The sequence below is a fragment of the Streptomyces sp. NRRL S-37 genome (assembly GCF_000721605.1).
GTDB lineage: Bacteria > Actinomycetota > Actinomycetes > Streptomycetales > Streptomycetaceae > Streptomyces.
Window position 1 is genome coordinate 1 of the sequence record NZ_JOIZ01000025.1, and the last position, 56,201, is coordinate 56,201.

Annotated in this window: 51 protein-coding genes and 1 riboswitch (1 of these 52 running past the window's edge); of the genes, 18 read left to right on the top strand and 33 right to left on the bottom strand. The window is 72.5% G+C overall.

Annotated elements, in window-relative coordinates:
• From IH50_RS40225 to IH50_RS0130845, 5 genes are all read right to left on the bottom strand, one after another.
• A partial coding sequence (locus IH50_RS40225; RefSeq protein ID WP_158801335.1) for a helix-turn-helix domain-containing protein occupies positions 1-106 on the bottom strand: 106 nt, incomplete at its 3' end.
• Positions 107-218: 112 nt separating this feature from the next.
• On the bottom strand, positions 219-623 hold the full coding sequence (locus IH50_RS0130830) for a hypothetical protein (protein ID WP_030869624.1): 405 nt from the start codon (positions 621-623) through the stop codon (positions 219-221).
• Between the two features lie 62 nt (positions 624-685).
• Positions 686-812, bottom strand: a riboswitch (cobalamin riboswitch).
• A gap of 54 nt (positions 813-866) precedes the next feature.
• The gene (locus IH50_RS0130835; protein WP_030869627.1) at positions 867-1,847 is read right to left on the bottom strand and encodes a ferric reductase-like transmembrane domain-containing protein; all 981 of its coding nucleotides are present in this window, start codon (positions 1,845-1,847) and stop codon (positions 867-869) included.
• Positions 1,848-2,115: 268 nt separating this feature from the next.
• On the bottom strand, positions 2,116-3,762 hold the full coding sequence (locus IH50_RS0130840) for a glycoside hydrolase family 27 protein (protein ID WP_030869630.1): 1,647 nt from the start codon (positions 3,760-3,762) through the stop codon (positions 2,116-2,118).
• A 266-nt stretch (positions 3,763-4,028) separates the two neighbouring features.
• Complete coding sequence (locus IH50_RS0130845; protein WP_030869633.1) at positions 4,029-5,042, bottom strand: LacI family DNA-binding transcriptional regulator; 1,014 nt, start codon at positions 5,040-5,042, stop codon at positions 4,029-4,031.
• A 207-nt stretch (positions 5,043-5,249) separates the two neighbouring features.
• On the opposite strand from IH50_RS0130845, the gene IH50_RS0130850 reads away from it, so the two are divergent.
• Complete coding sequence (locus IH50_RS0130850) at positions 5,250-6,215, top strand: glycoside hydrolase family 6 protein (protein ID WP_030869637.1); 966 nt, start codon at positions 5,250-5,252, stop codon at positions 6,213-6,215.
• Between the two features lie 293 nt (positions 6,216-6,508).
• Here IH50_RS0130850 and IH50_RS0130855 read toward each other — a convergent pair whose 3' ends face one another.
• Positions 6,509-6,997 (bottom strand): GNAT family N-acetyltransferase, encoded by a 489-nt coding sequence (locus IH50_RS0130855; RefSeq protein ID WP_030869640.1) that lies wholly within the window; start codon positions 6,995-6,997, stop codon positions 6,509-6,511.
• A 153-nt stretch (positions 6,998-7,150) separates the two neighbouring features.
• Positions 7,151-8,251: a carboxylate-amine ligase gene (locus IH50_RS0130860; RefSeq protein ID WP_030869643.1), complete on the bottom strand. Its 1,101-nt coding sequence runs from the start codon at positions 8,249-8,251 to the stop codon at positions 7,151-7,153.
• Positions 8,252-8,920: 669 nt separating this feature from the next.
• Between IH50_RS0130860 and IH50_RS0130865 the strand changes: the two genes are divergently transcribed.
• The gene (locus IH50_RS0130865) at positions 8,921-10,747 is read left to right on the top strand and encodes a glycoside hydrolase family 3 protein (RefSeq protein WP_030869647.1); all 1,827 of its coding nucleotides are present in this window, start codon (positions 8,921-8,923) and stop codon (positions 10,745-10,747) included.
• A 65-nt stretch (positions 10,748-10,812) separates the two neighbouring features.
• Here the strand turns inward: IH50_RS0130865 and IH50_RS41235 are convergent, their stop codons facing one another.
• Positions 10,813-13,458, bottom strand: coding sequence for a hypothetical protein (locus IH50_RS41235; RefSeq protein ID WP_063759517.1), 2,646 nt, complete (start codon positions 13,456-13,458; stop codon positions 10,813-10,815).
• A 342-nt stretch (positions 13,459-13,800) separates the two neighbouring features.
• On the opposite strand from IH50_RS41235, the gene IH50_RS0130875 reads away from it, so the two are divergent.
• Entirely contained in the window at positions 13,801-14,175 is a 375-nt protein-coding gene (locus tag IH50_RS0130875; RefSeq protein WP_030869652.1) for a hypothetical protein, read from the top strand.
• A 204-nt stretch (positions 14,176-14,379) separates the two neighbouring features.
• Complete coding sequence (locus IH50_RS0130880; RefSeq protein WP_030869655.1) at positions 14,380-14,745, top strand: ArsR/SmtB family transcription factor; 366 nt, start codon at positions 14,380-14,382, stop codon at positions 14,743-14,745.
• A 14-nt stretch (positions 14,746-14,759) separates the two neighbouring features.
• Here IH50_RS0130880 and IH50_RS0130885 read toward each other — a convergent pair whose 3' ends face one another.
• The 8 genes from IH50_RS0130885 to IH50_RS0130920 all read right to left on the bottom strand — a co-directional run bounded on the left by IH50_RS0130885 (position 14,760) and on the right by IH50_RS0130920 (position 25,441).
• Complete coding sequence (locus tag IH50_RS0130885; protein WP_030869658.1) at positions 14,760-16,835, bottom strand: SWIM zinc finger family protein; 2,076 nt, start codon at positions 16,833-16,835, stop codon at positions 14,760-14,762.
• Entirely contained in the window at positions 16,832-19,714 is a 2,883-nt protein-coding gene (locus IH50_RS0130890; RefSeq protein WP_030869662.1) for a DEAD/DEAH box helicase, read from the bottom strand. Before IH50_RS0130890 ends, IH50_RS0130885 begins: the two co-directional genes overlap by 4 nt.
• Before the next feature lie 98 nt (positions 19,715-19,812).
• Positions 19,813-20,391, bottom strand: coding sequence for a hypothetical protein (locus tag IH50_RS0130895; protein WP_030869665.1), 579 nt, complete (start codon positions 20,389-20,391; stop codon positions 19,813-19,815).
• A complete protein-coding gene (locus tag IH50_RS0130900; RefSeq protein ID WP_030869668.1) occupies positions 20,388-21,536 on the bottom strand; it encodes an ROK family glucokinase in 1,149 nt (382 codons plus the stop codon). The genes IH50_RS0130895 and IH50_RS0130900 overlap by 4 nt, the downstream gene beginning before the upstream one ends.
• Before the next feature lie 127 nt (positions 21,537-21,663).
• Positions 21,664-22,455: an ATP-binding cassette domain-containing protein gene (locus IH50_RS0130905; RefSeq protein WP_030869671.1), complete on the bottom strand. Its 792-nt coding sequence runs from the start codon at positions 22,453-22,455 to the stop codon at positions 21,664-21,666.
• The gene (locus IH50_RS0130910; protein WP_030869675.1) at positions 22,452-23,519 is read right to left on the bottom strand and encodes an ABC transporter permease; all 1,068 of its coding nucleotides are present in this window, start codon (positions 23,517-23,519) and stop codon (positions 22,452-22,454) included. Before IH50_RS0130910 ends, IH50_RS0130905 begins: the two co-directional genes overlap by 4 nt.
• Positions 23,516-24,520: a sugar ABC transporter substrate-binding protein gene (locus tag IH50_RS0130915; RefSeq protein WP_030869678.1), complete on the bottom strand. Its 1,005-nt coding sequence runs from the start codon at positions 24,518-24,520 to the stop codon at positions 23,516-23,518. The genes IH50_RS0130910 and IH50_RS0130915 overlap by 4 nt, the downstream gene beginning before the upstream one ends.
• Before the next feature lie 171 nt (positions 24,521-24,691).
• A complete protein-coding gene (locus tag IH50_RS0130920) occupies positions 24,692-25,441 on the bottom strand; it encodes a GntR family transcriptional regulator (RefSeq protein ID WP_030869682.1) in 750 nt (249 codons plus the stop codon).
• Positions 25,442-25,557: 116 nt separating this feature from the next.
• Here IH50_RS0130920 and IH50_RS0130925 point away from each other — a divergent pair, with 116 nt between their 5' ends.
• A complete protein-coding gene (locus IH50_RS0130925) occupies positions 25,558-26,580 on the top strand; it encodes a Gfo/Idh/MocA family oxidoreductase (protein ID WP_030869683.1) in 1,023 nt (340 codons plus the stop codon).
• Between the two features lie 2 nt (positions 26,581-26,582).
• Here IH50_RS0130925 and IH50_RS0130930 read toward each other — a convergent pair whose 3' ends face one another.
• Positions 26,583-27,257: a response regulator gene (locus IH50_RS0130930; protein ID WP_030869687.1), complete on the bottom strand. Its 675-nt coding sequence runs from the start codon at positions 27,255-27,257 to the stop codon at positions 26,583-26,585.
• 58 nt (positions 27,258-27,315) lie between these two features.
• On the bottom strand, positions 27,316-28,566 hold the full coding sequence (locus tag IH50_RS0130935; RefSeq protein ID WP_037873189.1) for a sensor histidine kinase: 1,251 nt from the start codon (positions 28,564-28,566) through the stop codon (positions 27,316-27,318).
• Between the two features lie 179 nt (positions 28,567-28,745).
• Between IH50_RS0130935 and IH50_RS0130940 the strand changes: the two genes are divergently transcribed.
• Positions 28,746-28,946, top strand: a complete 201-nt coding sequence (locus IH50_RS0130940; RefSeq protein WP_030869691.1) for a hypothetical protein — start codon at positions 28,746-28,748, stop codon at positions 28,944-28,946.
• 70 nt (positions 28,947-29,016) lie between these two features.
• On the opposite strand, the gene IH50_RS0130945 is transcribed toward IH50_RS0130940, so the two are convergent.
• The 3 genes from IH50_RS0130945 to allB form a co-directional block, all read right to left on the bottom strand.
• Positions 29,017-29,643, bottom strand: coding sequence for a dihydrofolate reductase family protein (locus IH50_RS0130945; RefSeq protein WP_030869693.1), 627 nt, complete (start codon positions 29,641-29,643; stop codon positions 29,017-29,019).
• Positions 29,644-29,810: 167 nt separating this feature from the next.
• Complete coding sequence (gene alc, locus IH50_RS0130950; protein WP_051767513.1) at positions 29,811-30,890, bottom strand: allantoicase; 1,080 nt, start codon at positions 30,888-30,890, stop codon at positions 29,811-29,813.
• Positions 30,887-32,257 carry an allantoinase AllB gene (gene allB, locus IH50_RS0130955; protein WP_030869705.1) on the bottom strand — a complete coding sequence of 457 codons (1,371 nt, stop codon included), beginning with the start codon at positions 32,255-32,257 and terminating at the stop codon, positions 30,887-30,889. The genes alc and allB overlap by 4 nt, the downstream gene beginning before the upstream one ends.
• Before the next feature lie 241 nt (positions 32,258-32,498).
• Here allB and IH50_RS0130960 point away from each other — a divergent pair, with 241 nt between their 5' ends.
• Positions 32,499-33,305: an IclR family transcriptional regulator gene (locus tag IH50_RS0130960; protein ID WP_030869707.1), complete on the top strand. Its 807-nt coding sequence runs from the start codon at positions 32,499-32,501 to the stop codon at positions 33,303-33,305.
• 65 nt (positions 33,306-33,370) lie between these two features.
• On the opposite strand, the gene IH50_RS0130965 is transcribed toward IH50_RS0130960, so the two are convergent.
• A complete protein-coding gene (locus IH50_RS0130965) occupies positions 33,371-33,685 on the bottom strand; it encodes a DUF5955 family protein (protein WP_078914150.1) in 315 nt (104 codons plus the stop codon).
• A gap of 219 nt (positions 33,686-33,904) precedes the next feature.
• On the opposite strand from IH50_RS0130965, the gene IH50_RS0130970 reads away from it, so the two are divergent.
• Positions 33,905-34,522: a nucleotidyltransferase family protein gene (locus IH50_RS0130970; protein ID WP_030869712.1), complete on the top strand. Its 618-nt coding sequence runs from the start codon at positions 33,905-33,907 to the stop codon at positions 34,520-34,522.
• Between the two features lie 212 nt (positions 34,523-34,734).
• Positions 34,735-36,360: a malate synthase A gene (gene aceB / locus IH50_RS0130975; RefSeq protein ID WP_030869714.1), complete on the top strand. Its 1,626-nt coding sequence runs from the start codon at positions 34,735-34,737 to the stop codon at positions 36,358-36,360.
• 85 nt (positions 36,361-36,445) lie between these two features.
• Here aceB and IH50_RS42165 read toward each other — a convergent pair whose 3' ends face one another.
• Both IH50_RS42165 and IH50_RS0130985 read right to left on the bottom strand, forming a co-directional pair.
• Positions 36,446-37,372: a HipA family kinase gene (locus IH50_RS42165; protein ID WP_030869716.1), complete on the bottom strand. Its 927-nt coding sequence runs from the start codon at positions 37,370-37,372 to the stop codon at positions 36,446-36,448.
• A gap of 42 nt (positions 37,373-37,414) precedes the next feature.
• The gene (locus IH50_RS0130985) at positions 37,415-38,911 is read right to left on the bottom strand and encodes an IucA/IucC family protein (protein ID WP_030869719.1); all 1,497 of its coding nucleotides are present in this window, start codon (positions 38,909-38,911) and stop codon (positions 37,415-37,417) included.
• Between the two features lie 111 nt (positions 38,912-39,022).
• On the opposite strand from IH50_RS0130985, the gene IH50_RS0130990 reads away from it, so the two are divergent.
• The 3 genes from IH50_RS0130990 to IH50_RS0131000 are packed head-to-tail and all read left to right on the top strand — an operon-like array spanning position 39,023 to position 42,663.
• Positions 39,023-40,546 (top strand): IucA/IucC family protein, encoded by a 1,524-nt coding sequence (locus IH50_RS0130990; RefSeq protein ID WP_030869720.1) that lies wholly within the window; start codon positions 39,023-39,025, stop codon positions 40,544-40,546.
• A gap of 45 nt (positions 40,547-40,591) precedes the next feature.
• Positions 40,592-41,866 (top strand): VWA domain-containing protein, encoded by a 1,275-nt coding sequence (locus tag IH50_RS0130995; protein ID WP_030869722.1) that lies wholly within the window; start codon positions 40,592-40,594, stop codon positions 41,864-41,866.
• A complete protein-coding gene (locus IH50_RS0131000; RefSeq protein WP_030869724.1) occupies positions 41,866-42,663 on the top strand; it encodes a hypothetical protein in 798 nt (265 codons plus the stop codon). Before IH50_RS0130995 ends, IH50_RS0131000 begins: the two co-directional genes overlap by 1 nt.
• 57 nt (positions 42,664-42,720) lie before the next feature.
• Here the strand turns inward: IH50_RS0131000 and IH50_RS0131005 are convergent, their stop codons facing one another.
• A complete protein-coding gene (locus IH50_RS0131005) occupies positions 42,721-43,347 on the bottom strand; it encodes a winged helix-turn-helix transcriptional regulator (RefSeq protein ID WP_030869725.1) in 627 nt (208 codons plus the stop codon).
• Between the two features lie 83 nt (positions 43,348-43,430).
• On the opposite strand from IH50_RS0131005, the gene IH50_RS0131010 reads away from it, so the two are divergent.
• Together IH50_RS0131010 and IH50_RS0131015 are read left to right on the top strand one after the other, a co-directional pair.
• Complete coding sequence (locus IH50_RS0131010; protein WP_030869727.1) at positions 43,431-44,639, top strand: pyridoxal phosphate-dependent aminotransferase; 1,209 nt, start codon at positions 43,431-43,433, stop codon at positions 44,637-44,639.
• A 203-nt stretch (positions 44,640-44,842) separates the two neighbouring features.
• Positions 44,843-45,208: a hypothetical protein gene (locus IH50_RS0131015; protein ID WP_030869730.1), complete on the top strand. Its 366-nt coding sequence runs from the start codon at positions 44,843-44,845 to the stop codon at positions 45,206-45,208.
• On the opposite strand, the gene IH50_RS42820 is transcribed toward IH50_RS0131015, so the two are convergent.
• The 3 genes from IH50_RS42820 to IH50_RS0131030 all read right to left on the bottom strand — a co-directional run bounded on the left by IH50_RS42820 (position 45,175) and on the right by IH50_RS0131030 (position 47,373).
• A complete protein-coding gene (locus IH50_RS42820; protein WP_234328267.1) occupies positions 45,175-45,957 on the bottom strand; it encodes a hypothetical protein in 783 nt (260 codons plus the stop codon). The genes IH50_RS0131015 and IH50_RS42820 overlap by 34 nt on opposite strands.
• A gap of 229 nt (positions 45,958-46,186) precedes the next feature.
• Complete coding sequence (locus IH50_RS0131025; RefSeq protein ID WP_324617158.1) at positions 46,187-46,633, bottom strand: DUF6228 family protein; 447 nt, start codon at positions 46,631-46,633, stop codon at positions 46,187-46,189.
• Between the two features lie 188 nt (positions 46,634-46,821).
• Positions 46,822-47,373: a hypothetical protein gene (locus IH50_RS0131030; RefSeq protein ID WP_030869738.1), complete on the bottom strand. Its 552-nt coding sequence runs from the start codon at positions 47,371-47,373 to the stop codon at positions 46,822-46,824.
• A gap of 290 nt (positions 47,374-47,663) precedes the next feature.
• Between IH50_RS0131030 and IH50_RS0131035 the strand changes: the two genes are divergently transcribed.
• The gene (locus IH50_RS0131035; protein WP_030869740.1) at positions 47,664-47,990 is read left to right on the top strand and encodes a hypothetical protein; all 327 of its coding nucleotides are present in this window, start codon (positions 47,664-47,666) and stop codon (positions 47,988-47,990) included.
• 116 nt (positions 47,991-48,106) lie between these two features.
• Here the strand turns inward: IH50_RS0131035 and IH50_RS0131040 are convergent, their stop codons facing one another.
• On the bottom strand, positions 48,107-48,976 hold the full coding sequence (locus tag IH50_RS0131040; RefSeq protein ID WP_030869743.1) for a helix-turn-helix domain-containing protein: 870 nt from the start codon (positions 48,974-48,976) through the stop codon (positions 48,107-48,109).
• A 210-nt stretch (positions 48,977-49,186) separates the two neighbouring features.
• Here IH50_RS0131040 and IH50_RS0131045 point away from each other — a divergent pair, with 210 nt between their 5' ends.
• Entirely contained in the window at positions 49,187-50,152 is a 966-nt protein-coding gene (locus IH50_RS0131045) for an MBL fold metallo-hydrolase (protein WP_051767516.1), read from the top strand.
• 811 nt (positions 50,153-50,963) lie between these two features.
• A complete protein-coding gene (locus IH50_RS42830) occupies positions 50,964-51,281 on the top strand; it encodes a hypothetical protein (protein WP_234328268.1) in 318 nt (105 codons plus the stop codon).
• Positions 51,282-51,576: 295 nt separating this feature from the next.
• Here the strand turns inward: IH50_RS42830 and IH50_RS42170 are convergent, their stop codons facing one another.
• Both IH50_RS42170 and IH50_RS0131065 read right to left on the bottom strand, forming a co-directional pair.
• Entirely contained in the window at positions 51,577-52,938 is a 1,362-nt protein-coding gene (locus tag IH50_RS42170) for a hypothetical protein (RefSeq protein ID WP_199822171.1), read from the bottom strand.
• 917 nt (positions 52,939-53,855) lie between these two features.
• Entirely contained in the window at positions 53,856-54,761 is a 906-nt protein-coding gene (locus IH50_RS0131065; RefSeq protein ID WP_030869749.1) for an oxidoreductase, read from the bottom strand.
• Between the two features lie 129 nt (positions 54,762-54,890).
• Between IH50_RS0131065 and IH50_RS0131070 the strand changes: the two genes are divergently transcribed.
• On the top strand, positions 54,891-55,775 hold the full coding sequence (locus IH50_RS0131070; RefSeq protein ID WP_030869751.1) for a helix-turn-helix transcriptional regulator: 885 nt from the start codon (positions 54,891-54,893) through the stop codon (positions 55,773-55,775).
• Between the two features lie 11 nt (positions 55,776-55,786).
• On the opposite strand, the gene IH50_RS0131075 is transcribed toward IH50_RS0131070, so the two are convergent.
• Positions 55,787-56,188 carry a DUF5958 family protein gene (locus IH50_RS0131075; RefSeq protein WP_030869754.1) on the bottom strand — a complete coding sequence of 134 codons (402 nt, stop codon included), beginning with the start codon at positions 56,186-56,188 and terminating at the stop codon, positions 55,787-55,789.
• A gap of 2 nt (positions 56,189-56,190) precedes the next feature.
• Positions 56,191-56,201, bottom strand: partial view of a DUF6000 family protein gene (locus IH50_RS0131080; protein WP_030869757.1) — the end only. 616 nt of this gene lie beyond the right edge of the window; the window shows 11 of its 627 coding nt (coding positions 617-627); its start codon lies beyond the right edge, outside the window — the gene reads right to left on this strand; the stop codon is at positions 56,191-56,193.

Genomic DNA, 56,201 nt, shown 5'->3' on the forward strand with positions numbered 1-56,201 from the left:
TGTAGACCTTCCGCACGCAGCCGAACGTGCGCGACAGCTCGGCTGCCTGCGCGTCGGTCGGATAGAAGCGGTACTTGAACGCCCGCTTCACGTGGGTGGCCTTCACGGCTCACGTACTACCCCATCAGTTTGTGACGGAGTGCGGGCGGTTGAGGGTGGACGCCGGTCCGCCCTGGCGGCGAACCGGCTTTTCCTTCCCTGCTCCGCAGTCCGTGCGGTCAGGGGGCCGGGCGCCGTCGTGGCGGTGTGATGGTGTACAGGTCGAGGATGTCCGGCCGGGGGGCGACGCCCGGCCCGCCGGCGCGTGCCCAGGCGGCGATGTCCTCGGTCGCGTCCGGGTCGTTGACCAGTCCGAGCCAGACGGGCCGGGCACCCGCGGCCCTGCCCTGCGCGGAGGGCTGGACGACGATGACGTTGGCGTGTTCACAGACGTCGAGGCAGGCGGACACCCGCACCGGTACCTGAGCGCGCAGACGTGCCGTCTGGGCCGCGTGGTCGACTCCGGTCACCTTGGGGCTGCCGCAGCAGCAGTCGCGGCACACGACGACGCGGCACGGTACGGGGCCGGCCGCCGCCTCGGTCCTCGCGTCGTCCGTCGTTCGTCCGGTCGGCGTCGCGGGCATGCGGTGCCGTTCCTCTCTCCGGGGAGATCCGCCCCGGTGGTCCGTCGAGGAGGCGACCGCGTGAGTCTCCTGGCTCTCGGGTCGATGCTCGTCCCGGCCTTCCCGCCCCTTGCCGGGCAGTGGCCTGTCGGGACTCGCTCGCCGATCACAGTGGCGGGACCGCGCCGGATTCACACCGGCTTCCTCGTTCCGCCGTCGCCCTGTCGCCGGCCATCATCCCACCCCGGGACGCCGTGCCGGCCGTCAGTCCGTCTCCTGGGCGTGGGGGGCCGTCGCGGGCGGATGGGTCGGACGGTCCCGTCCGCCGTCACGGCCCGACACCACCACGACGACCAGCCCGACGACGACGGCCGCGACGACGACCCGTCCCGCCGCCCGCACCCACCACCCCGGCCGTGCCGCGCCCCCGCCGGGGGAGCCCAGCCGTTCGGCCCGCCGGGCAGGTCTCAGCAGGCGCAGCAACAGCAGTGCGGCGACCGGGAGTTGCAGTAGCCACAGCACGGTGCGCGGCCATTCCCCGTACCAGACGTTGGTTCCGTACAGGAGCGTGTGCCACACGCTCAGCACGTACACGACGATCACGAAACGGTGCAGCCGTCGCCAGGTGTTCGCTCCGATGCGGTGCCGGACGTAGAACAGCAGTCCCAGCGGAATCGCCAGGTACAGGGCGCCCTGGCCGATCGGGATGGCGACCCGGCCGGTTCCGGAGTCGTACCAGCCGGGCACGAAGGTGTCCGCGAAGGCCGCCCACAGCCGTTCCGCCCAGTCCACCTTCGTCTCGTAGCGCACGAGTTCGGCCGCGAACATCAGCGCGTGGGCGAACATCAGCGCCGTCGTGGTCAGGCTCGTGGTGCGGTGCCAGCGCTCCAGTGTCTGCCGGGAGGCCGGCAGCCGGGCGGGGCGCGGCCCCGACAGCAGCAGGCCGAGCATGACCGTGCCCCACGCCCACAGCAGCCCCGACCAGCCGAACGCCTGGCTGAGCAGGTACATCCAGTAGGTGCCGGCGTCGTCCATGAACGGCATGACCGCGACGGTGTCCGAAGCGCCCGACTCCATGCGCGCCCACAGGAGGGCGAACACGAGCGCCGTGACCACCACCGCCGCGCCGGCGTCGGGCAGGGCGGACCGCAGGTCGCCGCGGAGCGCGACGCGGTCGCCGGGAGGCCGTCGCCGTCCGGGCGGGGCCACCGCACCGTTCTCGTCCGGCCTCACGTCCGATGTCATCAGGGGCCTCCCGGGCGCGGGCACCGCGGCAGCGGTGCGCATGTGGCGTGAGACAACAAGTCTGGCCGAGGGGGTGGTGATGCCCGAGGCGGTATCCGGCCAGACCGGCCGTGCACGCCGTCGAGCGTGCCTCCGACGCGTCGTGTGCGGCCGGGTCCGTACGATCTTCTGCCGCCGGCTCGGGGAACAGGAAGCCGGTGCGCATCCGGCACGGTCCCGCCCCTGTGACCGGGCAGCGCCCCTCCGGCATGCCCCGGTGCCGTGTCGCTCACGCGCGGGTCCACTTCTGGTTGGCCTGGCCGTTGCAGGTCCACAGCACCAGCCGGGTCCCGTTGGCGGTGCCGGCCCCGCCGGCGTCGAGGCACAGTCCGGAGTGGACGTTGCGGATCGAGCCGTCGGAGCCGACGGTCCACTTCTGGTTGTTCTGGCCGTTGCAGGGCCAGGTGATGACACGGGTGCCGTTGGTGGTGCCCTGGTCGTAGGCGTCCAGGCACTTGTCGCCGTAGACGCGGATCTCACCGCCCGCCCATGTGGTCCACAGTTGGTTGGCGGCCGTGTGGCAGTCCCACAGCAGCGTCGCGGCGCCGGCGGCCGTGGAGGCGTTGTCCACGTCCACGCAGCGGCCGGAGGCGTCGCCCCGCAGGCGTGAGGTGGTGGCGGCCAGCGGGCTGCCGCCGCTCACCCGGTACGCGGCGACGCCGTGCGCGGGAACGTTCGCCGAGATCTGCCCGGACGTGCTCGACGTGCCGCCGGTCCACAGGTCGGTGAGGGCGAACGGTCCTCCGCCCAGGCCGACCTGGGCGGCCGTCGTGGTGACCGTCGCCGCGCTCCCGCCCCGGTTGAACAGCCCCACCGCGACCGAACCGTCCGCCAGGGGCTTGGCGAACACCTCGATGTCGCCGTCGTCGCGCACCCTGCGTCCGCCCGCGCCCCGGGAGTCCTGGTTCACCGCCAGCAGGCGCGGGTTGCGCAGGATCGCGCTGACGTCGGCGGACATCGTGCGGATGTCGTTGCCGGCCATCAGCGGGGCACTCATCAGCGCCCACAGGGCGAAGTGGGAGCGGGACTCGGTCAGCGACAGGCCGGGGCGGCCGACGACCAGCATGTCGGGGTCGTTCCAGTGTCCCGGACCGGACTGTGCGGCCAGCGGCGCGTTGACGTCCAGGACGTTGCCGACGCCCATCGGGTAGCTGTTGGTGTTGCCGTTCTGCCAGATGTCGAGCAGGTCCTCGGTCGTCCGCCACAGGTCGGCGACCTCGCCCCAGTCGTACGTGGACCCCGTGATGGCGTGGAAGCTGTTCGGGTTGATGCTGTAGACGATCGGCCGGCCGGTGGCGCGCAGGGCATCACGCATCAGCGTGAACCGCGCGACCTGCTCGTCACGCGTGCCGCTCGAGGAACACCAGTCGTACTTCAGGTAGTCGACCCCCCACGCGGCGAACGTGGCGGCGTCCTGGACCTCGTGGCCCCTGCTGCCCGTGGCGCCCGGATAAGTGCCCACGGTCTGCGCGCAGGTGCGCTCGCCCGGCACCTGGTAGATGCCGAACTTCAGGCCCTTGCTGTGGATGTAGTCCCCGAGGGCCTTCATCCCGCTCGGGAACTTCGTCGGGTTGGCCCGCAGGTTGCCCTGCGCGTCACGCTGCGGGTCGAACCAGCAGTCGTCGACCACCACGTACCGGTAGCCGGCGTCCCGCATGCCCGAGGACACCATCGCGTCGGCGGCCTGGCGGACCTGGGCCTCGGTGATCCCGCACCCGAAGCTGTTCCAGCTGTTCCACCCCAGCGGTGGGGTGAGCGCCGGACTGCCCGGCGCGGCCGTGGCGGTGGACTGCGCCGAGGCCGTCACGGACGCGGTCACCGTCAGCGCGGCGGCCGCGAGGAAGCGGAACAGTCGTCCGCCTGATCGTCTGGGCACCGGTACTCCTTCGGCAGAGAAGGGGGTTCGAAATTTCGATTGCCGTTCGGAAACTTCAGGTGCCCCACGGATACTAGAGAGGCGACCGGCCGTGTCAACACCTCCTCGAGGAACAGGATGGGTCGCGTAATCAGCAAGGGAGCGGGATCGAGGCGCACCGACTCCGCATCAGCCGCTTCGAACATTTCGAAGCGGCGCACGACTCGCGCGAGAAGGGTCGACGGGGTACGCCGGCCTCCTGTCATCCGGATGTGGACGGTGAGGAGTCAGGCGCTGGCCCGGACGGCCAGGCGGGTGGGGAGGACCAGCGGGGTGGGGTCCTGCCCGTTGACGAGCGCGACGAGCATGCGCGCCATCTCCCGTCCGAGAGCCTCTATGGGCTGATGGACGGTGGTGAGCGGCGGATCGGCGACCTGGGCGACCGTCAGGTCGTCGAAGCCGACCACGGCGACGTCGGCGGGGACCCGTCGGCCGGCCTCCCGCAGGGTGCGCAGCGCTCCCACCGCCATGTTGTCGTTGGCGGCGAACACCGCGTCCACGTCGGGGTGTTCCGCCAGCAGCGCGGCCATGGCGGCGGCTCCGCTGCGCTCGGTGAAGTCCCCCTCCAGCGGCGGGAACGGATCGAGACCGGCGCCCAGCACGGCGTCCTGGTAGCCGCGGTACCGGGCGCGCCCGGCCTCGGTGTCCAGACGTCCGCAGATGACGGCCACGCGCCTCCGGCCGAGTGAGACCAGATGCTCGGTCGCCTCGCGCGCTCCGCCGACGTTGTCCACGTCCACGTACCACCGGGGAGCCGGACCGACCGGGCGCCCGCCGAACACGACGGGCATCCGCGCCTCGTCGGCCATCCGGGTCAGCGGATCGCCCTCGCGCAGCGCCATCAGCATCACACCGTCCGCGCCCCTGGACCGCAGGAGTTCCTCGACCCGCTTGCGGCCGCGGTCGGAAGCGGCCAGGCACAGCATCAGGTGCAGGTCCGCCTCGTCCAGGGCGGCCGACGCCCCCACGATCACCCGGGCGAAGAACGGATCGGCGAAGATCGACGGATCCTCCCCCGAGACGACCAGGGCGGCCGCTCCCGTCTGACGGGTGGCCAGCGCGCGGGCGGTCGGATTGGGTACGTAACCGAGTTGCCGCACGGCCCGTTCGACAGCCTCGCGCTTGGCGCGGCTGACGTGCGGGGCGTTGTTGAGGGCGCGGGAGGCCACGGAGCGGGAAACACCGGCGCGTTCGGCCACCTCGTCGAGCGTCGGATGCCGACGCGGCGCTGCTTCTGCCATGGCCCGTGAGTCTTTCACAGGCGGGGAACGCTCAGGGACGCAGGAAATGGGACCGCTTCCAGTACGGCGGCCCACAGGGCCTACGCCTCCCTGTGAAAGCCCGGTGCTGTACAGACTGTTGACACCCCAACCACCCGCCCGGACGATTGGGACCGCTTCCAGTGGGAGCGCTCCCAAGCACACTTCCTCCGAAACCGAGGTACTGTCTTGAGCCGCAGACTCCGCACACTGATGGCAGCGCTCTGTGCTCTGCCGCTGGCCTTCGCCGCCGCACCCTCCGCCCACGCGGCCGACCCCACCACCATGACCAACGGGTTCTACGTGGACCCCGACTCGAGCGCGAGGCGGTGGGCGGCCGCCAACCCCGGCGACGGCCGGGCCGCCGCGATCAACGCCTCCATCGCCAACACACCGATGGCCCGCTGGTTCGGCTCCTGGAGCGGCACCATCGGCACCGCGACCGGTGCCTACGCCGGAGCGGCGGACTACCGGGACAAGCTGCCCATCCTCGTCGCCTACAACATCTACCACCGTGACTACTGCGGCGGGCACTCCGCCGGCGGAGCCTCCTCGCCGTCCGCCTACGCCGACTGGATCGCCCAGTTCGCCGGAGGCATCGCGGCCCGCCCGGCCGTCGTCATCCTCGAGCCGGATTCCCTCGGAGATTACGGCTGCATGAACCAGGCCCAGATCGACGAACGCGAGGCCATGCTCACCGGTGCCCTCGCCGAGTTCAACCGCCAAGCCCCCAACACCTGGGTCTACATGGACGCCGGCAACCCGCGCTGGGCCGACGCGGCGACCATGGCCCGGCGCCTCCACGAAGCCGGCCTCCGACAGGCCCACGGCTTCTCGCTCAACGTCTCCAACTACGTCACCACCGCCGAGAACACCGCCTACGGCAACGCCGTCAACAACGAACTGGCCGCCCGCTACGGCTACACCAAGCCGTTCGTCGTGGACACCAGCCGCAACGGCAACGGCACCAACGGCCAGTGGTGCAACCCCTCCGGCCGCCGCATCGGCACGCCCACCCGGACGGGCGGAGGCGCCGAGATGCTCCTGTGGATCAAGACGCCGGGCGAGTCCGACGGCAACTGCGGTGTCGGAACCGGCTCCACGGCCGGCCAGTTCCTCCCCGAGGTCGCCTACAAGATGATCTACGGCTACTGATCCGGGATCCCCCCTTCCCGCCCGCACAGGCGGCCGGCAGCCCGCCCCCGACGCCGGCGACCGCGGCAGGCGTCGCCCGACCGGCGGTTCGGGTGATGCGTGCGGGCGGGAGCACTCGCGGTGGTGGGGGCGAGCCTGGCCGGTGCGTCGGCCACACCCTGGCCTTCGACTCGGGTGGAGGGTTCGGCGTCGCCGGTGTGACGAGCCCGGCACCGCATGGCGGAGGCCGGCCGCCCCGCGGACGAAGCCGGTACCCCGCGAACCGGCACCGTGTCATTCCGGCCGGCACCGTGTCATTCCGAAGGAATGCGGAACTCGAATTCGGGACGGTCCCACGGCACGGCGGGCGGGCTGGCGAGCGCTGTCCCGGTCCGTACCGCGCCGACGCGGTGGTAGAAGCCCTCGGCGGGACGATGCGACACAACCTTGACACGGTCCAGCCCGGCGGCACGGGCCTCGGACCGCATGTGCGCGACGAGCAGCCGTCCGATCCCCCGTCCCTGCGCTTCGTCCGCGACGAACAACAGGTCGAGCTCCGGTGGAACGAGGACGAGCGAGTAGAACCCGAGGATCCTGCCTCCCTGCTCGCCGGCCTCCACGGCCACGAAGGCGCGGTGGGCCTCGATGTAGTCGGGACCGACCCGGTAGCCCGCGACCGCCGCCGCGTATTTCCCCTCGTAGGCGCCTGATCCGCGCACGAGCCGCGTGAGCCGCTTGGCGTCCCGCGCGACGGCCCTCCGTATCGTGATCGGCCGGCTGATCGGTGACGTGCGGGAGCTCATCAGTAAAGTATTTCGCACCGGGGAGTGCCTTCGCGCGGCGGGCCGGCCGCTCGGGCGGGCGTCCCCGCGCCGCGCACGTCCGAAGCCGGACAAAGGTCCGTCCCCTCCCGCGACTGCCGTGCCGCCGGTCGCCTCCGCCGCCGCTCCGGGCGGTCAGGGCACGCCGCCGGCTTCGACGATCATGGTCATGAGTGCGTCGAGGCCGTACTCGGCCATCGTGTGACGCTGGCGGTCCGCGCCCGTACCCGTCCGCAGCAGACGATGAACCAGTGCGGTCACCTCCCGGCCGTCGCCGGACTCCTCCAGGGCAGGGCCGACATGCGCCAGCAGCCTGTGCACGACGTCCTCCGCCCGCCGGGGCCCGCCTCCCGGATCGATCAGGTCACCGCTCAGTCCGTACCGCGCGGCCTGCCACATCGCCGCGTCCATCAGCTCCGGATCCGGGTCGGGCTCCTCGATCCCGTCGGCCGTCTCGCGCAGGGCGGTGTCGACGAGGGCCCGCAGCAGCCCGGCGAACATCACCGCCTCGTCCGTGCGGAGCTGGACGTCGAGGCAGCGGATCTCGACCGTGGGGTAGTTCTCGGACAGACGCGCCTGCCAGTACAGCTGGCCGGTGTCGCCGATCGCCCCGGCCGCCAGCAGACGGCGTACCCGTGCGTCGTAGTCCGAGTCGTCGGCGAAACGCGGCGGGACACCACTGACCGGCCAGCGCCCGAAGACCACGGTGCGCCAGCTGGCGAAGCCGGTGTCGTGGCCTTCCCAGACGGGAGAGTTGGCCGACATGGCGGTCAGCAGCGGCAGCCAGACGCGGATCCGGTTCAGTACCTGGACGCCGGCGTACCGGCTGGGGACGGCGACGTGGACGTGCATGCCGTTGACCAGCTGCTCGGCCACCAGCTGCGGTGCCTGCCGCTGGAGGGCCCGGTAGCGGGCCTGGTCGGTGACAGGCACCGGCAGTGCCGCCCGCAGCGGTGGCGTGCCGCTCGCCACGATCCGGCACCCGTGCGCCTCCGCGGCCCCGGCCACGGCGTGCCGCAGGCGCAACAGGTGTCCGCCGACCTCGTCCAGCGTGTCGCACACCGGGGTGGCCACCTCGATCTGCGCCTGCAGCAGTTCCGGCTGGATCTCGCCCGCGGTGACGAACGGTTCCAGCCCCACCGCCGCCCGCACCTTCTCCGCGCGTGGCACCAGCCGGCCCGTGCCCGGCTCCACCAGCATGTACTCCTCTTCCACACCGACGGTCGTGGTCATCATCGGCCTTTCGTCACCGTCATGCCACGCATGGATGATGATTACGGAGTGCCACGGTCGTACCAGACCAATATCCAGGGAAGTGGGCCACTTCCACCACCGGAAAATCCGCCTATTACCCGTCATGCCCGCCGCCGGTCCGTCCGTGGCGGGATCCGGCGTACGCCGTGTCGCGGAGCCGGCACGGTCGTCCGGTGGGACGGAGACCGGCAGGACTGGGGGCGCGGGGGTCGCAGGACACCGTACGGGGCCCGGAGCGGTGGGTACGCCCTCCGGGCCCGGTGAGGCGAAGGGGCGGGCGCCGGGGTTCGCCGGCGGCGGCCGCACGCAGGCCGAGGCGGGCGGGCCGGCGGGCCTCCACCCGGGTGAAGCGGGCTCCGGTGCGCCGAGCCCCCGCCGCACTCCCCCGCCACCAAGCCGCCGGCCAGGAGAAACGCGGAAGTCCGGCGGGAGCACCGGGCGCCCCGAGGACCGCGGGAAGCGGCAGGTTCTCCGGTCGGCCCAGCTCAGGGCACCCACACATACGGCAGGAGAGCCCTCGCCCCCGTCGCGGCCTGTTTTGTCTAGACCTCTTGCCCGCCCGTGGTCCGCGGGCTACGTTTCCCGCTGTTCGGAGCACTGCACGTTTCCTCCAACTCCCTTGCTGGGCAAGGCTGGAAGGAGCATGTCCGCATGCAGGACCGAAGTCTGTCCAGACGAACCGCCCTCGCCTCCGCGACCGTGGCCGCCGCGAGCGCGACGGGCGTCGTGGGCGTGGCGGCCACCCCCGCGGTCGCGCACCGGCGCGACGACCGCCTCAAGAGGATCATCTCCCGGATGAGCGTCGAGGCGAAGGTCGGCCAGCTTTTCGTGCCGTACTTCTACGGCACGTCGGCGACCTCTCCCAGCCGGTTCGACCAGGACCGCAACCTCAGGGAACTCGGCGTGCGCACCGTGGCCGAACTCATCGCCAAGTACCACATCGGCGGTGTCATCTACTTCCACGGCTGGACGAACAACATCCAGGACCCCCGCCAGATCGCGGACTTGAGCAACGGTGTGCAGCGGGCCTCGCTCGCCCTGCCCACCCCCGTGCCGTCCCTGATCTCCATCGACCAGGAACACGGGGTCAACGTCCGCATCGGCAGCGGCGCCACGCAACTGCCGGGCGCGATGGCGCTCGGCGCGGGCCGCTCACCCTCCGACGCGCGCACCGCCGGACGCATCTCGGGCACCGAACTCGCCGCCCTGGGCATCCGCCAGAACTTCGCCCCGGTCGCCGACGTCAACGTCGATCCGGCCAACCCCATCATCAACATCCGCTCCTTCGGCGCCGACGCCCGCGCGGTCGGCCGCATGGTGGCGGCTCAGGTGACGGGGTATCAGCGGGCCGGCGTCGCGGCCTGCGCCAAGCACTTCCCGGGCCACGGGGACACCGGGGAGGACAGCCACACCGGACTGCCCGTGATCACCCACACCCGCGAGGAGTGGGAGCGCGTAGACGCCCCGCCCTTCAGGGCCGCGATCGCCTCCGGCGTCGACTCGATCATGACCGCGCACCTCCAGGTCCCCGCGCTCGACCCCAGCAACGACCCGGCCACCTTGTCGCCCACGATCCTCCAGGGCGTGCTGCGCGGCGAGCTCGGCTTCGACGGCGTGATCGTCACCGACGCTCTCAACATGCAGGGCGTGCGCACCAAGTACGGCGACGACCGCGTACCCGTCCTCGCCCTCAAGGCCGGTGCCGACCAACTGCTGTTCCCGCCGGACATCGGCGTCGCCTACCACGGCGTCCTGGCCGCCGTCCGCAGCGGGGAGATCACCGAGGACCGGCTCGACGAGTCGGTCCTGCGCGTCCTGCGGCTCAAGGAGAAGACCGGCCTGCTCGACGGCAGCCCCTACGTCTCCTCGCAGGAGGTCGACCGGGTCGTCGGTGCCCGCGGGCACCGGCGCGCCGCCGCCCGGATCGCCGAACGCACCACCACCCTGCTGGTCAACGAGGACGGGGCACTCCCGCTGCGCCGCGGGCAGCGGAAGCTGCTCGTGGTCGGCGCCAGCCCGGCCTTCCCGACCGACGACACCCGCACCACGGTGCCCGAGCTGGCCAGGGCGTTCGACGAACTGGGATACCGCACCACCCACCTCGCCACCGGCCGGACGCCCGACGCGGCGAGGATCGACGAGGCCGTGGCCGCCGCACGGGGGCGGGACGCGGTGGTGGTCACCACCGACGACGTCGACGCCACCAGCACCCAGCGCACCCTGGTGTCCCGGCTGCTCGCGACGGGCGTCCCCGTCGTCCACCTCGCGGTGCGCAACCCCTACGACATCGCCCACCTCGGCGACGTCCCGGCCTCCCTGGTCTCCTACTGCTGGACCGAGGTCGAACTGCGCGCCGCCGCCCGGGTGATCGCCGGCCGGGTCGGGCCGCGCGGCAAGCTGCCCGTGCCCGTCCAGCGGGCCGACGATCCGGCCCGGGTCCTCTTCCCCACCGGTCACGGCCTGTCGTACGACGACTGACGCCCGCGTCCCCGCACGGCCTTCGGCCCCGGTGTCCCCTGAGGGGAGCGCCGGGGCCGAAGGCGTCACCCGTCGAGGGCGGACTCCGCTCCACGGGGTTCGGGGTTCCCGCTGTCCTCGTCCTGCGGCCGGGGGTCCTCCAGCGGCAGGTGATCGCGGTGGTACGCCGACGCGAACCAGTCCTGGGTCACGAGGAGCGGCCGGGTGAGGTGTGTGCCGCCGGTCCGTCGCGTCCGGATGAGGAGGCCGAGGTCGGTCAGGGCGAACGATCCGTCGGGGGTGAACAGGATCGTCGCCCCGTGCTCGGCGGCGTAGCCCTCCAGGAGCCACTGCTCCATCTCCCCGGGGTCCTGCCCGGCCAGGGGGACGCCGGCGAGGGCGGTCTGGGGGCCGGTCGCGGCACCGAGCGCGACGCACGCGAGGTGTCCCGTGCCGTCGTAGAAGACGCTCACTCCCGTGGTGGCGAAGTCCTCCTGCGCGTAGGGGCCGCCGACCGGTGTCGCGGGTTCCCCGAGCGCGTGGGCGACCTCGGCCGGGGACATCCCGAGACGCAGCGGGCCCACCCCGGTGCCCGGTATCAGTTCCCAGTGCTCCCGTTCCCGGTCCCGCGGCGCGGCGAGGCGCAACCGGAGGACGCGGCAGGCGCGTTGCGTTTCCTCGTCGGCGGCGATGCCCTGGCCACGGCGGGCGCGCGCGAGTTCCGCCCGGAGGCGGGGCAGGGCCGGTGCCGCCGACGGTCCCATGCGGTCCAGGAACATCACGATGTGGTGCGCGGTCGCCTCGTTCTCCTCCCACACGTCGAGCAGTGTGCCGATGACACGGTCGGCCTCCGCCTCGCCGGCGATGCCCCACACCGCGACGGCGGCGTGGAGACGGGTCCACTCGTAGCCGGCGGTCAGCATCTCCTTCAGCCGCGGCAGTGCGGTCACGGCGGCCGGTCCGATCCGGCCCAGCACGTCGGCGGCCTCGTGGTGGCAGTGGCCGCCGAGCAGGTCGTGCAGTCGGGGCACGACGTCCGCCGGGTCGCGTTCGAGCGCCCACAGAGCGGCCGTGGCGGCCGCCCGGAGGGCCACGTCCGGCGCGTCGGCCAGCGGGCGGACCACGTCCAGGGCCGGTACGGCGTCGGTGCCGAACGACGCGAGCGCCTCCAGCGCGGCGGCGGCGAAGTGCCACTGCCCGTGCCGGACCGCGGCGGTGACCGCCTCGGTGAGCGCGGGGACGGCGCCCGGGTCGCCGAGCTCGGCCAGCGCGGAGGCCAGACCCCCGGTGCCGAAGCCGGGCCCCTGTCGCTCGAAGTCGACGGTGGCGAGACGCCGGCACAGCCGCGGCACCAGTTCGTCCGCGCCCCGCCGCAGACAACCCGCGACCTGAACGGCGCGCCAGGCGTCGACGTCCGTGTCCAGCGCCGTCAGCAGCCCGGGCAGGGCACGCGGGTCGTCGAGGCGGGCCAGCGCCCGCACAGCCTCCTGGTGGGCACGGCGCAACAGCGCACCGGGCGCCGCCCACACGTCCGGTCCGTGCGCGGCACGCTGTGCGGCGACGAAGGCGGCGAGGGCCTCGCGGGCGACCTCCGTGACGGGCACGAGGGCTCCTAGGGCCTCCGCCGCCGCCAGAGCGGTGTACGAGTCGTCGGGGAGCAGACACTCCGCGAGGAGCGTGACAAGACGGGCGTGGTTCCCGCGCCAGGAGCCGATCAGATCCTGGGCCATGCCGATCGCGTCGAAGCGGACGGCCGGGTCGGGGCTGCGCAGCTGCTCGGTGAGCAGGGCCGTGCGCTCGGGCACGCGGTGGTCCAGCACCTTGTGGAGAGCGCGCAGCAGTGGGGTGGTGGGCGCGTGGACCCGGTTGTGCCGTTCCATGTCGGCGAACGCGGCGACGATCTGCGGCGGGGTGTCCGGGGACGCCGTGTCAGGGGCGGGGGTGCACGCGCAGGTGCCGGAACCGGACCGGCACCGCTTCTCGTCGGACTCGGGTCGCGGCGCGGGGGTGAGCCGGCGCAACAGGCCGATCGCCGCCGGTACGGTGTCGTCGCCGACGGCTTCCGGGACGCAGCGGGCGTGGTGGACGAGGGCGGCGAGCCGGACGTCGGCGTCCGCCGAGGTGTCGTCGGCCAGGCCGCGGAGCCAGGCGGTGGCGTCGGCCCGCGCCGCGGGCAGCCGCAGCGCCAAGTCGGCCGTCGTCCTGACGACGAGCAGCCGTTCGACGGTCCCGGAGGCGGTGGACAACCGGGAGCGGAGGACGCCGACCGCGCGGTCGGCGTCGTCGAGGAAGAGGCCCAGGCCCGCGATCGCCGCACGCCGCACGTCCGGATCCGCGTCGGCCGTGTAGGCGATGAACGCCTCGGGGCGGTCGCGCATCATCGCCGCGCCGTCCGCGCAGGCCGTCGAGGCGGTGCCGTCCGGTGCGAATCGGAGGCAACCGTCATCGCGGTCCACGGATTCGCGTCCGATGCTCACCAGCAACCCGACGACGGAGGCGCGGTCGGGGGTCGCGGGATCGTCGGCCAGCGCGAACAGGAACGGCAGACTCGCCACCGTGCACGGGTACACGTCACCCTGGTGATGGGCCGCACCGTAGAAATCGCCGAACGCCCGCTCCCTGGCCTCGGGATCGGGTGAGGCCATCGCCCGGAGCCACACCGGGACGTCCACGGCCGGCCCGTACGCGTGCCTCATCGACGACCAGTCGACACTCTCCACTTCGTTGATCATGCACGGCACTCTGCCGCAGGGCACTGACAGTCCTCTTCCGGGGCGGGCCTCCGCTCGCGTCGTGGCCGCCCCGCGGAGCCACGATTCCTGACTCCGGCTGCGCGTGCCCGTGTTCGATGGTGTGCGCCGCACGGTCTCGTGCGACAGCGCGGTCACTTCTCGGACCGATCCCGGTCAAACGTCAGTTCCCTGGCGCAAGCATTCGGTCATTAGGGGTCACCCCCGAAAACCCGTTCTTCCTGGCCGGTGCCACCTGCCTACGGTGCCACCGCGGCCTGGGCGGGGACCACCGCCCCGTCGAGGCCGACGCAACCCGTGGAACAACAGATGAGGGAGACGTCCATGGCAACTGTCGAAGTGTCGCTGAAGGACATCATGACCGGCGTCGAGGGGTCGCTCGGAGCGGCCGTCGTCGACTACTCCAGCGGCATGGCCCTGGGGACGCTGGGCGGGGGCAAGGACCTGGATCTCACCGTCGCGGCCGCCGGCAACACGGATGTCATCCGGGCCAAGGTGCGCACCATGGAACTGCTGGGCCTGACCGGCCAGATCGAGGACATCCTCATCACGCTCGAGAGCCAGTACCACCTCATCCGGCCGGTCAGCGGGCGGAACGGCAGCGGGCTGTTCCTGTACCTCGTACTCGACAAGTCCCGGTCGAACCTGGCGATGGCCCGCCACCAACTCAAGCGGGTCGAGGAACAGCTGGAGGTGTGAACGACCCGGGAAGCGGGCCGACGCGCGCCCACGATGTGAAGACTTCTTCAAGTCATCACATCAACATGGCTCCAATCCGTGGATGCGCGCCGGGCCGAGCGAGAAGGATCGGCTCCGAAGGACAGCACATCGTGCGGCGGCGCGTCCGTGAGGGCGCCGCCGCACCGTGGAGAACATCCCCGATGCGGCAGGGAGTGCGCGCCCATGCAAGTCCCCCTCTACCAGGCCAAGGCGGAGTTCTTCCGCATGCTGGGACACCCTGTGCGCATCAGGGTCCTGGAACTGCTGCAGCACGGGCCCGTGCCGGTGCGGGACCTGCTCGCCGACATCGACATCGAGCCGTCCAGCCTCTCGCAGCAGCTCGCCGTGCTCAGGAGGTCCGGCATCGTCGTCTCGGTGCGGGAGGGCTCCACCGTCCGGTACGCCCTCGCCGGCGGCGACGTCGCCGAGCTCCTCCGCGCGGCCCGCCGGATCCTCACCGAACTGCTGGCCGGCCAGAGCGAGCTCCTGGCCGAACTCCGGCAGACCGACGCAGCCGTGGCGCCGGTCCCCACGAGCGGGCGGGGCTGAGGAACCCCGGGGTCTCACAGGCCGGCCGGTGCGTCCAGACCGGTCAGGGCGCCCACGGGGTCCGGGTCGGGGGTGCCGCGGGGCCACCAGTCGTCGTGGCCCGGCTCGGACTCGTAGGCGTACCACAGGTGGTCGCGGCCGAGGCGGAGCTGGACATGGCCCCGTGGGTGGGTGAGGTGGTTGCGCCAGGGGCGGAAGGCGGGGAGGTCGGCGGCGAGGAGGAGCGGGCGGGCGCGGTCGAAGCGGCCGGCCGGCGGGTCCCAGGGCTCCTCGAGGACCGCGAGGCCCGTCGGACCGCCCTGGCGCCAGGCGGCGACCGCGCGCGCCAGTTCGGCGGGGGTGCGGCCGGCGGCTCTGGCGAGGGAGGAGTACAGCGTGCGCGTCGCCGCGGTCAGGCCGGAGCCGGGGCGGGCGGCGGCGAGCCGCACCGCGTCCTGCCAGAGGGTGAGCCGGCCGACCGGGTCACGGCCGGTGGTGAGCAGGGCGTGCGCGCGGGCGGCGGCGTCGGTGGCCAGCTGGTCCAGCGCGAACGGGTCGGGGCCGCCCGGGGACGCGGGGTACACGGGCGGCTGCCCGGGGTGCGGCGGCGGGGGCAGCGGGGCCGGGAGCGGGGGGAGTTCACGGTCGCGTCGGGCGAGGACGTCGGCCGCCCGTACACCGGGCAGGGGTTCCGGTGCCCTCTCCCGGGCGGCGCGGGCCGCGCGGGTGGCGCTGAGCCGGGACAGCGCGTCGATCACCTGGCGCTCACCGCGTCCGCGCAGCAGGAGCAGCACGAACGGGTCGGCGTCGAGCAGCCGGGCCGTCTGGTAGCAGAGGGCCGCGGCGTGCTTGCAGGGGTGGCCGGAATCGGGGCAGCCGCACTGCGGGGCGAGGTCGCCGGGGCCGGGCAGCAGCGCCGCCCCGCAGTCGGCGAGGGACTGGGGCATCTCCTTGTCCAGCAGCGCCGCGATGTGGCCGGGGCGGTCGGCGGCGGCGTCCAGGAACCGCTCCCAGTCGGCGTCCGTGAACGTCCGCAGTCGCACCTGTACGCGGTACGGCCGCGGGCGGCTGCCCTGCACGTACGCGAGGACCAGTCCCGGCGTGACGGTGATGGCGTCCACACGGCCCTGCTCGGCGTATCCGCGTCCGCGGGCGAGCCGGGCGGCGTCCAGGGCGCCCTCCTCCAGTGCCGTGACCCACGCGTCACCCCACCAGGTCTCGGCGAAGCCCTCGCTGTCCGAGGCCCGGGGCGGGAACGCCGGGAAGGTGCGGCGCAGGTCGCCGTCGCGGGCGGGGGCGGCCATGGAGCGGGGGGTGACGGGCGCGGGCGGCGCGGTGCCCCGCGGGGTGCCGGGCGGGCCGGCGCTCACGGAGGCTCCGTCCCGGGAGCCCGCGGCCGGGGGGCCGCCGTGCGAGCGCGAGCCGCCGGAGGGCGCGGGGGTGTCGCTCGGGCCGGGAGCGGTGCCGGTGTCCGGATCGGGTTCGGTCACCGGTCCGGGCATGCGGAAGGCGTCCGTGAGCGACTCCCGTACCTCACGGGCCCGGGCGTCGGCGGCCCGGTCGCCGCGCGTCGTACGCGGGACGCGGGGTGCCGGGGCGCGCCGGGCACGGGGCTCGTCGTCCGTCGCCCGGTCGCCGGGTGCCGGACGCGCCCGCAGCGCCTCCTCGCGCGCGGAGCGCAGCGCCTCCCGCGCGATGTCCCCGGGGCGTGGGGGCGCGCGGTGTCCGGTGCCGCTGTCGGCCGCGGCCTCCGTGTCCCCGGACGACGGGTCGGCGGAGGGCGGGCCGGCGGGGCGCGGCCCGTCGCCGTGGGGTCCCTCTTCGGAGGGGGCCTTGTCCTCCGCTTCCGGTGTGCCGGTGTCCTCGCGGTGCGGGGCCGTGGCGTCGGCGGGCCCCGCCGTACCGCGCCGGGCCCGTACCGCCTGCCGCAGCGCCTCGCGGGCCACGTCGCCCGGGCGGGTCCCGCGGCCGGGGCGTCCGGGGGGCGGGACGGCCGGCTGATCGGGAGCGGGCCGGTGCTCCGGTGCGGCCGTGGCCGCCGGCTCGCGGGCCGTCCGCGCGCGGGCCGCGCGCAGGGCCTCGCGGGCCTCGTCGGAGGGGCGGGGGGTCATGCCGGCCTCCGCAGGGACACCAGGTCGGACAGGTCACGGTCGGACAGCTCCGTGAGGGCCGCCTCGCCGGAGCCGAGGATCGCGTCGGCGAGGGCGCGCTTGGACTCCAGCATCTCGGCGATGCGGTCCTCGACCGTGCCCTCGGTGACGAGGCGGTGGACCTGGACGGGCTGGGTCTGGCCGATGCGGTACGCGCGGTCGGTGGCCTGCTCCTCCACCGCGGGGTTCCACCAGCGGTCGAAGTGGACGACGTGGCCCGCGCGGGTGAGGTTGAGGCCGGTGCCGGCGGCCTTGAGGGAGAGCACCAGGACCGGGGTGGCGCCGCTCTGGAAGCGGTCCACCATGTGCTCCCGTTCCGCCACCGGCGTGCCGCCGTGGAGGAGCTCGACGGGGACCGCGCGCCCGGCGAGGTGCGCGGTGATCAGCCGGGCCATCCCGACGTACTGCGTGAAGACCAGGGCGGAGCCGTCCTCGGCGAGCAGGGTGTCCAGCAGCTCGTCCAGCAGGGCCAGTTTGCCGGAGCGGGCCACGAGCCGGTCGCCTCCGGCGCGCTCGTGCTCCTCCTTCAGGTAGAGCGCCGGGTGGTCGCAGATCTGCTTCAGCGAGGTCAGCAGCTTCAGCACCAGTCCGCGCCGGCCCATGCCCTGCGCGGTCTCGATGGCCTGCATCGACTCGCGCACCACCGCCTCGTACAGCGCGGCCTGTTCGCGGGTGAGCGGTACCGGGTGGTCCGTCTCGGTCTTGGGCGGCAGTTCGGGGACGATGCCGGGGTCGGACTTTTTGCGCCGCAGCAGGAAGGGGCGGACCAGGCGGGCGAGGCGCTCGACGGCCTCCTCGTCCTCGCCGGTCTCCACCGCGCGCGCGTGCCGGGCGCGGAAGGACTTCAGCGGGCCGAGGAGTCCGGGGGTCGTCCAGTCGAGGAGGGCCCACAGTTCGGAGAGGTTGTTCTCCACGGGGGTGCCGGTGAGCGCCACCCGCGCGGGGGCCGGGATCGTCCGCAGTGCCTTCGCGGTCGCGGAGTGGGGGTTCTTGACGTGCTGTGCCTCGTCGGCGACGACCATGCCCCACGTCCGCCCGGCCAGCTCGGGTGCGGCGGAGCGCATGGTGCCGTAGGTGGTGAGGACGAAGCCGCCGTCGAGGCCGTCCAGGGTGCGGTCGGGGCCGTGGAAGCGGCGCACGGGGACGCCGGGGGCGAACCGGGTGATCTCCCGCTGCCAGTTGCCGAGCAGCGAGGCCGGGCAGACCACCAGGGTCGGCTCGGTGCGGGCCCGCTTCAGGTGCAGCGCGATGAGGGTGATGGTCTTGCCCAGGCCCATGTCGTCGGCGAGGCAGCCGCCGAGGCCGAGGGAGGTCATCAGGTCCAGCCAGGCCAGGCCCCGTAGCTGGTAGTCGCGCAGGGTGGCGTCGAGGCCGGGCGGCGGCTCGGCGGGCCGCACCCCCGCGGTCAGGCGGTCGCGGAGGGCGGCGAGGGCGCCGGCCGGGACCGCCTCGACCGTCTCCCCCTCGACCTCCGCGCGGCCGGTGAGGGCGACGGCCAGCGCGTCGACCGGGTCGAGCAACCCCAGGTCCCGTTTGCGGGCCTTGCGGACGAGGGCGGGGTCGACCAGCACCCACTGGTCGCGCAGCCGTACGACGGGGCGGTGGGCCTCGGCCAGGGCGTCCATCTCGGCCTCGGTGAGCGGGTCGCCGCCGAGGGCGAGCTGCCAGCCGAACCGCAGCAGGTCCTCGCTCTCGAAGAAACCGGTGCCGTCCTTCGCCGAGCCCGGAGCCGGGCGGACCACCGCCGTGACGGTCAGGTCCTGGGCGAGGTCACGGGGCCAGTGCACGGCGACGCCGGCGGCGGCGAGCCGGGTGGCCGCCACGCCCAGCAGGTCGTTCAGCTCCTCCTCGGACAGGGCCAGCACATCGGGCACGTCCTGGTCGGAGAGCCGGTCCAGCGGCGGCCAGACCCGGGCCGCGCGGCGCACCGCGAGGGCGGCGTCCACCCGCGCGCGGGGACCGAAGGCGCTGTCCGCCGCGCCCGCCCACAAGGCCGCCGCGTCGGCCACCAGGGTCGGGTCGGCGAGGCTGTGCACCTGCACGATCGCGGCGCCCACGCCACGCGCGCCGCCGCCGTCCCCGCCCTCACCGGTGTCGAAGAGGTCGTAGGCGGACAGGTCGAGGCGGAGCGAGATCCGTACGCCGGCGTCCATGCCGGCGGCGACTTCGGCGGCCCAGTCGTGGGCGTCGGGCAGCCGCTGCGCCTTGCGTGCGGCGAACGGCGGTCCCGCGGTGTACGGCGCGGCCGGGGTGCGGGGCAGGGTGTCGGCGACCGCGTCCAGGAAGGCGCGCACCAGTGCCTCCGGCCGGGGCAGCCGGAGGGGGCCGGGGCCGGGCAGCGGGACGGCGTGGCCCTCGTGGGGCAGGGCGGCGGCCACCGCGCGCAGATGCGCCACGTCGTCGGGGTCGAGCGGGCCGGCGCGCCAGGCGTCGTGGCCGGCGGCGGTCAGACCGGGCAGCAGCCGGCCGCGGGCGGTGAGCCGCAGGGCGTGCAGGGCGGCGGCGCCCCAGCAGGCGGTGGCGGGGTGGGCCGCGGGGTCGTGCCGGGCGCGGACCAGCAGCGGCAGGGCCTCGTCGACGGGGAGGGAGAGCGCCGGGGTGGTCCGCCGCCGCACCCCCATGCCGTGCGGGCGGACGACGGTGAGGTCGGTGTGCGACGCGGAGGCGGCGGACGGTCCGGGCAGGCCTTCGCCGTCAAGGTCGCCCTCGGGATCGTAGAAGGCGACGCGTCCCTCGCGCGGGAGGGGTGCCGGGAGGAAGACGGCCGCGAGCCGGACGGGGACGTCCGTCCCGTCCGCGCCGCCGGTGTCCCGCCCGGCCGTCACGGTCCGCTCGCTCATACGTCCTGCCACCTCCCGTCCGCCTGTCGGATCAGTCGTCCCCGACTCTACGGGCGGGGTCCGACAATCGGTCCCGGCGGCCGGTGGGGCGGGCGGGGTCAGGGCACGGTGCGGGAGACGACGTACACCCTCGGATAGCCCGGCTTGTCGTGGTTGACGACGACGTCGTGGGTGGGCGCCGGGTCCTTCTGCTCGTGGACGAGGCCGGACCAGGTGCCGGGTCCGTCGAACGTCCAGCCGGTGACGTCCCGGTCGCGCTCGCTGATGGTGATGTCGTCCCGCTTCAGGTCGCTCTCCCGCACCCCCATGCCGGTGAGGAAGGCGCTCAGGCCCGCGTCGGTGGTCTCGAACTCGACGTAGAGGCGGCTGGTCTTCCAGTTGTTGGTCTCGTAGGAGGCCACCCACCAGGCGGGGTGCGGGACGGGCACCTGGTAGAGGCGGCGCTGCACCTTCGACGGCCAGCCCTCGGTGAGGCCGGTCGCGGAGTACTTCGCCTCCTTGTCCTTGCCGCTGGCCCGGCTCTGGTTCGCGGAGATCACCAGATACCCGGCCGGGACGCCGATGAGCAGCACGATGATCAGCAGGGTGAGTGCCCTGCGGCGGATCATGTGCCGCCGGTCCTCGGCCGGGCGGGGCGCGTCCGGGAGAACCGCCCGCTGGGGGACTTCGTCGCTCACAGCGACTCCTGGGTGGTGCGGCGGGCCTCCGCGTACCGCTCGTAGCGTTCGTAGCGCTCGACCCGGCGGCGCTTGGCGCGGCGGAAGCGGCGGGCGACCAGCCGGGCGAGGTCGGCGGCGCCGACCATGCCGGCCTCGGGGCCGAGCTGGGCGCGGACGATGTGGGCCTCGGGGCGGTAGCCACGGCCGGTGAGGTGCCGCTTGAAGGCGTCCCGCGCGGGACCGATCAGCAGGTCGTCGGCGGCGGAGACGCCACCGCCGATGACGAAGCAGGAGGGGTCGAGGGCGGCGGCGAGGTTGGCGATGCCGACGCCGAGCCACTGGCCGATGTCCTGGAGCAGCTCGATGCACATGGCGTCGCCCTCGCGGGCCAGCTCGGTGATCATCGGGCCGCTGATGTCGGCGATGTTGCCCTTGACGTGCTCGATGATCCCGTAGGCGACCGGTGAGTCGGCGGCGGCCAGCTCGCGGGCCTCGCGGACCAGCGCGTTGCCGGAGCTGTACTGCTCCCAGCAGCCGCGGTTGCCGCAGGGGCAGCGGTGGCCGCCGGGGACGACCTGCATGTGGCCGAACTCGCCGGCCACCCCGTACTTGCCTCGCTTGACCTGCCCGTCCTCGAGAATCGCGCCGCCGATGCCGGTGCCGAGCGTGATCATGACGAGGTGGTCCTCGCCGCGGCCGGCGCCGAAGCGCCACTCGGCCCAGGCGGCGGTGTTGGCGTCGTTGTCCACCAGGACGGGGACGGCGAGGCGTTCGGCGATGCGGTCGCGCAGCGGTTCGTTGCGCCAGGACAGGTGGGGGGCGAACAGCACGCGGTTGCGGTCGGCGTCGACCCAGCCGGCCGCGCCGATGCCGACCGCGTGCACGTCGTGCCGGTCGGACAGGTCCAGCACCAGTTCGACGATGGTGTCCTCGACGACCTTGGGGCTCTTGGACTTGTCCGGGGTCTCCGTGCGCAGCCGTTCCAGAATGTTGCCGTCGGCGTCGACGACGCCCGCCATGACCTTGGTGCCGCCGATGTCGATGCCGACCGTCGGGACGCGGGGTGCCGTCAGGTGGGAGCGGCGCTCACGGGTGCCGACGGTTCTCAGGACCGGGGCGCGGCGGGAGCCGATGGGGGCGGTGAAGTCGCGGTAGGTGCTCATCGTGTGCGATTGTGCCGCACGGCTCCGCCGGGTGCCGAATGGATCCCGGGTGCGTTGTCGGGTGCGGGTGCGTCGGGGTTGACCGCGCCCACGCGGCGGAGCCGCACGTTCATACAGCCCCGCGCCCCTAGGGTCGTTTCAGTTCATGGCGTAGATCGTCCAGCTCATTTCCGCCGGCCATTTGGTTCGTCAGCTCGTCCAGGCTGATCTCGTCCCGGGTGTGGTTGCCGACCATCGTGCCGCGTTTCAGAAGGACGAATCTGTCTCCCACCAGGTACGCGTGGTGGGGGTTGTGGGTGATGAAGACGACGCCGAGGCCCTCGTCGCGTGCCGCCGACACATATTTCAGGACCACGCCCGACTGCTTCACGCCCAGGGCCGCCGTCGGTTCGTCCAGGACGAGGACCTTCGCTCCGAAGTGCACCGCGCGGGCGATGGCCACGCACTGGCGTTCGCCGCCGGAGAGGGTGCCGATGGGCTGGTCGACGTCGCGGAGGTCGATGCCCATGCGGAGGAGTTCCGCGCGGGTGGTGCGGCGCATGCGGTCGACGTCCATGCGCTTGAAGGGGCCGGTGCCCTTGCGCGGCTCGGAGCCGAGGAAGAAGTTCCGCCAGACCGGCATCAGCGGGACGACGGCGAGGTCCTGGTGGACGGTGGCGATGCCCCGGTCCAGGGCCTCGCGCGGGGAGGCCAGGCGGGTCTCCTCGCCGTCGAGGGCGAGGGTGCCGCCGTCGTGCGGGTGCAGTCCCGCGATGATCTTGATCAGGGTGGACTTGCCGGCGCCGTTGTCGCCCAGCACACAGGTGATCTCCCCCGCGCGCACCTCCAGTGAGACGCCTTCGAGGGCGCGGACGTTGCCGTAGTGCTTGCTGACGCCGGACAGCTCCACGAGGGCCGGGCGGGGGTCGGTCCGTGTCACTTCGAGGCCTCCGCGCGGCGGCGTACCCAGGTGTTGAGCAGGGTGGCGAGGAGCAGCATCGCTCCGAGGAAGAACTTGAACCAGTCGGGGTTCCACTCGGCGAAGACGATGCCCTTGCTGGTCATGCCGAAGAGCAGCGCGCCGACCGCCGCGCCGACGGCGCTGCCGTGGCCGCCGGTGATCAGGCAGCCGCCGATGACGGCCGCGATGATGTAGATCAGCTCGTTGCCGACGCCCTCGCCGGACTGGACGACGTCGTAGGAGAAGAGCAGGTGCTGGCCGCAGATCCAGGCGCCGAGGGCGACGCCCATGTAGAGGGCGGTCTTGGTCCGGGCGACGGGGACGCCCACCGCGCGGGCGGCGTTCTCGTTGCCGCCGACCGCGAAGATCCAGTTGCCGGCGCGGGTGCGCAGCAGGATCCAGCTGCCGAGGGCGACCAGGGCGAGCCACCACAGGACGGTGACCTTGATGTGCGTGCCGCCGACGGTGAGGGTCGACGCGAACAGGGCCCGCGCGGTGGTGAAGCCCTCCATGTCGGCGACGGTCCTGGTGGAGACGGTGCCGCTGATCAGCTTGGTGAGGCCGAGGTTCAGGCCGGTCAGCATCAGGAAGGTGCCGAGCGTGACGATGAAGCTCGGCAGTCCCGTGCGGGCCAGCATGATCCCGTTGAAGGCGCCGACGGCGAGCGTGACCAGCAGGGACACGCCGACGCCGACCCAGACGTTGGCGGTCATCTGGTAGCTGAACATCGACGACACCAGGGCCGACGACGTGACCAGGACCCCGGCCGACAGGTCGAACTCGCCGCCGATCATCAGCAGAGCCACCGGGACGGCCATGATGCCGATGGTGGAGGAGGCGTAGAGCACGGTGCCGAGGCTGGAGGCGCGCAGGAAGCCGTCGGCGGCGAGGGCGAAGCAGCAGAAGACGGCGATCGCGCCGACGAGGGAGCCGAGCTCGGGTCTGGTCAGCAGCCGCTGGAGCGGCGAAGAGCTGCGCAGAAACCTTTCATCGGAGGCGTCGGAGGAGACATCGGGGGATACGCCGGGAGCCGTCGCGCTCATCGGGTGCCCCGCTGCGTGTAGTCCTCGAGCGCGGCGGCGTCGTCCGCGGTGATGATCTGCGGTCCGGTGAGCACGGGCCGGCCGCCGCCGAGGACGTCGGCGTTGTACCGGTACAGCCACAGCAGGTCGACCGCCTCGTAGCCCTGGAGGTAGGGCTGCTGGTCGACGGCGAAGCCGAGGCTGCCGTCCTTCAGGCCGGCGGCGACCTTGGCGTTGAGGTCGAAGGTGTCGATCTCGGCGTCGCTGCCCGCGCCCTCGCGGGCCTTCACGGCGGTGTCGGCGTAGGGGGCGCCGAGGGTGACGACGGCGTCCACGGCGGCGTCGGACTGGAGCCGGGCCTCGATCGCCGACTGCGTGTCGGGCATGCTCGTGCCGTTGACATGGAGGCGGACCAGCGTGCCGTCGAAGGTCTTCCCCACCCCGTCGCAGCGCTGCTCGTGACCCACGTTGCCCTGCTCGTGCAGGACGCAGAGGGCCTTCTTGCGGCCCCGCTCGTTCAGCTCCTCGCCGACCGCCTCGCCGGCGACCGTCTCGTCCTGGCCGATGTGGGTGAGCGCGCCGAACTCCTTCGACTCTGCCGAGCCGCTGTTCACGGTGACGACCGGGATGCCGGCCTTGCGGGCGCGGGCGAGGGACGCCTTCATCGCGTCCGGCTTGGCGAGGGTGACGATGATGCCGTCCACCTTCTTGTCGACGGCCGCGTCCACGAGCTGCGCCTGCTGCTGGGCCTCGTCGTCGTGCGAGTAGAGGAAGCGGATGTTGTCCTTCACCGCGGCCTGCTCGGCGCCGCCGCGGACGATGTCCCAGAAGGTGTCGCCGTCCCCCGCGTGGGTGACCATCGCGAAGGTCCAGCGGGGGGTGTTCACCGCCGCCCGCCCCTGGGCCGCCGCGGCCGCGCGGGCGTCCTCCGCCCGTTTGCCGCCGGTACTGCTGCATCCGGCGAGCGAGAGACTCAGCGCCCCCGCCAGCGCGATGCCCACCCAGGTCGAAAACCGTGACACGAGGACTTGCCCTTCTTGCTGTGCTCTTGCGTCTGCAAGGGGCTGATGACCACACCGGCCCCAAACGCCCCATTCTCGAACACGGGCATCGGGCGTCCCCGCGCGGGGACCGAAAGCCGGTCACATTGTCCTGACATCAGGACGGCACCGGGTGCGTGTCGCGCCGGATTGTCAGGACCGTACAAGCAGCTGGAACTCGAACGAGTAGCGGGAGGGCCGGTAGGTGTGGGTGCCGAACTCCACCGCGCGGCCGGTGTCGTCGAAGGTCACGCGCTGCATGGTGAGCAGCGGGGCGCCGGTCCGCTCGTCGAGGCGCTCGGCCTCGTCGGCGGTGGCGGCGCGGGCGCCGATGGTCTGGCGGGCGCTGTGCAGGGTGATCCCGGCGGCCCGCATCAGCCGGTACAGACCGGTGGCCTCCAGCTGGCCGGTGTCCAGGTCGAGCAGTCCCGGCGGCAGGTAGTTGCACAGGTACGCCATCGGCTCCCCGTGGGTGAGCCGCAGCCGTTCGATCCGGTGCACCTCGCTGTCCTCGGCCACCCCGAGCGCGGCCGCGACCTCGGCGGACGCGGGGACGACGGTGTTGACCAGCACCGTGGTGGCGGGGCGCTGCCCGGCCGCCTCCAGGTCGTCGTAGAGGCTGCTGAGCTCCAGCGGACGTTTGACCTGGCTGTGCACCACCTGGGTGCCGACTCCGCGGCGGCGCACCAGCAGGCCCTTGTCGACGAGGGACTGGATGGCCTGGCGGACCGTCGGCCGGGACAGACCGAGCCGCGCGGCGAGCTCGATCTCGTTGCCCAGCAGGGTGCCGGGGGTCAGCACGCCGTGCTCGATGGCGGACTCCAGCTGCTGGGACAGCTGGAAGTACAACGGCACGGGGGAGCCCCGGTCCACGCTCAGCTCCAGCTGTACGGTCGGGTCCATTTCTGGTTTCGGCACGGGCCGAGCGTAGCCCCGTGCGCTGTTGACGGGAAGTCGTGTAGTTCGGTTGTCCGGACATACGCATTGACAGGGGGCGGCGCGGGCCCCACTTTGTTTCCATGCGCATCGGGGTCATCGGTACGGGCCGTCTCGGCACCGTTCACGCTCACACACTCAGCAGGCACCGCGACGTCGGCTCCCTGATCCTCACGGACGTCGATCCGGCGCGGGCCCAGGCCCTCGCCCACCGGCTCGGCGAGACGGCGGCGCCCGGGGTGGACGAGATCTACACCTGGGGCGTGGACGCCGTGGTGATCACGGCGGCCACGTCCGCCCACGCCGATCTGATCGGCCGGGCGGCCCGCGCGGGGCTGCCGGTGTTCTGCGAGAAGCCCATCGCCCTGGACCTGGCGGGCACGTTACAGGCGATCACGGAGGTCGAGACGGCCGGGACCGTCCTGCAGATGGGGTTCCAGCGCCGCTTCGACGCCGGGTACACGGGCGCGCGGGAGGCGGTGCGCTCGGGCAGGCTCGGGCGGCTGCACACCGTACGGGCGATGGCCGGCGACGCCGAGCCCCCGCCGGCCGGGTATCTGCCGCAGTCCGGCGGGTTGTACCGGGACACCCTGATCCACGACTTCGACATGCTGCGCTGGGTGACCGGCCGGGAGGTCACGGAGGTCTACGCGGCCGGGTCCGACGCCGGTCCCGCCATGTTCCGCGAGGCGGGCGACGTGGACACCGGCGCGGCGCTCCTCACCCTCGACGACGGCACCCTCGCCACGGTCACCGCGACCCGGCTGAACGGCGCCGGCTACGACGTGCGCATGGAGCTCGCCGGGGAGCGGGACCAGATCGCCGTCGGCCTGGACGACCGTACGCCGATCGCGTCCACCGAGCCGACCGGGCCGCCGGCCGCGGACAAGCCGTGGACGGGGTTCCTGGAGCGGTTCGGGCCCGCGTACGAGGCCGAGCTGATCGCGTTCGTCGAGGTGGTGCGGGGCGAGCGGGCCAACCCGTGCGACGGGCGGGAGGCCCTCCAGGCGCTGCTGGTCGCGGAGGCGTGCGAGCTGTCCCGGCGGGAGCGCAGACCGGTCCGGCCGACGGAGCTGGTGAGCGGGGCGGCGGTGGCGTACACCTGAGATCAGCGGTCCCCGGGTTCCTCCAGGAGGCCGGCGTCGTGGGCGAGCAGGGCGATCTGGACGCGGTTGTTGAGGTTCAGCTTGGCCAGGATCCGGGAGACGTGGGTCTTGACGGTGGCCACGCTCATGTACAGCTCGGCGGCGATGTCGGCGTTGGCCAGGCCCCGGCCCACCGCGACGGCGACCTCGCGTTCGCGGTCGTTGAGGCCTGCGACGCGTTCGCGTGCGCGTGTGCGCCGGGTGTCGGCGGCGGTGCCGGCCGCGTGGGCCATCAACTGCCGGGTGACGGTCGGCGACAGCACCGGGTCGCCGGCCGCGACCCGGCGCACCGCGGCGACGATCTCGGCGGGCGGGGTGTCCTTGAGGACGAACCCGGCGGCCCCCGCGCGGAGCGCACGCAGCACCTGCTCGTCGGCGTGGAAGGTGGTGAGCACCACGACCTGCGGGGCGTCCTCGCGGCGGCGCAGCGACTCGGTGGCGGTGAGACCGTCCACCGTCGGCATCCGGATGTCCATGAGGACGACGTGCGGCCGGGTGCGGTCGACGAGCGCCTCGACCTCGCCGCCGTCGGCGGCCTCACCGACGATCTCGATGTCGTCGGCGCCGCCCATCATGAAGGACAGCCCGGCCCGCACCAGCGGGTCGTCGTCGACGAGGAGCACTCTGATCGCAGTCATGGGCCGTAGGTAATCACGGCCGGGCGGGGCGGGGACACACGCACCGGCCGGTCCCGGTTCAGTCCCACGGCAGCCTGGCCCGTACCTCGAACCCGCCGCCGGGGGCGGGCCCGTGCTCCAGGGTGCCGCCCGCCAGGGTCGCCCGTTCGGTGAGGCCGATCAGGCCCTGCCCGGCGCCGGGCACATGCGGTACGTCCCCCTCCGGCGCGGGGTTGCGCACGGTCACGGTGAGGCCCTCCCCCGGGCCGCCGGTGACCGACACGGTGACCTCCGTGCCGGGGGCGTGCTTGCGGGCGTTGGTCAGGCCCTCCTGGGCGATGCGGTAGGCGGTGCGGCCGACGGAGGCGGGGACGGCGGCCGGGTCGGTGACCCGCTGGTCCAGGGTGACCTTCATGCCGGCCTCCCGGGACTCGGCGGCCAGGGTGTCGAGCGCCGCGAGCGTCGGCTGCGGCCGGCCCGCGTCGTCGGCGTCGCCGGCCCGCAGTACGCCGATGATCTCCCGCAGGTCCTGCAGCGCCTCGTGCGCGCTCTCCCGGATGACGCCGGCCGCCCGCGCGACCTCCTCGCGCGGGGCGTCGGGCCGGAACTCCAGGGCGCCCGCGTGCACGCTCAGCAGTGTCAGCCGGTGCGCGAGCACGTCGTGCATCTCCCGCGCGATGGCCTCCCGCGCGAGCCGCTGCGCCTGCTCGGCCCGCAGCCGCGCCTCGGTCTCGGCCCGCCGCGCCCGGTCCCGCAGGCTCAGCATGAGCTGCCGTTTGGACCGTACGAACATGCCCCAGCCGACGGTCGCGGCCGTCAGCGCGACGACGAGGACGAGCGCGGCGAGATACGGCAGGTCGGGGTCGGGGCGCCACCAGAAGTACAGCGGGACGAGCACTGTCTGGATACCGCCCGCCCAGGCCACGTACCGGAAGGGCCGGTGCACGGCGAGCGTGAACAGGGAAATGATCGCCACGCCGCCCGCGGTCTCCGAGACGAAGCTGACCGGGACCATCACGACGGCCAGCGCGAGCGGCCACCGCCGGCGCAGCCAGACCGCGGCGCACGCCAGCGCGCCGAGCACCTGGTCGGCGACGGCCAGCGCGTGCGGGAGGTCGTGGTTGTCGCGGAGCGTGTCGGCGCCCGCCAGGCCCACGAGCACGGCCAGCAGGAAGCAGGTGAAGTCGACGACCCAGTCACGCACGGTGCGCCGGGGCCGTCGCCCGGAGCGGGCCGCGTCGGGGTCGAGTTCGTGGATGAGGGCGGACGGGAAGAACCATCGGCGCCCCGTGAACACCGGAGCGGTCTGCGCCGCCTTGTCACCAGTCACGGTCGGCAAATCTACGCAAGGGGCGGTCCCGGCACGGCCGCACCGGCGGGATCGGCTACCGAAGTCGCGGCACCGCAGACTTTCGGCGCTCCGGCCGGCGTGGAGCGCCCTCTTCCGTCGGGACGGTCCCGCCGCGCGGCCGATGCGGGAGGGAGGTCCGCCGGACGAGAGTCGATGGCATGAAGCAATTGCTGGAGGTTCTGGGTTTCCTCGCCCTGGTGCAAGGGGTGGCGGGTCTGGTGAGCGAGTTCGCCGGCTGGGACTGGGGGTTCGTCCACCGGTTCTCGTTCCTCGACGGTTACGAGCTCTTCGCGAGCATCGCCCTGCTGGTGCTGAGCGGCGCCCTGTTCGCCGCCGCGGAGAGCCGGAAGCCCGGCTGACGCCGCCGTCCGGGCGGCGGCGTCCGGACGGCGGCGTCCGGGCGGCGGCGTGCCACCGGTGCGGCCGGGGTCAGGCGTTCTCCGGGAGCTCGTACGAGCCGTACGCGGGGCGGCCGGCGAAGTCGTAGGTCTGGATGGACACGCCCGCGGCGGTGATCTCTCCGCCGGTGTGCCGGAAGGCGCTCGGCATCGAGCCCTCCGGGAACAGCCGGCGCCCGGCGCCGAGGACGACCGGGAAGGTCAGCAGGTGCAGGGTGTCCACGAGGTCGAGCGCGAACAGGGACCGGGCGAGGGCGCCGCTGCCGTGCAGCTGGAGCTCGCCGTCGGTGCGCTCCTTGAGGGCGGTGACCTCCTTGGCGAGGTCACCGCGGAGCACGGTGGTGCCGGCCCATCCGGGGTCGGTGAGGCCGGCGGAGGCGACGTACTTCGGCAGCGCGTTCAGTTTTCCGGCGACCGGGTCGGCCGGGTCGGTCATCTTCGGCCAGTACGAGGCGAAGATGTCGTACGTACGACGGCCGAGGAGGAAGGCGCCCACGCGGGAGAAGACCCCGTTGACGAACCGGCCGAAGTCCTCGTCGCCGTAGGGGACGCTCCAGCCTCCCTGGTCGAAGCCGTCCCTGGTGTCCTCCTGGGGGCCGCCGGGGGCCTGGTAGACGCCGTCGAGGGTGACGAAGGTGGTGACTACGAGCTTGCCCATGACGGGTTCCTGCCTTCCGGGTTGTGCCGTCATCCATGCAGACGCCGTTGGGGCCCGCAACTCATCGGTGGCGCGTCAGGTGGGCGTCCGTTCGCTGCCGGCGTCGCCGGGTGCCTCCCCCAGAAGGGGTACCTCCAGCCCACCCGTGCCGCCGCGGCTGGGCAGGGTCAGCCGTTCTGTCCGGTCAGGGAGCCGAAGAGGCGGAGCCGGGCGATGCCGCCGTCGGGGTGGATGTCCACGCGGGCGTGGGTGGCGGTCGCGGGGGCGGGGAGGACGAAGCGGTGGCCGGTGTCGGGCTGGAGGCGGGTGCGGGGGAGGATCTCCCGCCAGTCGCCGTCGTCACCGTCCTTCACCGAGACCGACGCCCAGCCGGCGCTGTTGCCCTTCAGGTACGCGGTGTCGATCTCCAGGGCGCGGATCCGCGCCCGGCCGGTCAGGCGGTAGCGGATCCAGTCGTGGCCCCGGTCGCGGCGGCGGCGGGTCTCCCAGCCGTCGTCCATCCTCCGGGAGCGGCCCGGCCGGATGGTGTTGACGGCCGGTGCGTAGAAGCGGTCCGAGGCGTCCTCGACCCGGCCGCCGTTCTCCAGCGCGACGACGTCGAAGGTGCCGAGTGCCGCCAGCCACTCCGGATCGGGCACGACCTCGCCGTACACGCGCAGCCGGGCGATGCCGCCGTCGGGGTACTGCTTGAGGCGCAGGTGGGTGAAGCGCTGTCCGTCCGTGACGGCGAAGCCGTTGGCCGCGTGGCCGCCGACCGGGGTGCGCGGGACGAGCGTCGTCCACGTCACGTCGTCCGAGAGCAGTTCCTCCGGGGACGGGGAGCCCGCCACCGACGTGCCCTGGACGGACACGGCCCGCGGGTGGTTGCCGCGGAAGTGGGCGGTGTCCACGACGATCCCGCGGACGACTCCGGGGGCGCCGAGCCGGATCAGCGCCCAGTCGTGGTCCTCGTCCGCCGGCCAGGGGTGTGCGGCGGAGGTGCCGCGCCGGCGCCGGGTCTCCCAGCCGTCCATGATCTTGCCCTTGTGTCCGAAGCGCCCGGGGTCGAACTCGGCGCGCCCGGGCAGCAGGAGGTTCTCGCGCGGGGCGAAGAACTCGTCGTTGGCGGCGACGACCCCGGCGCCGAGCCGGCGGTCGGCGAGGTCGACGTGGTGGGTGAAGGGGAGGTCGGCGGTGCGGTAGTCCGCGTAGGGGTCGCCGCCGCTGTAGGGGGGTGCGTCGCCGGTGAAGCTCTCGATCGCCGTCACGGTGGTCCGGTCCTGCCTTTCGGGTGTCGGTGGGGGCGGGTGAGCAGCCGGCCCTTCGGTGCGGTGAACGCGCCGTCGGCGAGGATGCGTTCGCCGCGCAGCCAGGTGGACTTCACGACGCCGTACAGGGTCCTGCCCGCGTACGCCGTCACACGGTTGCGGTGCTGGAGCGCCGCCGGGTCGACGGTGAAGGTCTCGTCGGGGGCGAGGACGGCGAAGTCGGCGTCATGACCGGGCGCGATGGCGCCCTTGCGCGCGTCGAGTCCGACGAGCGCCGCCGTGCGCGCCGACATCCAGCGCACCACGTCCTCCAGGCCGTGGCCGCGCCGGCGGGCCTCGGTCCAGACGGCCGGCAGGCTGAGCTGGAGGCCGGAGATGCCGCCCCAGGCGGTGGCGAAGTCGTCCGTCTTGAGGTCGGCGGTGGACGGGGAGTGGTCGGTGACGACGCAGTCGATGGTGCCGTCCGCCAGGGCCTGCCAGAGCAGGTCCTGGTTGACGGCCTCGCGGATGGGCGGGCAGCACTTGAACTCGCTGGCCCCGTCCGGGACTTCCTCCGCGGTGAGGGTGAGGTAGTGGGGGCAGGTCTCGACGGTGACGCGTACGCCGTCCGCCTTGGCCGCGGCGATCACGGGGAGCGCGTCGCCGGAGGAGAGGTGGAGTACGTGCACCCGCGCGCCCCGGCGTTTCGCCTGGTCGACGAGGTGCGCGACGGCGGTGTTCTCGGCGTCGCGCGGGCGTGAGGCGAGGAAGTCGGCGTACTTCGGGCCGCCGTGCCGCGGGGCGGCGGCGAGGTGGTGCGGGTCCTCGGCGTGCACGGTCAGCAGGCCGTCGAAGGCGGCGATCTCCGCCAGGGTCCGGGCCAGTCGCTCCTGGTCGAGGGGCGGGAACTCGTCGACGCCCGACGGTGACAGGAAGGCCTTGAAGCCGAAGACGCCGGCCTCGTGCAGCGGGCGCAGGTCCTCGACGTTGTCCGGCAGGGCGCCGCCCCAGAAGCCGACGTCGATATGGGCCTTGTCGGCGGCGGCCCGCCGTTTGGTGCGCAGGTGGCCGACGGTGGTGGTGGGCGGGAGGGAGTTGAGCGGCATGTCGATCAGCGTGGTGATGCCGCCGGCCGCCGCGGCGCGGGTGGCGGTCCAGAAGCCTTCCCACTCGGTGCGGCCGGGGTCGTTGACGTGCACGTGGGTGTCGACCAGGCCGGGCAGCAGGACGTCGTCGCCGAGGTCCTCCAGGCGGGCGCCGCCGGGGACGGGCGCGTCGTACGGCAGGACGGCGGTGATCGTGCCGCCGGCGACCGTGACGGACGCGGCGCGCGTCCCCTCGGGGGTGAGGACGCGTGTGGAGCGCAGCACCTGTTCGGCGTCGGACACCCGGGGCCTCCTGACCTTCCGCCGGATGGAATTCAACGTTCTGTTGAAGGAGTCTTCACCGCCGGTTCCGGGCCGTCAAGGGAGAATCGACCCGCGACACGGATCGACGACCATCCCTGGACGATTCCGCAAAGCGGAATTATACTTCCGTTCAGCAGAACGCGGCTCCGCGCAAGCGGGCCGCCGGCCGGCCGCCGGGTAGGCTTCTGCCCTTCCTGCCAGGCCCCGAAAGGAACGCGCCGTGCCGACGTCCAGCGCCAGCACCAACGACTCCGCCCGGTCCGCCGCCGGTGGCGGCGTGCAGTCCCTCGAGCGCGCCTTCGATCTGCTCGAGCGGATGGCGGACGCGGGCGGCGAGGTCGGCCTGAGCGAGCTGTCCGCGAGCAGCGGGCTTCCCCTGCCGACCATCCACCGTCTGATGCGCACGCTCGTCGCCTGCGGTTACGTACGCCAGCAGGCCAACCGCCGGTACGCGCTGGGCCCGCGACTGATCCGGCTCGGCGAGTCCGCCTCCCGGCTGCTCGGCACCTGGGCGCGGCCGTATCTGGCCCGCCTGGTGGAGGAGACCGGCGAGACGGCGAACATGGCGCTGCTCGACGGGGACGAGGTCGTGTACGTGGCGCAGGTGCCGTCGAAGCACTCCATGCGGATGTTCACCGAGGTGGGCCGGCGCGTCCTGCCGCACTCCACGGGCGTGGGCAAGGCCCTGCTGGCCGGTTTCCCGCCGGAGGAGGTGCGGGCCCTGCTCGGCCGCACCGGCATGCCCGCCGCGACGGACAGGACCATCACCACACCGGACGGCTTCCTCGCCGCGCTGGAGGACGTGCGCCGCCTGGGCTACGCGATGGACGACAACGAGCAGGAGATCGGCGTCCGCTGCCTCGCCGTACCGGTGCCGGACTCCCCCACGGCGGCGGCGATCTCCATCTCGGGCCCGGCGGGGCGGGTCACGGAGTCGGCGACGGAGAAGATCGTGCCGGTGCTCCGGCAGGTCGCGGCGGAACTCTCCGAGGCGCTCGCCACGCCGGGCACCGGCCCCACGAGCTGATCGGGGCGCGCGTCCACCCGCGCGGTGACGGGCCGTGCGTCAGCCACGTGGCGACGGGCCTCGCGTCAGCCCCGCGGTGACGGGCCGAACAGGTCCACCGCCTCACGCAGTTCCCGCACACCCTGCCCCAGCGCGCTCACCGAGCCGATCGCGCCCGCGATCAGCAGCAGGGAGCGGCGCAGCCGGGGGATCTCGGGATCGCCCGCGGCGGCCATCCCGGCCAGTGCGGCGAGTTCCTCCTCCGCGATGCTCCGGTCCCGGAAGTCCCCGGGATGGGCGGCGAGCTGACGGCGTAACCGGGACACGGCGGAGCGCAGCTCCGCCACCCGTGGGTCCACCTGACTGCCGGGCACACGCCTTTGCTCCACGCTGCGCAACACAGTCCTCCCCCTGGCACGTCGTCGTGCGCCTCCCCGACCGGCCGCGGCGCCCCGCCGGCCGGTCGCGCCAGTAAACGCCACCCCGGCCCCCTCGCGCCAGTCCGCTGCGTCATCGAGTTGTTCCACAGCGTGACGAGGTGGCCCCGGGCGTCCGCCACGCGCCGTCCCGCCGCCACGCGCCGTCCCGCCGCCGCGCGGCGGGTGCGGTATGCAGGACGTATGACGACACATCACAGGGGCGGGGACACCACCGCGGAGGTCGTGGGGCTGCTGCTCGCCGCGGGCGGCGGGCGGCGGCTCGGCGGGCGGCCCAAGGCGCTGCTCACGCACCGGGGCCGGCCGCTGGTGGAGCACGCGGTGGGGGTCCTCCGCGCGGGCGGCTGCACCCGGGTGCACGTGGTGCTCGGCGCGCGGGCGGACGAGGTGCGCGCCCGCGCCTGCCTGCCGGACTGCGCCCTCGTGGACAACCCCGCGTGGGAGCGGGGCATGGGCACCTCCCTGCGGGCCGGCCTCGGCTCCCTGGCCGGGACGGGCGCGCGGGCGGCGCTGGTCTCGCTGGTCGACCAGCCCGGGATCGGCCCGGAGGCGGTCGCCCGGGTGCTCGCCGCCCACCACTCCCCCGAGTCGCTCGTCTCGGCCGCCTACGACGGCGTGCGCGGCCATCCGGTGCTGTTCGGCGCCGCGCACTGGACCGGGATCGCCGCGACCGCGACCGGCGACCGGGGGGCACGCGCCTATCTGAAGGAGCACGCGGAACAACTCGTGCTCGTCGAGTGCGGTGACGTGGCCGAGGCGTACGACATCGACACCGAGGCGGATCTGGCGCACCTCGAGTGAGCCGGGACGGCGGTGGGTGAACAGGGTGGCACCGCACGCCACCCTCCCCCGGCCCGGAGGATCTCACCGTCAACAGAACATTGAACTTCCACCATGAGAAAACTACTATCCACTGCGCCAAAGATGTCCGGCCTCCGGACGGGCGCCCCCGCCGCCCCCGGGCCGACCGGCTCCCGGCGCCACGCCACGCACGCCGAAGGAAGTGACAGCTGATGTCCGCACCAGCGCCGTCCCCGCTGGCCATCGTCGACGCCGATCCCCTGCCCCGGCAGGAGGAGGTCCTCACCGAGGCGGCGCTCGCCTTCGTGGCCGAGCTGCACCGGCGGTTCACGCCCCGGCGTGACGAGCTGCTCGTCCGCCGCGCGGAGCGCCGCGCCGAGATCGCCCGTACGTCCACGCTCGACTTCCTGCCGGAGACGGCCGCGATCCGCGCGGACGACTCCTGGCGGGTGGCCCCGGCCCCCGAGGCCCTGAACGACCGCCGGGTCGAGATCACCGGGCCCACCGACCGCAAGATGACCGTCAACGCCCTCAACTCGGGCGCGAAGGTCTGGCTCGCGGACTTCGAGGACGCCTCCGCGCCCACCTGGGAGAACGTGGTCCTCGGCCAGCTCAGCCTGATCGACGCCTACACCCGGAACATCGACTTCACCGACCCGGTCTCCGGCAAGTCGTACGCCCTGCGCCCGGACGCGGAGCTGGCGACGGTCGTCATGCGCCCGCGCGGATGGCACCTGGACGAACGTCACCTCACCGGCCCGGACGGCACCCCGGTGCCCGGCGCGCTGGTCGACTTCGGCCTGTACTTCTTCCACAACGCGAAGCGGCTGATCGAGCTCGGCAAGGGCCCGTACTTCTACCTCCCCAAGACGGAGTCCCACCTGGAGGCCCGGCTGTGGAACGAGGTGTTCGTCTTCGCACAGGACTACCTGGGCGTCCCCCAGGGCACCGTGCGCGCCACCGTCCTGATCGAGACGATCACGGCCGCGTACGAGATGGAGGAGATCCTCTACGAACTGCGCGATCACGCCTCCGGGCTGAACGCCGGCCGCTGGGACTACCTGTTCTCCATCGTCAAGAACTTCCGTGACGGCGGGCCGAGGTTCGTCCTCCCGGACCGCAACGCGGTGACGATGACCGCCCCGTTCATGCGCGCGTACACCGAACTCCTCGTCCGCACCTGCCACAGGCGCGGCGCGCACGCGATCGGCGGCATGGCGGCGTTCATCCCGTCCCGCCGGGACGCGGAGGTCAACAAGGTGGCGTTCGAGAAGGTGCGCGCCGACAAGGACCGTGAGGCGAACGACGGTTTCGACGGCTCCTGGGTCGCCCACCCCGATCTGGTCCCGATCGCCATGGAGTCCTTCGACCGGGTGCTCGGCGACCGGCCGCACCAGAAGGACCGCCTGCGGGAGGACGTGCACGTCACGGCGGCCGACCTGATCGCCGTCGACTCGCTCGACGCGAAGCCGACCTACGCGGGCCTGGTCAACGCCGTCCAGGTGGGCATCCGTTACATCGAGTCGTGGCTGAACGGGGTCGGCGCGGTCGCCATCTTCAACCTGATGGAGGACGCCGCCACCGCCGAGATCTCCCGCTCCCAGATCTGGCAGTGGATCAACGCGGAGGTCGTCCTCGACAACGGCGAGCAGGTCACCGCGGAGCTGGCCCGCAAGGTCGCCGCCGAGGAACTGGCGGGCATCCGCGCGGAGATCGGCGAGGAGGCCTTCGCGGCCGGCAACTGGCAACAGGCGCACGACCTGCTGCTGAAGGTCTCCCTCGACGAGGACTACGCCGACTTCCTCACCCTGCCGGCGTACGAACGGCTCAAGGGCTGAACCCCGGGGCCTGCCCGGCGGCGGACCGGACCGTGCGGAAGGGTGTGCCGGCCCCGCGTCTCCGGCGGGACCCGCCGGGCGGGCCCTAGGTGTCCGGGCCGCCCAGGTGCACCGACCAGTCCTGGGCCGCCGCCGGTTTGCCGTGCAGGTCGGGGACCCGCTTCAGCCAGTCCGGCCGGCCCCGCCGGGTCCTCGCCGCCCGCCGGGCGTTCTCCTCGGCGAGCTCGTCCGGGCCGGGGAAGTCGGTGGGCAGCCAGGCGCGGGAGGACCGTACGCGCGCGTGGAGGTAGGTCACGTACGCCTCGCGGACCTCGTCGGGCGTGGCGAAGCGGGCGTCACCGGCCAGCCAGCCGTCGGGGACCTCGGCGGTGACGGACCGCAGCAGCTCCTCGGTGACCTTCGGCGCGAGTTCGGCGTCGGCGGCACGTACGTCGGGGCCGTAGTGGCCGAGGGCGTGGTGGCGGAAGTCGTACGCCTTGGCCGGGTCGGAGCCCTCCCAGCGGTGGTGGAAGACGAGCGCGGCCCCGTGGTCGATGAGCCACAGCCGCGGGGGCGCGACCCCGAGCGTCGGCCACACCACCAGGTTGGAACTGTGGACGGTGCGGTCCACGTTCACGGTGAGGGCGTCCAGCCAGACGATCCGCCCGGCCTCCAGCGGATCGACGGGGAAGACCTCGGCGACCTCGGGGGTGAGGTCCCGCGCGCCCGGCAGGTAGTCCATGCCGAGGTTGACCCCGGCGCTGGCGGCGTGCAGCTCCCGCACCTCCTGGTGCGGCTCGCCGTCCGCCACCGCCGGATCGAAGTGCGCCAGCACCAGCTCCGGGAACCGCAGCCCCAGCGCCCGCGCCAGCTCCCCCACGATCACCTCGGCGACCAGCGCCTTGCGCCCCTGCGCGGACCCGGTGAACTTCACGACGTACGTCCCGAGGTCGTCGGCCTCGAAGACACCGGGGACGGACCCGCCCGACCTCAGCGGGGTCACATAGCGAACAGTCTTCACATCGCGCAGCACACCGGCCAGCGTACGGCAGGCCTTCCGCGGGCTCACCTGCCTTTACGGGCCGGCCAGTGGATTGGGCAGCGGCCGGTAGCGGGCGTCGGCGCCGTCCGCGCCGGTCCAGCGGAGCAGGAGGTTGGTCTTGGCCGGGAGAGTCGGGGCGGTGAGCAGGGCGGGGATCTCGGGGAGGTCGTGGCGGACCAGCTCGCGGCGGAGAGCGGGCCAGGGGTCGAGGCCGGGATGGTGGTCGGCGAGGGCGGCGGCGGTCTCCATGAGGTGGTTGACGACCAGGCAGTACACCAGGCGTTCCCAGCCCGCCTCCCTGGAGACCGCGGACAGCAGTTTCACGCCCTCCGCGTCCCGGTACAGGGCCCGTACCGGCATGCCGTCGGGGTCCATGGCGACGAGCGTGTTCTGCAGGTGGGCCTCCAGGACGACGCCGTGCCCGCCGAAGGCCGTCAGGGCCGGGGGGACCACCCGCGCCAGGTAGGCCTCCCACCAGGGTCCCGGGTCGGGGGTGGCGGCCAGGGGGTTGCCGTCGAAGCCCTCCACCAGGGCGGCGGCCAGGTAGGGGGTCGCGCCGGGCGGGAGGTGGTCGCGCAGGCCGTCGCGGACGACCACGGCCAGTTGTTCGTGGGCGAAGTCCGCGGTGCGGTGGCCCCGGTCGCTCTGCCAGGCCGCGTCGGACCCGGCGAAGGCGTCGCGTACGGCCGTGTCGGTCGTACGGAGTCTCAGCAGGTCGTGGCGCCACAGCCGGCGGATGTCGTTGGTGATGCGCACGTCCAGGCTGAACTTCAGGAACAGGTCGCGCTCGGGCGCGTACACGGTGCGGACCGCCGCCGTGGGCCACACCGGGAACGGGGTCGTGCCCAGCCGGATCAGACGGCCGTCGGCGAAGGCGGGGGCGAGGTCACGGGCCGCGAGGTCCAGCTGCCAGGGGTGGGCGGGCAGCAGGCGGTAGCCGGGCGGTGCGGTGCCCAGGCGGTCGAGGGCCGCGGTGTCCCCCTCGTCCACGACCGTGTCCGCGCGCAGCCCCAGCAGCGCCAGTGGGAAGCGGGCGTGCGCCTCGGGCGCGTACGGCAGCCAGGCCGCCGCGGGGCCGCCGCCGCGTGCCTTGGGGGCGGGGTGGTGGGTGTGGCCGGTGACGAGGGCCTGCTCGGAGCGCAGATACGGGTCGTCGGGCGGGGTGGCCCGGGCGCGGGCGGCGAGCAGCGCGGCCACCGCCTCCCGGCTGTCGAGCATCTCGGCGGGCAGTTCGTGGTTGGGCAGGCCGGTGTGCCGGCGCAGCTCCTCGGCGACGAGTTTCACCAGCTCCGTGTGGCCGAGGCGGTGCCAGGCGCCCGCCGCGTGGACCTCGGGTCCGGTGGGGCGCCGGGTGCCGCGCACCCGCAGCAGGCGGTCCGTGCCGGGCAGGCGGTACGTCGAATACGCCCCCGCCCCCGTCCCCGAGCCCGTCCCCGTTCCCGGAACGGGCCGGGCCACTTCGCGCAGCAGGCAGTTCAGCAGCGGCACCGCCGCGTACGCGTCGGCGTCGTCGTCCGCGGGCGGGGGCATGGGATCCACGCGTTCCTCTGGTCCTTACGGTCTGTCCTGACGGGGACGATCAGTATGTCTGCCATCGTCCACCCATACGCCCCGCCCCGCGCGTCACCGAGGAGCCCGCCCGTGCACCGTCCCCCCACCGCCGAGGCCGAGACCGCCGACGAGTTGGCCGTCGTACGGCCCTCTCTCGTGCCCCGGTACACCGACGCGCTGCCCGGCGCCCGCGCGGCCGTGCTGACCCGGCTGTGGCGTGGTCTCGCGTACGACCCGCTGCCGTGGGTCGTGCGGCGGGAGACGCGGCGCGACGGGCTCGGCCTGCGGCTCGCGGACGGGCGGTGGCTGCGCGGCCCGCGGGCGGATCCGTACGCGACCACCGCGTACGTCACGGACGTACGGCTGGACGAGGCGGTGCACGACGATCCGGCGCGGCTGATGGCGGAGCTGGCCGTGCCGCACGCGGAGGTGTTCGCCGCCGAACTCGGGCACAGCGTCGCGTCGTTGGCGTTGTCACGGGCGGGGCAGCCGGATCACCCGCGGGAGTGGCCCGTGCGGGACTGGCAGTGGGAGCGGCGGGTGGTCGACGGGCATCCGTTCCACCCCAACTGCCGTTCCCGGCCCGGTTTCTCGGTGGCCGAGCAGCTCGCCTACGGACCCGAGCACGGGCCGGTGGTGGAGCTGGGGCTGCTGCCCGTGCCGGAGGACGGGTGCCTGGTGTCGGGGGTGTGGCCGGGGTGGCTGCGGGAGCCGGGGCGGGTGGTGGTCCCGGTGCATCCCTGGCAGGCGGCGCACGTGCTGAAGCGGACGGGTGAGGGGCGGCCGGCGGCGCACCCGCTGACGGCGCATCCACTGATGGCGCTGCGCACCCTCGCGCTGCCGGACGGGCCGCACGTCAAGACGGCGCTGAGCGCCCGGCTGACGTCCTCGGTGCGGGACATCTCGCTCGGCTCGGTGGCCGCGTCGGCGGCGCTGTCGGACTTCGGGGAGGCGGTGGCGGCGCGCACCGACGGGCTGCTGCACGTCACCCGCACGCTGGGCGCGGTGGCGGCCGGGTCGCCCGATCTGGCGGCGGTGCTGCGCGAGTCGCCGGAGGTGTACGCGGCGCCCGGGGAGCGGGTCGTCCCGGTGGCGGCGCTGGCGGTCACCGGGCTGCCGGACTCCCCCGCCTGGTCGAGCCGGTTCGCGCGGCTCGCGCTCACGGTCGGGCTGCGGCTGCTGGAGCTGGGGGTGGCCCTGGAGGCGCACGGCCAGAACCTGCTCGTGGTGCTGGCGCCGGACGGGGATCCGGTACGGCTGGTCTACCGCGATCTGGCCGATCTGCGGATCGCTCCCGCCCGCCTCGCCCGGCACGGTGTCCCGCTCCCCGACGAGCTGCCCGCGCGCATGGTCACGGACGACGAACGCACCCTGCGGCGCAAGCTGTTCGGTTCGCTGGTGGCCGGCGCGCTGGCGGGGACGGCGGGGTCGGGGCCGGCGCTGCGTGCGGCCCTGGAGGGTGCCGTACGGGATCTGCCGCGCACCCCGGACCTGACCGCCCTGCTCGACGGCCCGCTGCCGGCGAAGGCGCTGACGCTGATGCGGCTGTCACCGCGGGCGCCGGGGGACCAGTGGGCGGAGCTGCCCAACCCGCTCCGGTACGGGTCCCCGTGACATCTCGTTTTGGAGCACGGCACTCCTGATCAATAGGATCCGCCGATGATCAGAAGAAAACGGCCGGTGGCAGGCGCCTGTGCCCTGCTCGCCGCACTGACGGCCGGGCTCGCCTTCCCGGCCGGGGCGGCCGCCGGTGAACCCACGGGTCAGGACGCCCCCAAGGTGAACCTGGTCCTCGATGTGAGCGGCTCGATGCGGGCCAAGGACATCGACGGCCAGTCCCGGATGGCGGCGGCGAAGCAGGCGTTCAACGAGGTGCTGGACGCGACGCCGGAGGAGGTCGAGCTCGGCATCCGCACACTCGGCGCGAACTACCCCGGCGACGACCGCAAGGAAGGCTGCAAGGACACCGCTCAGCTCTACCCGGTCGGCCCGCTGGACCGCACCGAGGCCAAGACGGCGGTGGCCACCCTCGTCCCGACGGGCTGGACCCCGATCGGCCCCGCCCTGCTGAAGGCGGCCGACGACCTCGACGGCGGCAACGGCTCCAAGCGGATCGTGCTGATCAGCGACGGCGAGGACACCTGCGCCCCGCTCGACCCGTGCGAGGTGGCCCGGGAGATCGCGGCCAGGGGCATCGGCCTGACCATCGACACCCTCGGCCTGGTCCCGAACGCCAAGCTGAGCCAACAGCTCAGCTGCATCGCCGAGGCGACCGGCGGGACGTACACCTCGGTCGAGCACCAGGACGAGCTCACCGACCGGGTGAACGAGCTGGTGGACCGCGCGGCCGAGCCCGTGGTGACGCCGGTGGCCACCGAGGGCGCCGGCTCGTGCGCCAAGGCGCCGGTGCTCGAGTCCGGCCTCTACACCGACCGTGAGGAGTTCGGGCAGCAGCGCTGGTACCGCGTGGAGCTGCTCGCCGGGCAGGAGCTGCGCGCCTCGGTGAGCGTGGCGGCGGACCGCGCCGTACGCCCGGACTACGGCGTGCTGCTGCGGGCCGTCACGGTGCACGGCCGGGAGCTCGTACGCGGCGAGGCGACCGGCAACGGCCGTACGGACGTGCTGTCCACCGGGCTGCGCCACCCGAAGCCCGAACAGGACGACGACGACAGCGACAAGCCCGCCGCCGAGACCGTGTGCCTGGCGGTGACCAACTCCTTCTCGGCGGACGCCGGGGTGAAGACCACGCCCGGTCTCCCACTGGAGCTGACGGTCGACGTCGTGGACGGCCCGGACGACGCGGCCGACGTGGCCTCCTTCGGTCTCGGCCGGGGCTGGTGGCTGCTCGGCGCACTGATCCTCACCGGCTTCCTCGCCGGTCTCGTCTGGGGCTGGCTGTCACGCTGGCGGGTCGCCGTCTGGAGGACCAACTGATGCGCGCCGTACGGATACTGAGTGCCGCCCTCCTGACCCTCGGGCTGGCCGCCGCCCCCGCCGCGGCCGACTCCTCCCCCTCCCCGAGCGCGTCCGGCGACGACGGGGCGCCCACCCGCGCGGGCACCTCGTTCCGCACGGCGACGGAGGTCGAACAGGGACAGACCGCCACCGCGCGCGCCTCCACCGGCGACTACCTGTACTGGTCGTTCCCGGCGGACGCCGGGCAGCGCCCCACCGTCCGCGCGACGGTGAAGCTGCCGGAGAGCCACGCGGCCGAGACCTGGCAGATCGACGTGTACGACGGTCTGCGCCGCCGCCAGGCCTGCCAGTACGGCGCACAGACCCGCACCGCCGGGACGGACACGCCCTCCGTGGAGCTGGAGTGCGTGCTGCGCACGGTCCGCGCCTGGTCGGAGCCGTGGGCCAACGACCCGCTGCCGGGCACGTACTACGTCCGGCTCACGGCGCTGCGGCTGTCCACGTCCGACCTGGGCCAGCCGGTGAACGCCGAACTGCGGGTCGAGTCCGAGGACATGGGCGGCGCGGCGGCGGTGGACGGCGCGCTGTCCGAACCGCTGGTGCCGGGCATCGCCGCCCGGGCCGACTCCGACGAGGAGGAGGACTCGGCGGTCCTGGCCGCCCTGGAGCCCGAGGACGGCTGGACCTCCGGCTGGTGGTCCGACCGCTGGGTGTGGACGGCGGCGGGCGGCGCCCTGGCCGCCCTGGCGGGTGTCGCCGGCTACCGGCTGACGCGGGGATCCGGGCGTCCGCCCGGAGTGCCGCCGACCGCGTGACACGTCGTGGAAGGCCCGCCCCGTGCGGGCCTTCCGCCTTTTCCTCTCACGTTCCTCTCACGTCTCCCGCAGCGCCTTGGCGAGCGTGCCCTCGCCCGTCACCCCGACCCGTCCCGCGCGGACCGCGTCGGCCAGGGTCAGTTCGCCGCGGCCGATCGCCGTACAGGTGGCGGTGTCCAGGGAGAGCAGGGCGTCGGGCTCCCCGGGGGCGGGGCCGTCGCCGTACACAGGACCGTCCTCGGCGCCGACCCGCAGGTGGAACATCCCCTCGTCCAGGCAGACTTCGACGAGGCCCTCGCCCTCCAGGGCGCGCAGCAGGGGCAGCGCGAACCAGTGGGCGCGCACCGCGTCCGTGGGCCGCCGCTCGCCCAGTTCGCCCTCGCCCCAGGCGCCGAGGGCCTGGAGCACGGGCAGCAACGCGCTTCCGCGCGCCGTGAGTTCGTACACGTACGCCGCGCCGGGCGGGGGCAGCCGACGGCGGGTGGTGAGGCCGTCGCGCTCCATGTCCTTGAGCCGGGAGGCCAGTACGTCCGTGCTGACACCGGGCAGGTCCGCGTGCAGGTCGGTGTAACGGCGCGGCCCCGCGAGGAGTTCCCGGACGATCAGCAGGGTCCAGCGGTCGCCGACGACGTCGAGCGCGCGGGCTGCGGAACAGTACTGGTCGTAGCTTCGGCGTGGTGACATGCGACGCAGTCTAGACATGTTGTTGGACTTTCCAAGCTCCTACTTGGTAAAACCAAGCAACACCACGTGAGGGGAAGCGGCGCATGGAGTTCCGGCAGTCGAGCAAGCTCAGCGAGGTCTGTTACGAGATCCGCGGTCCGGTGATCGAGCACGCCAACGCGCTGGAGGAGGCGGGGCACAGCGTGCTGCGCCTGAACACCGGCAATCCGGCCCTGTTCGGTTTCGAGGCGCCGGAGGAGATCGTCCAGGACATGATCCGGATGCTTCCCCGGGCCCACGGCTACACCGACTCGCGGGGCATCCTGTCCGCCCGCCGCGCGGTCGCCCAGCGCTACCAGACCCTGGGCCTGGAGGTCGACGTCGACGACGTCTTCCTCGGCAACGGCGTCTCCGAGCTGATCTCGATGGCCGTACAGGCCCTGCTGGAGGACGGCGACGAAGTCCTCATCCCGGCGCCGGACTTCCCCCTGTGGACCGCGGTGACGAACCTCGCGGGCGGCAAGGCGGTCCACTACCTCTGCGACGAACAGGCCGACTGGTACCCGGACCTGGACGACATGGCCGCGAAGATCACGGACCGCACCAAGGCCGTGGTCGTCATCAACCCCAACAACCCCACCGGCGCGGTCTACCCGAAGGAGATCGTCGAGGGCATCCTCGACCTGGCCCGCCGCCACGGCCTGATGGTCCTCGCCGACGAGATCTACGACCAGATCCTCTACGACGACGCCGTGCACCACTCGGCCGCCGCGCTCGCCCCCGACCTGGTCGTCCTCACCTTCTGCGGCCTGTCCAAGACCTACCGCGTGGCGGGCTTCCGCTCCGGCTGGATGGTGGTCACCGGCCCCAAGCAGCACGCGAAGGACTACCTGGAGGGCCTGACCATGCTGGCCTCCATGCGGCTGTGCGCCAACGCGCCCGCCCAGTACGCCATCCAGGCCGCCCTCGGCGGCCGGCAGTCCATCCTCGAACTGACCGCACCCGGCGGCCGGCTGCGTGAACAGCGGGACGTGGCCTGGGAGAAGCTGAACGAGATCCCCGGCGTGAGCTGCGTGAAGCCGAAGGGCGCGCTGTACGCGTTCGCGCGGCTGGACCCCGCGGTGCACAAGATCCACGACGACGAGAAGTTCGTCCTCGACCTGCTCCTGAGGGAGAAGATCCAGGTCGTCCAGGGCACCGGCTTCAACTGGCCCTCCCCCGACCACTTCCGCATCCTCACCCTCCCCCACACGGACGTCCTGGAGACGGCGATCGGCCGCATCGGACGGTTCCTGAGCGGGTACCGGCAGTAAATCTCTTTCATCCTGTGCGGTCGCAGGTCAACAGGGTGTGGACGGCTTGAACAGTACGGTTGACGCGTCAGGTTGAGCACTGGGCTCCACTCAGTGCTCGCCAGGACTTCAACCGGGCGAAGGCACGTTCGTCTTCGAGGCCACCGTCCTGATCGCCGCGATCGGCGAACGGCTGTGCCCCCGTCCTGTCACTCGCCCATGCCATGCCGGCCGCCACCAGGCGCAGCGAAGAGGGGAGAGCGCAGATGGCGGCTCGGTTCTGCGTGGCGGACAGCGAGAACGGCGACCGCATCGACGACCCGTCCGAGGACGCCTTGTTCATGATGATCAGCGACCTCAACGACTCCGACAACACCTTCGTGGTCGTCCAGCCCGACGAGGACGATCCCGTCTGGTTCGTGTCAGTGGCCGTGCTCGACGAAGGCGACTACGAGGTCGTTCGCCGCGACACCACCCGCAACGAGCACGAGGTGACCACCTCGACCAGCATCAACGACATCGCCCACGACCTGACCATCTGGATGGCCGCCCGCAGTCACCCCGAACGACCGTCCCAGCAGGACACCTGAGTCAGGGGGCGGTGGAGTGCTACTTCCACACGAGCGGAGAACTGGCCTACGTACGCGTCGACGGGCGACTCGGCCCTCAGGTGAGCTGCGAGGGAATCCGGCTCATCGGCCGTGTACCGTCGCAGCTCGCGCAGGAAATGGAAGCCCACGCGATCAAGCACGACACCGGCCTGCGGTTTAGTCCCAGCGGCGACATCTCCTGCGACGGCTTCCAGCTTGAAATCGGCGCCCAGCGCGCCGGCGACCGCATCATCTCCTCGGCCTTGTTCTTCGTCGCGGGCGACGACCAGTCCGTTATGCGAGACAGCGCACCTGACGCGGTCTGGCACCGTTGACGCCGTTCGCGTCCGGTGGACCACCCCGCCAGGACCAGCGACATAGGACAGGCCACCGCCGTTCGAGCCGATGATCAGGCCACCGGCCTTGTCCGCGCCGACATCGACAGCACCGTACTGCTTGAACCGTAGAAGGACATCACCCGCCGGGTCGACGAAGTAGCCGTTGCCGACGTCCGCCCAGGTGACGTCGCCGATGTTGTCGTAGAAGGTGACCAGGTCGGCAGGGACGATGCCGGCCTGGGCAAGCGTGCGAGCTGCGGCCTGGTCGGCATAGTCGGCCAGCCGGACCTCATTGGCTCCCGGGGGAAAGCCGTGTCGGCGTTCGAACTCGTCCGTCATCGCCTCCAGGGCCTCCGAAACCCTGCTCGCCCAGGAGGCCAGCCAGGTGGGCGAAAGTGAGTGGTCACTCATGAGGCCGGATCATGGCACGGACCGCGGACATCCATGGGGCACCCAGCAGTAGGTGCCCAGACCAGTAGGTGGTCGAGAGGACATTCCCCTGGCTGCACGGCTTCCAACGTATGCGAATCCGTGGGGAACGCCGGACCGACATCCACGAAGCGTTTCTCAACCTCGTCTGCTGATCGACAACTTGGCGTGCTGTACCGGCCGTGGACGACTGCCGAGCTGCCTCCGTCCACTACAGCGGGTCGGACTCCAGGAAGCTTCGCATCTCGATGGCAAGGCGGCGCATGTCTTCTCCAGGAGCATGGATGGTCGTCATCTCGAAATGCCACTCGTCGTCGGGGAGGCGGTCATGCAGCCCCCACGTCAACCGGACGTGTGATCCCGCGTGCTCGGCAGCCAGTGTCAGGTCATTCTCAAGAGAGCGCCAGGTCCTGGTGCCGTTCCATCCTCGGAACCTCTCTGCCAGTTCGGCAAGGAAGACATCGAGGCCATCACCGTCCCAGGTCCTCACCATGACCTCGATCCGCGCCGACTCACCTTGAGCTGTCACGAGGAAGTCGCGCATCAGGTCATCACGCTCCTCCGGGAAGGAACGTGTCAGCCGGTGGAAGCGCAGGCTGATCGTTCGATACCGGTCACCTCCGACGCGGACGACCGGGTTGGTCTCATCTTCCTCCATCACGTATGCAGCCTATGGGCGCGAGACCCCGTGCAACCAGGAGTTTTGTCTCCCTCCTGCCTGACACCGGTCTTCGGAGGAAGTCAAACGCAGTCTCGACTCAGTCATTCCGTTAGGAGCTGCAAAAGGGCTGTCCCGCAAAAACCCTGGCTCCGAGCACGAAGCAACCTGAAGAGCCGGCTAGGCACTCAGCCGGTGGTTCGTGAGGTGTTCAGGGGACCGGCGAAGTCGGCGAGCGTGCGGAAGTCGTTCTCCCGCAGGCCGGTCCGCGGGTTGACGTGGTGCAGGAGCCCGGGCCCTTGATGGTGGGCGGTCACGTACGTGTGATCCAGCTCACTCTGCTCGTCGTCCACCCAGGCGAAAGGACGACCGCCTGCGTAGGCCACCAGCGGCCCGGTCTTCCAGTGGACTCCATCAGGGCGTTCCTGGAACAGGACGTCGCCGAAGTCGACGAAGGGAAGTTCCGGAAGGCCGAGGACCGGCGCGATCCACCGGTTGGCGTCGTCCATCCATGTGGTGGCCCAGCACAGCTCGAAGCCGAGCTGGAGCAGGCTTCGTCCGTGCTCCGGGTTGAGCCAGACACGTAGAGGGCGCCGTCGGGACGAGAGGCCCCTGTCGTCCTCATGAGCGTTGCTCCGGGGGACTCTGAGTGTGGTGTAGCCGTCGGGACGCCTCTCCGGCTGGGCCGCGTAAGGGTTGAGCGGCCCGTCCACATCGAGGAACAGCAGCGGTCGGTTCACGGTTTCCCCCGGGTCTCACTCACTGTGGACTGCCCCGATCAGCGTAGCTGTGGGATTGTCCCGACATTGGGCCGGCCTGAGTGATGATCATGGTGTGGCGGGTGTGATCACGGCATCGGAGCCGTCTTGGACAGCCCCGTTCGCGGGGCTGAGCCCGCGCGAAAGCCACCCCGTGGACCAGGTGGATTGTGATGCGGTACGCGCGTCGTGTCGTCGAGCAGGGCGAGCCCAAAAAGCCTGGGTCCGGGGTGCCAGGAACCGCCGGCGGGGCGATCGCGTCGGATCAAGGCATGCGAGAAGAGAGACAGGGCTGTGCGGGCATCCTCCTGGCGGCCGTGGGGGCCGTCGTGGCGGTGCTCGTCTGGGCGCCGAGGGCGCGGGTCAGTATTCACGGGGGCTTCGAGGGCATGCACCGGGACCTGAGCGTCCTCTACGTCGACCTCCCGCTCATCGCCGCCGGCGGCGCACTCGTCCCGCTCGCCGCCTGGCTGCTCGGCCTGCGCACACTGCGCCGCCCGTGGCTCGCGGCCGTGCTCGCGGCGGGTGCGCTCGGGCTCGGGATCTGGGGACTGCTCAGCTGGTGGACGCCTTACGAACGGCCCGAGTTCACGGGGTAGGCGCCCCCGCCGAAGTCACCGGGAGGGCAAGGTTTCGACGGCGGCGCGGATGTCGTGTCAGCCCGGCGGAGTGCGGGTGCGTCCGGGGTCCCGCGGATCCCGCAGGACGCCGCACCTCATCCGCGCGCCTCGCCGAAGCCGCGTGCCTGTCGCAGCATCGTCAGCGCCGCGGAGGAGGCGGATGCGGGCTCCGCGGTGAAGGTGACGAGGGACTGGTGCGGTTCCTGCGGGACGTGGAACGTCTGTTGTGTGACGGTCAGGTCCCCGACGACCGGATGGGCCAGGTCGTAGACGTCGCGGCCGCAGGGCTCGACGGTGTGTTCGGCCCACAGCGAGGCGAACTCGGTGCTGTGAATCGCCAGTTCGCCGACCAGCGCGGCGAGGCAGCCGTCATCGGGGTTGCGGGCCGTCATGATGCGCAGGTTGCCGACCACGGCGCGGGCCTTGGCGGGCCAGTCGCGGTAGAGGGCGCGGGTGTGCGCGTCCAGGAAGACCAGCCGGGACATGTTGGGCCGGGTGTCCGTGTCGTCGGGCGAGGCGATGTCCAGGTGGCCGGCGAGCAGAGCGTGCCCGGCTCCGTTCCAGGCGAGCACGTCGTTGCGGCGGCCCATGACGAGCGCGGGCACGTCGCCCATGGCGGCCAGCAGCGTCCGCAGATCGGCGGAGGCGTGCTCCTCGGGAGGCGTCACCGGTCCGCTCCGGTGACTCGCCGTCGTCGACAGGACGTGCAGGTGTTCCCGCTCGGCCGGGGTAAGTCGCAGGGCGGTCGCGATCGCGTCGAGGACCTCGGCCGAGGCGTTGAGCGACTGGCCCTGTTCGAGCCTGGTGTAGTAGCCGGCGCTGACCCCCGCCAGCATCGCGAGTTCCTCCCGGCGCAGCCCGGGCACCCGGCGCCGGTCCCCGTACCGGGGCAGGCCGACATCGTCCGGGCCCAGTCGCGCCCGCCGCGCCATCAGGAACTCACCGAGCGGTGATCTGCGGTCCATGACGGCAAGTATGCGCGGCGGCCGGGTCCGTCGCCTGCACCTGTCAGGGGTAGGCAGGAGCGGGTCTGGTCACCCGGGTGCGGGGCCCTCAGAGTCGATCACACGGATCACGGCACAAGCGCCCTCCGTATCCGTCCCACCCGCCGTCCACGACGCCGCCGGACGCATCGCGAACCGGCCCCGCGCGTCGCACTCGAACGAGGGAGACACATGCCCACCGCCCCACCCGCGCCGCTCTCGCCCACGGAGGCGACCGCCTCCACGGCACCCCAGGTCACCACGATCCGACTGGGCGACGTCGAGATCACCCGCGTCATCGAGTTCTCGGACATCTCGCCGATGACGACCGATGTGTTCTTCCCCGGCAGCAAGCCCGAGGAATGGCAACGCCACGCCGCACTGCTGGACCCGGACCACTGGGACGCCCGCACCGACCTGACACGCGTCGCCACCCAGTCCTGGGTGCTGCGCAGCGAGGGCAGGGTCATCCTGATCGACACCGGTGCGGGCAACGGCAAGTACCGCCCGCTGCAACCGATCTGGTCCTACCTGAACACGAACTACCTGGAGAACCTCGCCGCGGCCGGCGTCCAGCCGAAGGACGTCGACCTCGTCGTCAACACCCATCTCCACGACGACCACGTCGGCTGGAACACCCGGCTCGACGGACGCGACTGGGTCCCCACCTTCCCCCACGCGACCTACCTCATGCCGCGGCCCGACGTCGAGTACTGGCACCCGGAGAACCTGCACAACACCGTGTTCGGCCGGGGGAACCAGAACGTCTACGAGGACAGCATCGACCCCGTGATCGAGGCCGGGCTCGTCAAGACCTGGGACGACTCCTACGTCATCGACTCCAACCTCCGGCTCGAACCGGCCCCCGGGCACACTCCCGGCTCCTCGGTCATCCACCTCGAATCCGGAGGCGACCGCGCGGTCTTCGCCGGTGACCTGATGCACGGCGCGATCCAGATCCACGAACCCCACCTCAACAGCTGCTTCGAGGAGGACGAGAACACCGCCCGCGCCAGCCGGGCGCGGATGTTCGCCTACGCCGCCGACCACAACGCCCTCGTACTGCCCGCCCATCTGCCCGGCCACGGCGCCTTCGAGATCCGGCGCGAGGGCACCGGGTTCGGCCTCTCCCGCTGGGCGCCCTTCTCCCGCACCTAGCGCATCACCGGCATCAGCGGCCCGTAGGCCCTCCGACCGGCAGCGACCCGGGCGGCCGGCGCAACCGCCTCTGTCAGTGGAGGGCACTACGGTGCCGGGGTGACTGATCTCGAAGTAGTGGCACGTGCGTCGGTCAGCGGTGCACGCGCTTTTGAGCACGTGATATGCCACCCCCGGCTTCCGCTGGCGGCCTGCTCGGACTCCGAGCGTCCGGCCGTTCACGTCTGGGACTGCGGTGGGGGGCGACTCCGCGAGCTCGGCTCCGTGAGCCTCTCGCCGGCCCCCTATGAAGGCGCCTTGGGGTGGGACAGGGAGAAGCGGACGCCCGCCGTGGCGTGGCATCCGGACCGGCCACTGCTCGCCGTGGCAGGAGAGGGAGCTCGGACGCCCTTGATCTCGCTTCCGGAAAGGTCGGTGCCGGACGCCCGTGGGACACGGGGGTCGCCGAGCATCCCGGCGGCGGGCTCGTCGCCACGCTCGCCAGCAACCAGGGGGCCACGTACTGCTTTTTCGCGCGCGTCGGCCAGGAGACCGCGCCTGCCGTGATGCGGCCGCTCCGCCGGGCGTTGATCCTGGACTGCGACGGCTACCAGGCTCCGCTCTTCAGCGCGGACGGACGCCATATGGTGATCCGCGGCAACGCCTACGAACACTCGGTGGAGGTCTTCGAGTTCCCCTCACTGCGCCGGACTCTGGCCACCACCCTGGGCGACCCCTGCCCTCCTTACCCGTACCCGCAGGACTGGCTCGACCAGATGAAAGCCTGGTCGCGTCACAACATCGCCTTCGGAACCCGACCGGGCGTGCTGTGGTGGCCGCCACCGCGACCGGCGAGCTTCTCGTCGCCGGTAGCGAGGGAGAACTGGTGCTCTTGTCCGTGCCGACCGGTTCCGCGCCGACCGGCGCCACAAGCAGGGACGTCGCGAGGGCCGCGGCCGTGGAGTTCTCGGAGACCACCACCGAGATCCCGGACGACGACGCCGAGTTGGAGACGCACCTTGTCGTGACCGACGGCACCCGCACATGGGAAGCGGACGATCTTGCGACAGTGACCGCGGCCGACGCAACGGATCCGACCTGGCTCCGTATTCAGGCCGCCCTCAACAAGGCACGCGCCGAGAGCGAGTAGACCATGGAACGCGATGCGCCGTCCGCGTCGGCGGTGCGTCGGGCCGGGGCTACGACCAGACGAGCCGGCCTCCGGCTGCCTCGCAGACCGGCTGGTCCGGAGGATCACATCCCTCAGGCGTGGCGCGGTTCGCGTACAGCTTCTCCATCGCCCTGACGCCCAGGAAGAAGCTCCCCTCGTCCGGGAGCCGACGGCCGACCACAACTGGTCGGCCTCGGCATGCCCGTCTTCACCGCCCCCGCACCGCCGTCTCCGCGAGAACCGGGAAAACCCGGGGCCTGGGCCTCTCGTGGCGTCACAAGCCGGCAGCGGTGAGGATCCGGTACATCTGGGTCGGCTGCAGCACAGAGTTGGCAGCGGCGTCGTCGGCTACCTGGGGGTCCGGGTCACCGAGCAGCCGCTCCAGCAACCCGTCCGTGATGTTGGGGTGACGGGCGACCCCGCGACGCAGGAAGGGCTCGGCAGCGGCGGCGAGTCGCTGAAGGTGTGGAAGGGGCAGTTCCGGGTCCTCCAGGGCGAGGTAGCGCACGTTCGGGCTTGGCTCGTCGACGAACGTGCGCAGCGCGTCGCGAGGGAAGTTGGGGTGGTCGACGAGCAGCGGTCGGATGTGCAGTACGTCGCCGTGGACGCGGACCAGCCCTTCCAAAACCTCCGGTGGTGTGTTCGGCCGACGGGCGGCAGCACGGCGGACTACGAGCTCCGGGTCGTCGTCCAGCTGACGCCATGCCTCTTCAGGCAGGTCGCGGCAGGAGGCCAGTACGCGCCGGAATGTTGTGTGCCGGCAGTCCAGATAGCTCATCCGTTCGTCGAGAGGCGCTTCGCGCAGCCAGTCCAGTTCGGCGAAGTTCCAGCTCAGAGCCACTTCCGCCTCGATGCTCCCGTCCGCGCGTTCGGCTTCTACGAGCGCATACAGTCGATCCCGGGTTTCGGCGTCCACATGCCGACTTTGCGCAATCGCGACCCGCACGAGCGGGTCGTCGAGGCCCAGGAGTTGGGCGACCATCTCTGCCGTCAGATGAGGGTTACCGGCGACAGCCTGATGGAGTTCCTTTTCCTTGTGCCGCATGAGCTGCGCAAACTGCTCCAATGTGAGTGGGGCATAGCGCGCCACGTTAACGCGAACCGCAGGGTCGGCAAGGCAACGCTCCCTCCACTCGGGCGGGACACCCGGATTCCTGCGCTCGGTGGCGGCTGCACGGACCTGCGGGTCCGGGTCTGCGAGTAGTTCCACTTGCACGGCGAGAGGCCGGTCGTACCAGGCTCGTGCGACCGCGGCACGCAGGCTCGGACTCTGCGTGCCGGCGAGCATCACCCGAGGCTGACCGTAGGCTTCCTCCAGGTCGTCGATACCGATCTGCACCTTGCGGTTGACCATGTCGCGGACAAAGTCTGTGAACGCGTTGCGGATCGCCGGATCGGGATGTTCGGCAATCCTGCGGCGCATCTCCGGGGAGATGCGGTCCCCGTGAAGGCCCACCGCGGTATTGCAGTCGCCGTGCGTCAGCAGAGCATCGACAACGGCGTCCTCCAGCCGCCCGCGACGCTGCGATATCCCGTGTCGGCCGGCCTTGTGTGCAGCCAGACGTACCAGGACATCCTGAGGAGCCGACGGGTTCCGTCCCAGCCCGGAGAGTTGGGGGTGATCAAGGCTTGTCATGCACTCAACCTAGTCGGGCCGCTGCGTGCCGGCCTTCCATCGATCCTTGGCCCGGAAAAGCGAGCTCGGCTCCGTGAGCCTCTCGTCGGCCCCCTATGAAGGCGCCTTGGGGTGGGACAGGGAGAAGCGGACGCCCGCCGTGGCGTGGCATCCGGACCGGCCACTGCTCGCCGTGGCAGGAGAGGTTCGAGTTCCCCTCACTGCGCCGGGTACTGGCCACCACCCTCGGCGATCCCTGCCCTCCTTACCCGTACCCGCAGGACTGGCTCGACCAGATGAAAGCCTGGTCGCGTCACAACATCGCCTTCGGAACCCGACCGGGCGTGCTGTGGCGAAATAGTCAGCCAGGGTGTCGTACTCCCCCACGACCGTGATCTCACCCACGGTCCACCTGCCGATGCGTCCGTCCCGCGCGTCGATGAACTTCCCCGTCCAGCCGTCCTGGTCCGACAGGAACGGGATCCACTCGTTGCGCCAGAACGGGTTCTCCGGCTGGTCCGGAGGATCACATCCCTCAGGCGTGGCGCGGTTCGCGTACAGCTTCTCCATCGCCCTGACGCCCAGGAAGAAGCTCCCCTCGTCCGGGACGCGAGCATCTCTTCCGTCGCGGGCCCGGGCAGATCCGCGTGATCGGCCGGAGCGTGCTGCCGGAGAAGACGCATCACCCGGGACCAGCTCTCCACGGCACTCATCCCCCCACTGTCCCTTCGGCCGGCTCGTCGACGCCCGTCACCCTAGCGGCACTTCGCACCACACCGTCTCGGTGTACGGGTCTCCCCACATCGGAGTGCGGCTGATCAGTCGACTGCTCTCCGACCGTTCCCGAGGACGGAGCGGGAGTGGGTCCTGTTGTCAGGGCCCGCTCCCGTTCCGTCGAACGCCCCGACGGCTCGCGGTCCTTCCAAAGCGGCGACGGCTCACAGGTAGCGGACGCCCGTCAGCTCCTCGGCCGCCGCCCAGAGCCGCCTGCCCACGGCCGGATCGGCCGCCTCCCGGCTGAGCCGGGCCTCGGTGACCCGGCCGCGGGTCTCCCCCACCCCGGACGGCCCGAAGAACTGGCCGCCCCGCACACCGGGATCGGTCGCGGCGCGCAGTTGCGGCAGCGCGCCCCGCTCCACCGGCTGCGTGACCAGCAGGCCGGCCCGCGCGATCACCTGTCCGAGCCGGCCACGGTGCTCCCAGGCACGCGGAGTCAGGTTGGTGCGGGTGAGGCCGGGGTGGGCCAGTGTGCTGATGACGGGTGATCCGGTGGCGCGCAGGCGCCGGTCCAGCTCGACGCCGAAGACGGTGGTGGCGAGCTTGGACCGGCCGTAGGCGGGAGCGGCCCGGTAGTCCCGCTCGGACATCAGGTCGTCGAAGTCGAGGTGCGCGTTCTTGTGGGTGATCGAGCTGAGACCGACCACCCGGGCTTCCCTCGCCGCGGCCAGCCGGTCGAGCAGCAGTCCGGTCAGCGCGAAGTGCCCCAGCATGTTGGTGCCGAGGTGCAGCTCGAAGCCGTCGGCGGTGGTGCGGCGCGGGCCGAGCAGGACCAGGCCGGCGTTGTTGACCAGCAGGTCGACCGCCGGGTGGTCGGCGGCCAGCTTCGCGGCGAACGCGTGGACGGAGTCGAGCGAGGCCAGGTCCAGCTCGCGCACCTCCGTGTCACCGCCGATCCGGCGGGCGGCCTCCGCACCGGCGGCGGTGTCGCGGACCGCGAGCACGACGCGGGCGCCCCGGCGGGCCAGCTCGGTGGCGGTGACCAGGCCGAGGCCCGAGTTCGCGCCGGTCACGACGGCGGTCCGGCCGGTCTGGTCGGGGATGCGGTCGGCGGTCCATCCGGCCATCTGCTGCTCCTGGGGTGTCGACGGGTGGACCTACGACGCTAGGAGCGGTACGGGCCGATTCGGTCGTTCTCGTTTCCCTAGGTCTGCGGGACCTACCTTGGGTGCTCACCGGGAAGGCACACTTGCGGCATGACCCATCCGTACGCCCGTGAGCTCGGTGATTTCCTGCGCGCCCGGCGCGACCGGCTGCATCCGCGGGACGTGGGTCTGGAGCCGGGCGGCCGGCGCAAGGTCACCGGGCTGCGGCGCGAGGAGCTGGCCTTGCTGGCCGGGCTGAGCACCGACTACTACCAGCGGATGGAGCAGGGCCGGGAGGTACGCCCGTCCGACGACGTCCTGGACGCGCTGGCCGGGGCGCTCGGTCTCGACGAGGCGGAACGCAGGCACCTGTTCGGTCTGGCCCGTGCCGCCCGCCGGCCGGTGCCCGCCCGGCCGGACCGCCGTCCGGAGAGGGTTCCGGACAGCACCCGGCGGCTGCTGCGGGTCATGGACACCCCGGCGGTCGTGCTCGGCCGCCACCTCGACCTGCTCGCCTGGAACCCGATGGCAGAGGTGCTGCTCGGCAGCCCGGACGGTTACCCGCCCGACCGGCTCAACATGCTCCTCCTGCTGTTCGACGACACGCGGACCGGCGAGCGGAGCTGCCCGGACTGGGAGCGGCAGGCCCTGGAGTACATCGGCATGATGCGCGCCGCCGTCGCCACCGACCCCACCCATCCGCGCGCCACCGCGATCATCGGCGAACTGAGCATCCGCAGCGCCGAGTTCCGGCGGCTGTGGGCCCGGCACGACGTACGGGCCTCGGTCAGCGGCACCAAGACCTTCCGGGTCCCCGAGGTCGGTGACGTCGTCCTGGACTGGGACACCTATCCGCTGCCCGGCGAACCCGGTCCGTTCATGCTGGTCTTCACCGCCGAGCCGGGCAGCGCCGACGCGGACCGGCTGCACCTCCTGGCGTCGCTGCGCGCGACCCGCTCGAACCGGAAGACGCCACCACCGGCCACCTCACACTGAGCCCATCGTCCTCACCCGTCGGCGACGGGCAGGTTGTGCCACCAGTGGCCGCATCCGCCGGAGCAGAAGCGTTCGCGGCGCCGTTCGTCTGCGACCGCGAGGACCTCGACCAGTAGCCGGAACGCCTTGCGTCGTTCGTCGACAGGGGTGAGGCCGGCGATCTTCCCCAGTTGCTGGTCGATCGGGCCGCAGGTGATCAAGACCGCCGGGGTGTGCGTCGGGCGCAGCCCGGCACGTCGGATGCTCTCCGGTCCGTCTTCGGTGACGGCGCGCGCCTGCACGCAGTGGTGGCGCAGGAACAGGAGTATCTCGGCCTGCTCCTCCGGGCTGCGGGTGTCGAACCACTCGATGCCCTGTGACATCGGGCGCAGTCCTTGGGCGAGTTCGTTGAGGATGATGTCCCGCTCGGTCATGATCAGCTCCCGC

Excerpts from the sequence above, each read along its gene's own strand:
- IH50_RS0130985 (WP_030869719.1), bottom strand. The coding sequence starts at position 38,911 with ATGCCCCCGCCCGCGGACGACGACGCCGACGCGTACGCGGCGGTGCCG.
- IH50_RS42170 (WP_199822171.1), bottom strand. The coding sequence starts at position 52,938 with ATGACAAGCCTTGATCACCCCCAACTCTCCGGGCTGGGACGGAACCCG.
- IH50_RS0130920 (WP_030869682.1), bottom strand. The coding sequence starts at position 25,441 with ATGGACCCGACCGTACAGCTGGAGCTGAGCGTGGACCGGGGCTCCCCC.
- IH50_RS42820 (WP_234328267.1), bottom strand. The coding sequence starts at position 45,957 with ATGAGTGACCACTCACTTTCGCCCACCTGGCTGGCCTCCTGGGCGAGC.
- IH50_RS0130835 (WP_030869627.1), bottom strand. The coding sequence starts at position 1,847 with ATGACATCGGACGTGAGGCCGGACGAGAACGGTGCGGTGGCCCCGCCC.
- IH50_RS0130860 (WP_030869643.1), bottom strand. The coding sequence starts at position 8,251 with ATGATGACCACGACCGTCGGTGTGGAAGAGGAGTACATGCTGGTGGAG.
- IH50_RS0130940 (WP_030869691.1), top strand. The coding sequence starts at position 28,746 with ATGAAGCAATTGCTGGAGGTTCTGGGTTTCCTCGCCCTGGTGCAAGGG.
- IH50_RS0130875 (WP_030869652.1), top strand. The coding sequence starts at position 13,801 with ATGGCAACTGTCGAAGTGTCGCTGAAGGACATCATGACCGGCGTCGAG.
- IH50_RS0130830 (WP_030869624.1), bottom strand. The coding sequence starts at position 623 with ATGCCCGCGACGCCGACCGGACGAACGACGGACGACGCGAGGACCGAG.
- IH50_RS0130855 (WP_030869640.1), bottom strand. The coding sequence starts at position 6,997 with ATGAGCTCCCGCACGTCACCGATCAGCCGGCCGATCACGATACGGAGG.
- IH50_RS0130930 (WP_030869687.1), bottom strand. The coding sequence starts at position 27,257 with ATGACTGCGATCAGAGTGCTCCTCGTCGACGACGACCCGCTGGTGCGG.
- IH50_RS0131075 (WP_030869754.1), bottom strand. The coding sequence starts at position 56,188 with ATGACCGAGCGGGACATCATCCTCAACGAACTCGCCCAAGGACTGCGC.
- IH50_RS0130885 (WP_030869658.1), bottom strand. The coding sequence starts at position 16,835 with ATGACCCCCCGCCCCTCCGACGAGGCCCGCGAGGCCCTGCGCGCGGCC.
- IH50_RS41235 (WP_063759517.1), bottom strand. The coding sequence starts at position 13,458 with ATGATCAACGAAGTGGAGAGTGTCGACTGGTCGTCGATGAGGCACGCG.
- IH50_RS0130925 (WP_030869683.1), top strand. The coding sequence starts at position 25,558 with ATGCGCATCGGGGTCATCGGTACGGGCCGTCTCGGCACCGTTCACGCT.
- IH50_RS0130890 (WP_030869662.1), bottom strand. The coding sequence starts at position 19,714 with ATGAGCGAGCGGACCGTGACGGCCGGGCGGGACACCGGCGGCGCGGAC.
- IH50_RS0130910 (WP_030869675.1), bottom strand. The coding sequence starts at position 23,519 with ATGAGCGCGACGGCTCCCGGCGTATCCCCCGATGTCTCCTCCGACGCC.
- IH50_RS0131045 (WP_051767516.1), top strand. The coding sequence starts at position 49,187 with ATGCCCACCGCCCCACCCGCGCCGCTCTCGCCCACGGAGGCGACCGCC.
- aceB (WP_030869714.1), top strand. The coding sequence starts at position 34,735 with ATGTCCGCACCAGCGCCGTCCCCGCTGGCCATCGTCGACGCCGATCCC.
- IH50_RS0131025 (WP_324617158.1), bottom strand. The coding sequence starts at position 46,633 with ATGGAGGAAGATGAGACCAACCCGGTCGTCCGCGTCGGAGGTGACCGG.
- IH50_RS0131070 (WP_030869751.1), top strand. The coding sequence starts at position 54,891 with ATGACCCATCCGTACGCCCGTGAGCTCGGTGATTTCCTGCGCGCCCGG.
- IH50_RS0130865 (WP_030869647.1), top strand. The coding sequence starts at position 8,921 with ATGCAGGACCGAAGTCTGTCCAGACGAACCGCCCTCGCCTCCGCGACC.
- IH50_RS0131035 (WP_030869740.1), top strand. The coding sequence starts at position 47,664 with ATGCGAGAAGAGAGACAGGGCTGTGCGGGCATCCTCCTGGCGGCCGTG.
- IH50_RS0131010 (WP_030869727.1), top strand. The coding sequence starts at position 43,431 with ATGGAGTTCCGGCAGTCGAGCAAGCTCAGCGAGGTCTGTTACGAGATC.
- IH50_RS0131015 (WP_030869730.1), top strand. The coding sequence starts at position 44,843 with ATGCCGGCCGCCACCAGGCGCAGCGAAGAGGGGAGAGCGCAGATGGCG.
- IH50_RS0130880 (WP_030869655.1), top strand. The coding sequence starts at position 14,380 with ATGCAAGTCCCCCTCTACCAGGCCAAGGCGGAGTTCTTCCGCATGCTG.
- IH50_RS0131000 (WP_030869724.1), top strand. The coding sequence starts at position 41,866 with ATGCGCGCCGTACGGATACTGAGTGCCGCCCTCCTGACCCTCGGGCTG.
- IH50_RS0130970 (WP_030869712.1), top strand. The coding sequence starts at position 33,905 with ATGACGACACATCACAGGGGCGGGGACACCACCGCGGAGGTCGTGGGG.
- IH50_RS0130995 (WP_030869722.1), top strand. The coding sequence starts at position 40,592 with ATGATCAGAAGAAAACGGCCGGTGGCAGGCGCCTGTGCCCTGCTCGCC.
- IH50_RS0130900 (WP_030869668.1), bottom strand. The coding sequence starts at position 21,536 with ATGAGCACCTACCGCGACTTCACCGCCCCCATCGGCTCCCGCCGCGCC.
- IH50_RS0131040 (WP_030869743.1), bottom strand. The coding sequence starts at position 48,976 with ATGGACCGCAGATCACCGCTCGGTGAGTTCCTGATGGCGCGGCGGGCG.
- IH50_RS0131065 (WP_030869749.1), bottom strand. The coding sequence starts at position 54,761 with ATGGCCGGATGGACCGCCGACCGCATCCCCGACCAGACCGGCCGGACC.
- IH50_RS0130845 (WP_030869633.1), bottom strand. The coding sequence starts at position 5,042 with ATGGCAGAAGCAGCGCCGCGTCGGCATCCGACGCTCGACGAGGTGGCC.
- IH50_RS0130945 (WP_030869693.1), bottom strand. The coding sequence starts at position 29,643 with ATGGGCAAGCTCGTAGTCACCACCTTCGTCACCCTCGACGGCGTCTAC.
- IH50_RS0131005 (WP_030869725.1), bottom strand. The coding sequence starts at position 43,347 with ATGTCACCACGCCGAAGCTACGACCAGTACTGTTCCGCAGCCCGCGCG.